Source organism: Herbidospora solisilvae (genome assembly GCF_009901565.1).
Lineage (GTDB): Bacteria > Actinomycetota > Actinomycetes > Streptosporangiales > Streptosporangiaceae > Herbidospora > Herbidospora solisilvae.
Window position 1 is genome coordinate 505,244 of sequence record NZ_WXEW01000004.1, and the last position, 56,577, is coordinate 561,820.

General features: G+C 71.0%; 51 protein-coding genes and 1 pseudogene (2 of these 52 only partly in view). 21 read left to right on the forward strand and 31 right to left on the reverse strand.

Features of this window, described 5'->3' with window-relative positions; translation table 11 throughout:
* Both GT755_RS15715 and GT755_RS15720 read left to right on the forward strand, forming a co-directional pair.
* Nucleotides 1-344: the 3' portion of an IclR family transcriptional regulator gene (locus tag GT755_RS15715; protein WP_161480437.1), read on the forward strand. Its footprint begins 400 nt before the window's first position; 344 of the gene's 744 nt are visible here — the last part of the coding sequence; the start codon falls outside the window, past its left edge; it ends in the stop codon at nt 342-344.
* A 30-nt stretch (nt 345-374) separates the two neighbouring features.
* Nucleotides 375-587, forward strand: a complete 213-nt coding sequence (locus GT755_RS15720) for a DUF2277 family protein (RefSeq protein ID WP_161480438.1) — start codon at nt 375-377, stop codon at nt 585-587.
* 15 nt (nt 588-602) lie between these two features.
* On the opposite strand, the gene GT755_RS15725 is transcribed toward GT755_RS15720, so the two are convergent.
* The 6 genes from GT755_RS15725 to miaA form a co-directional block, all read right to left on the reverse strand.
* Nucleotides 603-1,361: an HNH endonuclease family protein gene (locus GT755_RS15725; RefSeq protein ID WP_161480439.1), complete on the reverse strand. Its 759-nt coding sequence runs from the start codon at nt 1,359-1,361 to the stop codon at nt 603-605.
* Nucleotides 1,362-1,412: 51 nt separating this feature from the next.
* Nucleotides 1,413-2,174, reverse strand: a complete 762-nt coding sequence (locus GT755_RS15730; protein ID WP_328794354.1) for an SDR family NAD(P)-dependent oxidoreductase — start codon at nt 2,172-2,174, stop codon at nt 1,413-1,415.
* Nucleotides 2,175-2,199: 25 nt separating this feature from the next.
* Complete coding sequence (locus GT755_RS15735; RefSeq protein ID WP_161480440.1) at nt 2,200-4,485, reverse strand: tetratricopeptide repeat protein; 2,286 nt, start codon at nt 4,483-4,485, stop codon at nt 2,200-2,202.
* Nucleotides 4,486-4,543: 58 nt separating this feature from the next.
* Nucleotides 4,544-5,278 carry an SCO6745 family protein gene (locus tag GT755_RS15740; RefSeq protein ID WP_161480441.1) on the reverse strand — a complete coding sequence of 245 codons (735 nt, stop codon included), beginning with the start codon at nt 5,276-5,278 and terminating at the stop codon, nt 4,544-4,546.
* Between the two features lie 64 nt (nt 5,279-5,342).
* Nucleotides 5,343-6,149 carry a diaminopimelate epimerase gene (gene dapF / locus GT755_RS15745; RefSeq protein ID WP_161480442.1) on the reverse strand — a complete coding sequence of 269 codons (807 nt, stop codon included), beginning with the start codon at nt 6,147-6,149 and terminating at the stop codon, nt 5,343-5,345.
* Nucleotides 6,137-7,042 (reverse strand): tRNA (adenosine(37)-N6)-dimethylallyltransferase MiaA, encoded by a 906-nt coding sequence (gene miaA, locus GT755_RS15750; RefSeq protein ID WP_328794355.1) that lies wholly within the window; start codon nt 7,040-7,042, stop codon nt 6,137-6,139. The genes dapF and miaA overlap by 13 nt, the downstream gene beginning before the upstream one ends.
* Nucleotides 7,043-7,082: 40 nt before the next feature.
* Here miaA and GT755_RS15755 point away from each other — a divergent pair, with 40 nt between their 5' ends.
* Together GT755_RS15755 and GT755_RS15760 are read left to right on the forward strand one after the other, a co-directional pair.
* Nucleotides 7,083-7,310, forward strand: coding sequence for an antitoxin (locus GT755_RS15755; protein WP_285578899.1), 228 nt, complete (start codon nt 7,083-7,085; stop codon nt 7,308-7,310).
* Between the two features lie 11 nt (nt 7,311-7,321).
* Nucleotides 7,322-7,582: an antitoxin gene (locus GT755_RS15760; protein ID WP_161480445.1), complete on the forward strand. Its 261-nt coding sequence runs from the start codon at nt 7,322-7,324 to the stop codon at nt 7,580-7,582.
* A gap of 52 nt (nt 7,583-7,634) precedes the next feature.
* Here GT755_RS15760 and GT755_RS15765 read toward each other — a convergent pair whose 3' ends face one another.
* Complete coding sequence (locus GT755_RS15765; protein WP_161480446.1) at nt 7,635-8,147, reverse strand: methylated-DNA--[protein]-cysteine S-methyltransferase; 513 nt, start codon at nt 8,145-8,147, stop codon at nt 7,635-7,637.
* A gap of 54 nt (nt 8,148-8,201) precedes the next feature.
* Between GT755_RS15765 and GT755_RS15770 the strand changes: the two genes are divergently transcribed.
* A complete protein-coding gene (locus tag GT755_RS15770; protein WP_161480447.1) occupies nt 8,202-9,119 on the forward strand; it encodes a ribonuclease Z in 918 nt (305 codons plus the stop codon).
* Between the two features lie 255 nt (nt 9,120-9,374).
* Here GT755_RS15770 and GT755_RS15775 read toward each other — a convergent pair whose 3' ends face one another.
* From GT755_RS15775 to miaB, 9 genes and pseudogenes are all read right to left on the reverse strand, one after another.
* Nucleotides 9,375-10,745 (reverse strand): glucose-6-phosphate dehydrogenase, encoded by a 1,371-nt coding sequence (locus GT755_RS15775; protein WP_161480448.1) that lies wholly within the window; start codon nt 10,743-10,745, stop codon nt 9,375-9,377.
* Nucleotides 10,742-12,571 carry a glycoside hydrolase family 15 protein gene (locus tag GT755_RS15780; RefSeq protein WP_161480449.1) on the reverse strand — a complete coding sequence of 610 codons (1,830 nt, stop codon included), beginning with the start codon at nt 12,569-12,571 and terminating at the stop codon, nt 10,742-10,744. The genes GT755_RS15775 and GT755_RS15780 overlap by 4 nt, the downstream gene beginning before the upstream one ends.
* A gap of 99 nt (nt 12,572-12,670) precedes the next feature.
* Nucleotides 12,671-13,723 (reverse strand): NAD(P)-dependent alcohol dehydrogenase, encoded by a 1,053-nt coding sequence (locus GT755_RS15785; RefSeq protein WP_161480450.1) that lies wholly within the window; start codon nt 13,721-13,723, stop codon nt 12,671-12,673.
* A gap of 315 nt (nt 13,724-14,038) precedes the next feature.
* A complete protein-coding gene (locus GT755_RS15790) occupies nt 14,039-14,587 on the reverse strand; it encodes a copper chaperone PCu(A)C (RefSeq protein WP_161480451.1) in 549 nt (182 codons plus the stop codon).
* A gap of 301 nt (nt 14,588-14,888) precedes the next feature.
* Nucleotides 14,889-15,074 (reverse strand): annotated as a pseudogene (locus GT755_RS41565) (hypothetical protein); the annotation flags it as partial.
* Between the two features lie 100 nt (nt 15,075-15,174).
* On the reverse strand, nt 15,175-15,831 hold the full coding sequence (locus GT755_RS15800; protein ID WP_161480453.1) for a class III extradiol ring-cleavage dioxygenase family protein: 657 nt from the start codon (nt 15,829-15,831) through the stop codon (nt 15,175-15,177).
* A 48-nt stretch (nt 15,832-15,879) separates the two neighbouring features.
* Complete coding sequence (locus tag GT755_RS15805; protein WP_161480454.1) at nt 15,880-16,386, reverse strand: hypothetical protein; 507 nt, start codon at nt 16,384-16,386, stop codon at nt 15,880-15,882.
* A 91-nt stretch (nt 16,387-16,477) separates the two neighbouring features.
* Nucleotides 16,478-17,086 (reverse strand): CAP domain-containing protein, encoded by a 609-nt coding sequence (locus GT755_RS15810; RefSeq protein WP_161480455.1) that lies wholly within the window; start codon nt 17,084-17,086, stop codon nt 16,478-16,480.
* Nucleotides 17,087-17,345: 259 nt separating this feature from the next.
* Entirely contained in the window at nt 17,346-18,824 is a 1,479-nt protein-coding gene (gene miaB, locus GT755_RS15815; protein ID WP_161480456.1) for a tRNA (N6-isopentenyl adenosine(37)-C2)-methylthiotransferase MiaB, read from the reverse strand.
* Between the two features lie 93 nt (nt 18,825-18,917).
* On the opposite strand from miaB, the gene GT755_RS15820 reads away from it, so the two are divergent.
* Together GT755_RS15820 and GT755_RS15825 are read left to right on the forward strand one after the other, a co-directional pair.
* On the forward strand, nt 18,918-20,819 hold the full coding sequence (locus GT755_RS15820; protein ID WP_161480457.1) for a sensor histidine kinase: 1,902 nt from the start codon (nt 18,918-18,920) through the stop codon (nt 20,817-20,819).
* The gene (locus tag GT755_RS15825; protein WP_161480458.1) at nt 20,820-21,455 is read left to right on the forward strand and encodes a response regulator transcription factor; all 636 of its coding nucleotides are present in this window, start codon (nt 20,820-20,822) and stop codon (nt 21,453-21,455) included.
* Here the strand turns inward: GT755_RS15825 and GT755_RS15830 are convergent.
* Entirely contained in the window at nt 21,427-22,056 is a 630-nt protein-coding gene (locus GT755_RS15830; protein WP_161480459.1) for a hypothetical protein, read from the reverse strand. The two genes, GT755_RS15825 and GT755_RS15830, sit on opposite strands and share 29 nt — an antisense overlap.
* 150 nt (nt 22,057-22,206) lie before the next feature.
* Between GT755_RS15830 and GT755_RS15835 the strand changes: the two genes are divergently transcribed.
* From GT755_RS15835 to GT755_RS15860, 6 genes are read left to right on the forward strand one after another with little or no spacing between them, the layout of a single operon-like run.
* Entirely contained in the window at nt 22,207-22,962 is a 756-nt protein-coding gene (locus tag GT755_RS15835) for an amino acid ABC transporter ATP-binding protein (RefSeq protein WP_161480460.1), read from the forward strand.
* An 11-nt stretch (nt 22,963-22,973) separates the two neighbouring features.
* On the forward strand, nt 22,974-23,783 hold the full coding sequence (locus GT755_RS15840) for a glutamate ABC transporter substrate-binding protein (protein ID WP_161480461.1): 810 nt from the start codon (nt 22,974-22,976) through the stop codon (nt 23,781-23,783).
* 59 nt (nt 23,784-23,842) lie between these two features.
* On the forward strand, nt 23,843-24,511 hold the full coding sequence (locus GT755_RS15845) for an amino acid ABC transporter permease (protein WP_161480462.1): 669 nt from the start codon (nt 23,843-23,845) through the stop codon (nt 24,509-24,511).
* The gene (locus GT755_RS15850) at nt 24,508-25,362 is read left to right on the forward strand and encodes an amino acid ABC transporter permease (RefSeq protein ID WP_161480463.1); all 855 of its coding nucleotides are present in this window, start codon (nt 24,508-24,510) and stop codon (nt 25,360-25,362) included. The genes GT755_RS15845 and GT755_RS15850 overlap by 4 nt, the downstream gene beginning before the upstream one ends.
* A gap of 53 nt (nt 25,363-25,415) precedes the next feature.
* Nucleotides 25,416-26,150, forward strand: coding sequence for a type 2 periplasmic-binding domain-containing protein (locus GT755_RS15855; protein ID WP_161480464.1), 735 nt, complete (start codon nt 25,416-25,418; stop codon nt 26,148-26,150).
* 41 nt (nt 26,151-26,191) lie between these two features.
* Complete coding sequence (locus GT755_RS15860; protein ID WP_161480465.1) at nt 26,192-28,003, forward strand: S9 family peptidase; 1,812 nt, start codon at nt 26,192-26,194, stop codon at nt 28,001-28,003.
* 8 nt (nt 28,004-28,011) lie between these two features.
* Here the strand turns inward: GT755_RS15860 and cqsA are convergent, their stop codons facing one another.
* The 6 genes from cqsA to recA form a co-directional block, all read right to left on the reverse strand.
* Nucleotides 28,012-29,154 (reverse strand): alpha-hydroxyketone-type quorum-sensing autoinducer synthase, encoded by a 1,143-nt coding sequence (gene cqsA / locus GT755_RS15865; RefSeq protein ID WP_161480466.1) that lies wholly within the window; start codon nt 29,152-29,154, stop codon nt 28,012-28,014.
* Between the two features lie 150 nt (nt 29,155-29,304).
* Nucleotides 29,305-30,090, reverse strand: coding sequence for an alpha/beta fold hydrolase (locus tag GT755_RS15870; protein WP_235966698.1), 786 nt, complete (start codon nt 30,088-30,090; stop codon nt 29,305-29,307).
* A 552-nt stretch (nt 30,091-30,642) separates the two neighbouring features.
* The gene (rny, locus tag GT755_RS15875) at nt 30,643-32,277 is read right to left on the reverse strand and encodes a ribonuclease Y (protein ID WP_161480468.1); all 1,635 of its coding nucleotides are present in this window, start codon (nt 32,275-32,277) and stop codon (nt 30,643-30,645) included.
* Between the two features lie 885 nt (nt 32,278-33,162).
* The gene (locus GT755_RS39570; RefSeq protein ID WP_407929412.1) at nt 33,163-33,642 is read right to left on the reverse strand and encodes a regulatory protein RecX; all 480 of its coding nucleotides are present in this window, start codon (nt 33,640-33,642) and stop codon (nt 33,163-33,165) included.
* Nucleotides 33,624-33,980, reverse strand: a complete 357-nt coding sequence (locus tag GT755_RS39575; RefSeq protein WP_235966817.1) for a hypothetical protein — start codon at nt 33,978-33,980, stop codon at nt 33,624-33,626. Before GT755_RS39575 ends, GT755_RS39570 begins: the two co-directional genes overlap by 19 nt.
* 891 nt (nt 33,981-34,871) lie before the next feature.
* Nucleotides 34,872-35,969 carry a recombinase RecA gene (recA, locus tag GT755_RS15885; protein ID WP_161480469.1) on the reverse strand — a complete coding sequence of 366 codons (1,098 nt, stop codon included), beginning with the start codon at nt 35,967-35,969 and terminating at the stop codon, nt 34,872-34,874.
* Between the two features lie 283 nt (nt 35,970-36,252).
* Between recA and GT755_RS15890 the strand changes: the two genes are divergently transcribed.
* Both GT755_RS15890 and GT755_RS15895 read left to right on the forward strand, forming a co-directional pair.
* Nucleotides 36,253-36,516 carry a hypothetical protein gene (locus tag GT755_RS15890; protein ID WP_161480470.1) on the forward strand — a complete coding sequence of 88 codons (264 nt, stop codon included), beginning with the start codon at nt 36,253-36,255 and terminating at the stop codon, nt 36,514-36,516.
* A gap of 65 nt (nt 36,517-36,581) precedes the next feature.
* A complete protein-coding gene (locus GT755_RS15895) occupies nt 36,582-37,334 on the forward strand; it encodes an SDR family NAD(P)-dependent oxidoreductase (RefSeq protein WP_030450810.1) in 753 nt (250 codons plus the stop codon).
* Between the two features lie 59 nt (nt 37,335-37,393).
* Here the strand turns inward: GT755_RS15895 and GT755_RS15900 are convergent, their stop codons facing one another.
* Genes GT755_RS15900 through GT755_RS15910 form a run of 3 tightly spaced genes read right to left on the reverse strand, consistent with a single transcriptional unit; the run spans nt 37,394 to nt 38,410 of the window.
* Entirely contained in the window at nt 37,394-37,675 is a 282-nt protein-coding gene (locus GT755_RS15900; RefSeq protein WP_161480471.1) for a hypothetical protein, read from the reverse strand.
* An 11-nt stretch (nt 37,676-37,686) separates the two neighbouring features.
* Nucleotides 37,687-37,881 carry a DUF3046 domain-containing protein gene (locus GT755_RS15905; protein ID WP_030450812.1) on the reverse strand — a complete coding sequence of 65 codons (195 nt, stop codon included), beginning with the start codon at nt 37,879-37,881 and terminating at the stop codon, nt 37,687-37,689.
* Nucleotides 37,882-37,912: 31 nt separating this feature from the next.
* Complete coding sequence (locus GT755_RS15910) at nt 37,913-38,410, reverse strand: VOC family protein (RefSeq protein WP_235966699.1); 498 nt, start codon at nt 38,408-38,410, stop codon at nt 37,913-37,915.
* Nucleotides 38,411-38,500: 90 nt separating this feature from the next.
* Here GT755_RS15910 and GT755_RS15915 point away from each other — a divergent pair, with 90 nt between their 5' ends.
* The 3 genes from GT755_RS15915 to GT755_RS15925 all read left to right on the forward strand — a co-directional run bounded on the left by GT755_RS15915 (nt 38,501) and on the right by GT755_RS15925 (nt 44,907).
* On the forward strand, nt 38,501-43,147 hold the full coding sequence (locus tag GT755_RS15915; protein WP_161480472.1) for an ATP-dependent helicase: 4,647 nt from the start codon (nt 38,501-38,503) through the stop codon (nt 43,145-43,147).
* Between the two features lie 47 nt (nt 43,148-43,194).
* Complete coding sequence (locus GT755_RS15920) at nt 43,195-44,121, forward strand: oxidoreductase (RefSeq protein ID WP_161480473.1); 927 nt, start codon at nt 43,195-43,197, stop codon at nt 44,119-44,121.
* A gap of 357 nt (nt 44,122-44,478) precedes the next feature.
* Nucleotides 44,479-44,907: a VOC family protein gene (locus GT755_RS15925; protein WP_161480474.1), complete on the forward strand. Its 429-nt coding sequence runs from the start codon at nt 44,479-44,481 to the stop codon at nt 44,905-44,907.
* Here GT755_RS15925 and GT755_RS15930 read toward each other — a convergent pair.
* From GT755_RS15930 to GT755_RS15950, 5 genes are read right to left on the reverse strand one after another with little or no spacing between them, the layout of a single operon-like run.
* Complete coding sequence (locus GT755_RS15930; protein ID WP_161480475.1) at nt 44,897-45,976, reverse strand: 2-oxo acid dehydrogenase subunit E2; 1,080 nt, start codon at nt 45,974-45,976, stop codon at nt 44,897-44,899. The two genes, GT755_RS15925 and GT755_RS15930, sit on opposite strands and share 11 nt — an antisense overlap.
* Entirely contained in the window at nt 45,973-46,950 is a 978-nt protein-coding gene (locus GT755_RS15935; RefSeq protein WP_161480476.1) for an alpha-ketoacid dehydrogenase subunit beta, read from the reverse strand. The genes GT755_RS15930 and GT755_RS15935 overlap by 4 nt, the downstream gene beginning before the upstream one ends.
* Nucleotides 46,947-47,819 (reverse strand): thiamine pyrophosphate-dependent dehydrogenase E1 component subunit alpha, encoded by an 873-nt coding sequence (locus tag GT755_RS15940; RefSeq protein ID WP_161480477.1) that lies wholly within the window; start codon nt 47,817-47,819, stop codon nt 46,947-46,949. The genes GT755_RS15935 and GT755_RS15940 overlap by 4 nt, the downstream gene beginning before the upstream one ends.
* Nucleotides 47,816-49,231 (reverse strand): condensation domain-containing protein, encoded by a 1,416-nt coding sequence (locus tag GT755_RS15945; RefSeq protein WP_161480478.1) that lies wholly within the window; start codon nt 49,229-49,231, stop codon nt 47,816-47,818. The genes GT755_RS15940 and GT755_RS15945 overlap by 4 nt, the downstream gene beginning before the upstream one ends.
* Nucleotides 49,228-50,604: a class I adenylate-forming enzyme family protein gene (locus GT755_RS15950; protein WP_161480479.1), complete on the reverse strand. Its 1,377-nt coding sequence runs from the start codon at nt 50,602-50,604 to the stop codon at nt 49,228-49,230. The genes GT755_RS15945 and GT755_RS15950 overlap by 4 nt, the downstream gene beginning before the upstream one ends.
* 281 nt (nt 50,605-50,885) lie before the next feature.
* Here GT755_RS15950 and GT755_RS15955 point away from each other — a divergent pair, with 281 nt between their 5' ends.
* The 3 genes in view from GT755_RS15955 to GT755_RS15965 are tightly spaced (each overlapping or abutting the next) and all read left to right on the forward strand, a layout consistent with a single transcriptional unit that may run on beyond the window.
* A complete protein-coding gene (locus tag GT755_RS15955; RefSeq protein ID WP_161480480.1) occupies nt 50,886-55,940 on the forward strand; it encodes a non-ribosomal peptide synthetase/MFS transporter in 5,055 nt (1,684 codons plus the stop codon).
* Nucleotides 55,900-56,142, forward strand: coding sequence for an acyl carrier protein (locus GT755_RS15960; protein ID WP_161480481.1), 243 nt, complete (start codon nt 55,900-55,902; stop codon nt 56,140-56,142). Before GT755_RS15955 ends, GT755_RS15960 begins: the two co-directional genes overlap by 41 nt.
* On the forward strand, nt 56,139-56,577 hold the 5' portion of the coding sequence (locus GT755_RS15965) for a condensation domain-containing protein (RefSeq protein WP_161480482.1). Its footprint extends 833 nt past the window's final position; only the first 439 of its 1,272 coding nucleotides appear in the window; its start codon is at nt 56,139-56,141; its stop codon lies beyond the right edge, outside the window. The genes GT755_RS15960 and GT755_RS15965 overlap by 4 nt, the downstream gene beginning before the upstream one ends.

Consider the following 56,577-nt stretch of genomic DNA (forward strand, 5'->3'; position numbering starts at 1 on the left):
CCGTCGGCAAGGTCCTGCTGGCCGACCACCCGAACGCGGCGGCGGTGTTCGAGCGGACCGGCCTCCCCCGGCGGACCGACCGCACCATCACCACCGTCGGGGCCATGATGACCGAGTTGTCGCTCGTGGCCGACCGGGGATACGCCATGGACCTCGGCGAGGAGGAGTCGGGCGTCCATTGCCTGGCGGTCCCGGTGGCCGACGGCGCGCGGGTGGTGGCGGCCATGTCGGTGTCCGGGCCGGCCGAGCGCATCTCCGCCCTCGACCGCGACGAACTGGCCCGGGGCCTGCGGAAGATCGCCGACGACTTCGGCGCGGAGGTCTTCGCCCCCAGACCCGGCTGATCTGTCGGGCGGCGGGGCTAGGTTGAGGGCATGTGCCGAAGCATCAAGACCCTGCGCCCGCCCTACGCCGACGACGTGACCGACAACGACATCGAGGCCGCGGCGCTCCAGTACGTCCGCAAGATCAGCGGCTTCCGCGCCCCCGCCGCCCACAACGCGGCGGCCTTCAACGACGCGGTCGCCGAGATCACCGCCGCGAGCGCGAAACTGCTCGCGGCACTGGAGGTTCGAGGCGGGAGATGACTAGGCGCCCCGTGGTCAGGCACACTGCGTGAGCATGATGTCCTTGTCAGCCGTGGTGACCGGCAGCTCATACTTGAGCGCCACCTGGGCGAACCTCACCACGTAGGAGCAGCGGATCTTCCGCACCGGCGGTAACCACGACGCCGGGCCGGAGTCGCTCTTCGAGCCGTTCGTCGAGCCGTCGACCGGGATCAGGTTGAGCGGATCGTTGGCCAGCCGCTTGCGCTCGGCCTCGCTCCACCGCGAGGAACCCATCTGCCAGCTGTACGACAGCGGGATCACGTGGTCGATCTGGACCTCGGCCGCGTCCTCCTTGCGCCAGTCGATGGTCTTGCCCGTGTAGGGGTCGTCGAGGGTCATCGACACCACCACGCAGTCGGAGCCGCTGCGGAACTCGACGTCCTCGCCGTCGCGCTGGAGGAGGTCGTTGCGGGTGTCGCAGCCGTTCCGGGCGAGGGGGATGCCGTCGGCGTTGTCGGCCCAGGCGTAGCCGAAGTCCTCCCGGTCGTAACCGGTTCGCGGGCCGCGCCCCTTGGTCTCGACCTTCTCGATGAGCTCCCGGGCCTCCTTACGGTCGGCCTCCGAGGTGATCGCCGCCAGACCGGGCTTGGTGCCCTCGGGGTTGTCGAGGGGGTTGGTCCCGGACGACGACCCCCCGCCCTTCGTGTCGCCGGGCGGCGCCGCCGCCTCGATCGCGCCGCAGCCCGACACGAGTAATCCCGCCAGCACGAACCCGGCGCCCAGTCTGCGCAGCACCGCCCACCCCCAGGTCATGAAATTGCCTGCCCAGGTATAGCAAATGCCCAAATTTCCGGCTTTAAGAGGTCAGGTGATCAGGATTCCACCGTCCACCGGGAGCACCGCCCCGGTCACGTACGATCCGGCGTCCGAAGCCAGGAAGATCGCCGCGCAGACCAGTTCCTCGGCCTCCCCCACCCGCCCGGCGGGCACCCGCAGCGCCAGCGCCTTGTCCAGGTAGCCCTCCGGGTACTGCGACGTCATCTCCGAGGCGAAGAACCCCGGTTCGAGGCAGTTGACCCGGATGCCCCGGCGGCCGGTCCACTGCTGCGCCAGGTCCCGGGTCAGCCCGGTCAGCGCCGCCTTGGACGCCGAGTAGGCCGCCTGCGGCAACCCCCCGGTCGTCTCGCCCAGGATGCTGCCGATGTTCACGATCGAGGAGCCGGGCCGCATCACCCGGGCACAGGCCTGCGCCATGTGGAAGGCCCCGTTGAGGTTGACGTCGACGACCGCGCGGAACTCCTCGGCCGTCTCCTTGAGCGCGGGCACGGCGGTGCCGACCCCGGCGTTGTTGATCAGGATGTCGACGCCGCCCAGCTCGGCGACCGCCGCCGACACCAGCGCCGCGCAGTCGTCGGGCGAGGTCACGTCGGTGGCCACGGCGACACAACGGCGGCCGGTCTCCTCGACCAGCCGCCGTGTCTGCTCCAGCCGTTCGGCCCGCCGCGCGCCGATGGCGACGTCGGCCCCGGCCTCGGCCAGGCCCCGGGCGAAGGCCACGCCCAGGCCCGACGAGGCCCCCGTGACGACCGCGACCTTCCCGTTCAGACGAAAACGTTCGAGAATCACGGCCGCCACGATACCGAACCAAGTTCTAGAGGCCGTACTCCTTCACGATGTGCTCGTGGCGCTCGGCCTCGACGCCGACCTCGCGGGCCAGGTCGAGCCAGGCCAGCGGGTGGACCCACGTCTCGGTCACGTCGTCGAGCACGGCGTCGAGCTCGGTCGGGCTGGCGTCGGGCGGGATCGCGATCCAGCCGAACACGCCCGGGAGCTGCTCGCCGGTGCCGGGGTGGGTGACCGTGTAGTTCTTGTCGGAGTAGACCCACATCGGCCAGCCGCGCTCGGCCATCAGCTCGTCGAACTCCGACCACTCCTCGTCGGTCGGGGCGGCGCCGTCGAAGAACCAGCTCGTGTAGCCGCCCGGACGGAGCATCGTGACCCCGGCGAACGGGATGACGAAGTTCTCCTTCTCCTCGTCGGACTCGGGCACCGGCTCCAGCGGGCGCGGGTCGATGACCACGACGTCGCCGGCGTTGTATTCCATGCCGCGCGGCTGCGGGATGGCGAGCCGGGCGGTGGCGGGGCCGGTGCGGACCGCGAGGACCTCGCGCTGGCTGCCGTCGGGCGCGGGGAGGATGGCGCGGATGAGGTGCCACTCCTCCTCGATCGGGCCCTCGGGCGACTGGATCGGCATGCCGAGCCGGGCCGCGCCCTTGCGGACGGTCACCCAGTCTTCGGCGGCGGTCGCCAGCACGATCACGCGCCAGATGTCCTCTTCCTCGCCCTCGACGTCGCCGTCGATGATCGGGCGGAGGATCTCGGCGGCGCGCACGTTGTCGCCGAGCTGCTGCACGGCGCCCGACCACAGGCGCAGCGACTCGAGGCCCGCGCCGCCCTTGGCGGCCTTCTCGGCCTCGTCGGCGGTCTCCTCCCAGCGCTCGCGCGCCCGGTGGAGGCGGGCCAGGGCCAGGTGGGAGGCGGGCGCCTTGAGGCGGGCCGCGAGGTCGTGGACACGTTCGTCCTGCCCCGCCTCGATGAGGAGGCCGGTCAGGTAGGCGATGTCTTCGGGGTCGGCCTGCGCCGGGTCGCCCTGGACGGCGGCCATCTGCCAGTAGACGTCGGCGCCGGTGGGCGCGTAGCCCAGGAAGCCGAGGGTGGTGGTGTGGCGGCGGGTCGCCTCGAGGTCTTTGCCCGACAGGGGCCACAACCAGCCGACCCAGCGCTCGGGGTCGGCGGTGCGGCCGTCGGCGGCGTCGAAGTAGGCGACCAGCTCGTCCTCGGGGCCGGGCGGGGGCAGCTCGACGGCGGCGTCGCACTCGGCGCGCAGCGCGGCGATCCGCTCGGCGACGCCCTCGGCCGACTTCAGCTCGCGCGAGGCGGCCTCGGCCAGGTCGGCGAGCAGCCGGGCCTGCCAGACGCCCTGGCGGCGCAGCGCCAGCCGGGCGCCGGTGAAGGCCAGGTCGACGCGGGCGCGCGGGGAGCCCATGGTCTCGAAGTAGCTCATCCACTGCCGGACGATCCGGCCGAGCTGCCAGGAGTTCTGGATGGCGTCCTGCTCCGACAGCCGGTGGACGACCTGCGCCCACTCGACCCAGTCGCGCGGGTGCTCGCCGACGACGTCGAGGTCGGGCAGCGACTCGACGGCGTGCTGGACCTGGCCGAGCTCGACCAGGATGCGGGAGTGCAGGATGCCCTCGCGCCGGGCCTTGGCCACCGGGTCGTCGGGCTTGAAGCCGTTGGCCGCGTGGAGCGCCTCAAGGGCGTCCTGCGCGCGGCCGGCGGCCAGCAGCGCCCGCGCCGACATGGCGGCGAGCTCCCAGGAGGCTTCGCGCCCGGCGCCGCGCAGGCGCTCGACGGCGGCCTCGGCGTAGGCGACGGCCTCGGCGGGCTTGCCGGCGTCGAGCAGGGCCAGCACATATTGGGTGGTGAGCCCGGAGAAGGCCAGCGAGTCGGGCCCCACGGTCTGCAGCGCGCGGCCCAGCGAGCCGAGCCGCTCGTCGGCGTAGCCGGGCCCGTCGGTGTTGGCCTGGGCGATCGCCAGCACCTCGACGGCCCCGGGGGCCGCCGGGCAGTCGGCGACGTCACCGCGGGCGGCGAAGCTGACGAGCTCACGCGCGTCGTCGATGGCCACGGAGCCGTTCGCGCGGTCGCCGACGCGACCGATCAGGTGCCAGTAACGGGCGAACAGTTCGAGCCAGGGCTGCTCCATGCCCTCGGCCTGCTGCGCGATCGCCGGGGCCACGACGTCGAGCTGGCCGTAGCGGCCTTCGAGGGCCTGCGCGGGAACGTCGCCCAGCGCCATCGCCAGCCCGACATTTCCCGCCTCGTGCAGTTGCCGCTGGGTGCCGCCGACCCACGACCAGATGTCCACGTCCATGGGCAGCCAGTCTGCCAGGTCAGCAGGGCTGCCCCAAACGTCCGCACGGCTCTGCGCACTAATTCACGGTGGCCCGTGCCTCGCGCAGCAGTTCGCCCAGCTCGGCCGCCTCACCATCGGTGAGCACGTCGTATGCGGGCGCGACCAGCGCGTCGGTCAGCCGCTCGGCGTGCGCGCGCTTCGCCAGATCCTCCTCCGCGGGTACGGGATAGGGCTCCGGCCACGACAGAAACCTGGCCACCTCGGCAGTGCTCCGGTAGTCGAGCGGCGCGCCGGACTCGTCGCTGCCGACGATCGTGGCCATGAGGAGGTCGAGCCCCGCGGCGGCGACCGCGACGGCGTGCATGCCGCCCCGGTGCTCCCTGGCCACCTGGAGCGCGTGGGCGGCGCGTCCCGGGCCGTCGTCGGGGAGCGGCAGCGCCCGCCAGCCGGCGAACAGCGGCGCGGCCGCCGGGGAGGCCGCCACGGTGGCCTTGGTGAGCAGGTCGGCGAGCCGCCCGGCGCCGTCGAAGGCGAGGTTGCGGCGGCCCCAGTCGGCGCACGCGCCGGCGAACAGGACGGCGGCCTTCTCGGCTGGCAGCGACCGGCCGCCCTCCCACATGGCGCGCACGAAGCCGGGCTCGAAGAACGGCGCGGCGGCCAGCACCACATCGGGGTGGACCTCACCCAGGACGCCGCAGCGACCCCGGAAGTACATCTCCCACCGGCCGAGCCCGTGCTCGTCGCAGAGGGCCTTGACCTCGCGGGAGATCATGAACCGGCCCCCGAGCGCGCCGATCGCCTTCTTGTACATGTCCGCCTCCTGGGTCTACACAGCGCACCCAGCATGGAAGACAGAACAATATTCGGCAACCCGGTCAGCCGTGGTAGTCGCCCTCGGCCACCAGTTCGGCCGGCCCGGCCAGGTAGCTGGTCTCCCCGTCGAGGGTGATGGTGAGGGTGCCGCCGAGCACGCGTACGGACCAGACCCCCTCGTCCTCACCCGCCGCGTGGGCCGCGGCCACCGCCGTGGCCACCGCGCCGGTGCCGCAGGAGCGGGTCTCGCCGGAGCCGCGCTCGTAGACGCGCATCGAGACCGAGTGGTCGCCGATCGGGTTGATCAGCTCGATGTTGACACCGTCGGGGAAGGCGTTGCGGTCGAAAGACGGCTGGGCCGACAGGTCGAGCTCGGTGACCGGGTCGGTGATCACGCAGGCCAGGTGGGGGTTGCCCACGTTGATCCGCAGGCCCCGGTATTCGCGCCCGTTCAGGACCGTCCGGCTCTCGCCCGAGACGACCGGCCGGCCCATGTCGACCCGCACGTCGCCGGACGCGCCGAGCCGCACTCTCCGGACCCCGGCGCGGGTCGCCACGCCGAACTCGCCCGGCTCAGCCAGACCGGCGTCGACCAGGTAGCGCGCGAACACCCGCACGCCGTTGCCGCACATCTCGGCCAGGCTGCCGTCGGCGTTGCGGTAATCCATGAACCACTCGGCCTCGGGTGCCTGGGACTCCACCTCGGGGACCAGCTTGGCCGGGACCACGTGGAGGACGCCGTCGCCGCCGATTCCGGCCCGGCGGTCGCAGATCCGCGCCACGAGCGACGCGGGGAGGTCGAGACGCCCCTCGGGGTCGGGAAGCAGGACGAAGTCGTTCTCGGTCCCATGACCCTTCACGAAGCGCATGAGACAACCTTAATCGCTTGAGCAGGCAGGTCCGGGGCGTCGTAGGGCAACCAGACCACCCGGGGATCGCGGCGGAACCACGACTCCTGGCGGCGCGCGAAGCGCCTGGTGGCCCGGACCGTCTCCTCGACGGCCTGTTCCTCGGTCCACTCGCCGTCGAGGTATTTGATCACCTGGGCGTATCCGAGCGCCCGCGAGGCGGTCGGGCCCATGCCGGCCTCGTGCAGTTTCCGCGTCTCTTCCACGAAACCGGCCGCCCACATGCGGTGAACCCGGAGCTCGATGCGCTCGTCGAGCACCGGCCGGGGGATGTTCAGCCCGATCTGCACCGATCGGTAGACCGACTCGTAGGACGGCATGGTGGCCGAGAACGGCCGTCCGGACAGCTCGATGACCTCCAGGGCGCGCACCACCCGCCGCCCGTTGCTGGGCAGGATCGCGGCGGCGGCCACCGGGTCTTCGGCCTGGAGGCGGGCGTAGAGGGGCGCGACCCCCTTCTCGGCCAGTTCGGCTTCGAGCCTGGCCCGGATCACGCTGTCGGTGCCGGGGAACTCCAGGTCGTCGAGGATCGCCCGGACGTACAGGCCCGAGCCTCCGACGATCACCGGGGTGACGCCCCGGGCCAGCAGCCCGTCGATCAGGGGACGGGCGAGCCGCTGGTATTCGGCCACGCTCGCCGTCTGGCCGACGTCCCAGACGTCGAACAAATGGTGGGTGACACCTTTTCGTTCGGGGATGGTCAACTTGGCCGTGCCGATGTCCATTCCTCGGTAAAGCTGCATGGAGTCGGCGTTCACCGCCTCGCCCCGGAGACGGATCGCCAATTCCACGGCTAGATCGGACTTTCCGGCCGCCGTGGGCCCCACGACGGCGATGACTGGTAGCTGCCCCACGCCATCCAGTGTCCCAAGCCCCCGGGTAAGAATGAGACGAGTGGCGCCCGTCAGCGTCACGATCGGGGGATACGACATGTCCATGTACGACAAGGCCAAGGACAAGCTCGGCGAACACTCCGACAAGGTGGAGGACGCCGCCAAGAAGGGCGTGGACAAGGCCTCCGAGGCCGCCCGCCACAAGACCGGCGGCCGCCACGACGACAAGATCGACAAGGTCGCCGACAAGGCCAAGGACGCGGCCGACAAGATCGACGGCAAGCAGTAGGGGGAACTCCGATGTCGTTCTTCGACAAGGTCAGGGACATGTTCGGCGGACACCACACGCAGTCCGCCCCGACGACTCCTCGACCCCAGCGCATGCCCGGAACCGAGCAGGACGGCCTCCGTGACAAGGTGGAGGATTCCGTGAAGAGCGGCATCGACTCCGCCGCGCGGAAGGCCGACGAGATGACCAAGGGCAAGTACCGCGACCAGATCAACCGCACGGCCGGCTCCGCCAGGAACGCCGCCGACAAGATCGACGGCAAGCAGGACTAGGCTCCTCCGCCCCGCCCGCCTCTCGTGTCCGCGAGGGCGGGCGCGCGGCTGATCAGAAGAGGGTCGGCGGCAGATGGCCCTCCATGGTCAGCAGCCGGCGCTTCGACTCGACGCCCGCCCCGCCGGAGAACCCGCCCAGCCCGTCGCCCGCCACGACCCGGTGGCACGGCACGATGATCGGGATCGGGTTGCTCCCCATGATCGACCCGATGGCCCGCGCCGGGATGCCCGTCTCGCGGGCCAGATCGCCATAGGTCACCGCCCGCCCGTAGGGCACGCTCTCGAACAGCAGGCCCAGCACCCGGCGCTGCGTCGTGGACATCAGCCGCCAGTCGACCGGCACGGTGAACCGCGTCAGCTCGCCGGCGAAGTAGGCCGTGAGCTGACGGCCGACCTCGCCGGTCTCGGGTTCGCCCGGGTCGTCGGGGAACGGGCTCATCCGCTCGCGGACGCGGTCACGGAACTCCGGACCGTCGTCGAACGAGGTCGCCACCACCCCCACGGGGGTGACGGCCGCCACGACGAGCCCGACGTCGGTCGGCACCGACACGAATTGCAGCCCCATTCACCCGACCCTAGCCCCCGTCGCCGACCGGACCGGACCTCCTACCATGAGGCGATGTCCAACCGTGAGCTGATCGTCCTCGGCACGTCGAGTGCCGTGCCGACGCGGTCGCGCAACCACAACGGCTACTTCCTCCGCTGGGACGACCAGGGTTTCCTCTTCGACCCGGGCGAGGGCACCCAGCGGCAGATGCGGCTGGCCGGGGTCAGCGCCCACGACGTCACGACGATCTGCGTCACCCATTTCCACGGCGACCACTGCCTGGGCCTGCCCGGCGTGATCCAGCGCATCGCGCGCGACGGGGTGCCCCACGAGGTGCGGGCGGTCTATCCGGCGAGCGGCGAGGCCTACTGGCGGCGGCTGCGCCACGCCACCGCCTTCGCCGACACCTCAATGATCATGCCCTGCCCGGTCGAGGGCGAGGTCGTCGCCCTGCCGTCTAGCAGCCTCACGCTGACCGCGCGGCCGCTGTCGCACCCGGTCGACGCCTACGGCTACCGCCTCGACGAGCCGTCGGGCCGCCGCATGATCCCCGCCGAGCTCGCCCGCCACGGCATCGGCGGCGCCCGGGTGGGCGAGCTCCAGCGGGAGGGCCGCCTGGGCGAGGTCACCCTGGAGCAGGTCAGCGAACCCCGCCCGGGGCAGAGCATGGCCTTCGTGATGGACACCCGGCTGTGCGACAACGTGCACGCCCTGGCCGAGGGCGTCGACCTGCTGGTCATCGAGTCGACGTTCCTGACGCCCGAATCGGCCCTGGCCCACGACTACGGGCATCTCACCGCCGCCCAGGCCGGGCAGGTCGCCGCCGACGCGGGCGTACGGAAGCTGGTGCTGACCCACTTCTCCGAGCGCTACGGCCACGACGACGAGCGCCGCTTCGCCGACGAGGCCGCGAAGGCCTATTCGGGCGACATCGTGGTGGCCCGCGACCTCATGCGCGTGCCAGTGCCCAGACGCGGCGGTCGGGGCTAGTGTGCCGCGTCTGAAGTTCGTCCGCTAAGTCTAGAACGGTGTTGTATGGCGCGGACGAGACGGCCCGAGCGGGATGCCACCGAGGTCGCTACCCGTCTGGGCGATGCCGATGATCGGCCGGCCGGCCGGGAGTTCCGTCGGAGTCAGCCCTGAGTTGAGAAAGCGTTCGAGATACAGCGCGTCATCTCCGGATAGCCCGTGTTGTCGCACCAGCCTGGTTGCGCAGGTCGCTCGTGGCGCGCTCCGTCGACGGCCTCAGCCGCTCCTCACCGAGGCAGGCCCGTCTGATCCTGCCGGGTATTCGCCAATCGGCACCAGGTCCCTGGACCAAGCCGACATGACCGGTGCGATGACCCGCCAGGCCTCTTCGGCCTCGTCGCCGCGGATGGACAGGGCGGCGTTGCCGTGCAGTACGTCCAGCAGCAGCCGGCCATAGGCGGGCAACTCGGGGGGCGCCGGCTGCGCGGCGAGAGTGAGCGGGGCGAGGCTACGGGTGCCGGCGCCGATGCCGGTCAGCGCCAGGGTCATGCTCTCCGGCTCCAGCCCGAACCGCAGCACGTTGGGCGCGGCTTCCTCTTCGAAGCCGAAGGGCAGGTGCGGTACGGGCCGGAAGCGTACTGCGACCTCTTTGCGGTCATGGCCGAGCGCCTTGCCGGTGCGGAGCCGGAAGGTCGTCCCGGACCAGCGCCAGCTGTCGAGTTCCAGCTCCACCTCGGCGAAGGTCTCGGTACGGCGCTTCGGGTCCACGCCGTCCTCCTCGGCGTAGGCGGGAACGTCACGATCTCCGATGCGGCCGGCCAGATATCGGGCACGGCGGGTGCGGCGTACGACGTCGTCGTCCGTCATAAGGCGTATCGAGCGCAGCACGTCGATCTTCCGGTCGCGCAGGTCACGCTCACCGAGGCTGAACGGCGGCTCCATGGCAACGAGGCACAACACCTGGAGCAGGTGGTTCTGCACCATGTCCTTGAGGGCCCCGGCGCCGTCGTAGTAGCCCGCCCGGCCCTCCAGGGCGAGGGTCTCGTTCCAGACAATCTCCACCTTGGCGATGTGCGCGCTGTTCCAGATGGGCTCTAGGACGCGGTTGGCCAACCGGCTGCCGAGGACGTTCTGGACGGTCGTCATGGCCAGGAAGTGGTCGACGCGGAACACCCCCTGCTCGGGCACGACCTCCGTCAACAGCCGGTTCAGCTCCACCGCGCTGTCGAAGTCTTCGCCGAACGGCTTCTCCAGCGCTATCCGGCTGCCCGGCGGCAGGTTCGCGGCGCTCAGGGCGGTGACCGTGCCGGGGAAGATCGCCGGTGGGAGGGAGAGGTAGACGGCGACCGGTCCGTCACCGGCGACGATCGCGGCGAGGCCGGCGGGGTCGGTGGCGTCCACCCGCCGATACCGGGCGCAGTCGGCGATCGCCTTCCTGACCTCGCCGGGCTCCGCCCGGGCGTGCCGGTCGAGCTGGGCGGACGCCCAGCGGCGGAACTCCTCGACGGTCCAGTCCTGCTGGTCGGCACACGTCAGCTCGAACCGGTCGTCGAGGTGTCCGGCCGCGCGTAGGGCGGCCAGGGCCGGCAGCAGGTAGCGGGCGTTGAGATCGCCGGTGGCGCCGAGGATGAGCAGCCGGTTGATCATGCCGTGTCTCCTGTTTCCGCTCGCGCCAGGTTGACGCCGCTGGCGATGATCCCGATGTGGCTGAACGCCTGCGGAAAGTTGCCCATGAATGCTCCCGTGGACGGGTCGATCTGCTCGGGCATCAGCCCGACCGGGCTGGCGCGGGCGCACAGCGACTCATACAGATTCCCGGCCCGCTCTCGATGGCCCTGCAGGATCAGGTTGTCGACCAGCCAGAAGCTGCACAGCAGGAAGGCGCCCTCGTCGCCGGGCAGGCCGTCGGGGGATTGTTCGTGCAGGTACCGGTAGAGCAGGCCGTCACCGGCCGACAGGCGTTCGGCGATGGCCGCGGTGGTGGCGGCCATGCGTGGATGGCCGGCGGGTACGACCTTGCGCAGCGGCAGCGCGAGCAGGCTGGCGTCCAGACCGCCGCCGCCGTCCAGGTGCTCGCTCAGGCACTGCGCCCGCTCGTCCCAGGACTGCTCCAAGATGAGCCGGCGCAGCTTGTCGGCGGTGGCCCGCCAGGTGGCGATCGGCCCGGACATGCCGAGCCGCTCGCCGATGGCCGCGGCCCGGTCCAGGGCCACCTGGCACATCCCGGCCGAGTAGGTGAAGACCCGGCCTTCGCTGCGTACCTCCCAGATGCCCTGATCCGGCTGCCGCCAGGTGCGCGCGGCGGCATCGGCCAGTTCCGCCAGACCGGACCACAGCGCCGGCTGGAGTTCGCGGCCGGGGAGCAGCCACTGGTCGGCGCAGTCCAGCACCTCGCCGTAGACGTCGTGCTGGCGCTGGTCGGCCGCGTCGTTGCCCCACCGCACCGGCGCCGAGCGCCGGTAGCCCTCCAGGTCCCCGTCATGAATCTCCTGGGGTACGGGGTCGCCGTCGAGGGTGTACATGATGCGCGGATGGCGGCTCTGCTCGAAGGCGTCCAGGACCCAGCCGAGGAAGGCGTCGGCCTCCTCCTCGAAGCCGACCCGGCGCAACGCGAACACGGCGTATGCGGCGTCGCGGATCCAGGTGTAGCGGTAGTCCCAGTTGCGCACCCCGCCGATCGGCGCGGGCAGGGAGGAGGTGGGCGCCGCGACCAGTGAGCCGTTGCCCCAGTCGTCGCACAGCTTCAGCGTGATCACCGAGCGCCGGACCAGCGCTTCCTGCGGGCCGCGGTAGCTGCACCTGCGCATCCAGCGCTGCCAGGCCTCGGTGGTCTGTCGCAGCATCGCCTCGGGATCGAACCGATGATGGCGGTGGATGCGGCCCCAGGACAGCACCAGATCGAGACGGTCGCCCTCCTGAAGGTCGTGCACGGTGTGCAGGCCGGTCAGCGGGCGGCTGGAGCGCAGATGCAGCCGCAGGTCGGGCCTCCGTGAGACGCGCACCTCCAGCCCGCTGTAAAGGGCCCGCGCCTGCCCGCCGCCGCGCGGCTCCAGCTCCGCCCGCAGGCGCACGGTTCCGGCCCGCACGACCGCGGATCGGACCAGCTCGCCCCGGCCGCCGCCCGCATCGTCGCTGAGGTCGGCGCCGGCCCGCAGAGCCAGCGCGTCGGTGATCCGGACCAGGCCGGTCGGGCCGCGGAGCTCGGTCACCAGCACCGCGGTGTCCGGCTCGTAGAACTGCCGGGCCTCGCGCAGGTCGTCCACAGTGAGCGTGAAGTGGCCGCCGCGCTCATGATCCAGTAGTCCGCACAGCAGGGGCTCGCTGTTGAAGCGAGGCAGGCACAGCCATGGGATCGAACCGTCCACGCCGACGAGCGCCGCCGTCGTGCCGTCGCCGATGAGGCCCAGGTCCTCCAGCGGCAGGTAGCCCTCCCGCCGGCGCACCGGGCGGAAGGGCGGATCGAGATCGAGCATGCCTGGCCTTCTCCTCCGTGCTGACGCGCGCCGGGGCAGGTGGCGCTCCTGGCGGGCGGACGTCGCCGTTGTCCGTCACTGGACGATGATCCGCTTCCGTCACGAGAAGGTGATCAGCACCTTCACCATGTCCTCGAGTTTCTTGTCCGAGACCTCGAAAGCGCGCTCCATCTCGTCGAAGCGAAACGTGTGGGTGGTCATGTGCGTGGGATCGAGCCGCTTGCTCTCCAGGACGCGAAGCAGCCGCTCCATGCGCAGCCGGCCGCCCGGGCAGAGGCCGGTCGTGATTGTCTTGTCGGCCATCCCGACGCCCCACTCGATGCGGGGGATGCGCACGAACTCGCCTTCTCCGTAGTAGCCGGTGTTGGACACCGTCCCACCCGGTTTGGTGATCTTGATGGCGGTCTGGAAGGTGACGTCCGCGCCGAGGGCTTCGATGGCGGTGTCGACGCCCTGCCCCTGAGTCAGGTCGAGGACGCGCTCGACGACGTCCTCGCTGGTGAAGTCCACGATTTCGTCGGCGCCGTAGCCGCGGGCCAGCTTTTGCCGGCTGGGCAGCGATTCGACCCCGACGACCAGGCCGGCGCCGCGCAGCTTGGCGCCCGCGGTGGCCATCAGGCCCACCGGGCCCTGGGCGAGCACGGCGACCGTCCCGCCGATGGGGATGTTGCCGTTCTCCGCGCCCATGAACCCGGTCGAGAGCATGTCGGCGCAGTAGACCGCCATCTCGTCGGGGACGCCGTCGGGGATCTTCGCCAGGTTGGCGTCGGCCTCATTAACGTGGAAGTACTCGGCGAATACCCCGTCCTTGGAATTGGCGAACTTGAACCCCCCGAGCGGCCCGCCGGACTGCGACGGATGACCGTTCTGGGAGGCGAGATCGCCCCAGTCGGGAGTGATGGCGCCGACCAGCACCCGGTCGCCTGGCCGGAAGGACTTCACCTCGTCGCCCACCTCGTGCACCACGCCGACGCCCTCGTGGCCGAGCGTCAGGTTCTCTCGCGGCCCGATGCCGCCGTTGACGGTGTGGGAGTCCGACGTGCAGATCAGGGCGGTGGTCGTCCGTACGACGGCGTCGAGCGGGCCCGGTCGCGGAACAGGCTTTTCCATGAAACCGACGTGTCCGATCTCCTTCATCACGAAGGTTTTCATGGTGCCCCCAGTCATTCTTGGATCGCTTTCCGATGCGCCGCCGGCGCTGCTAAGGGGCCGCAGAGTCGGCGCGTATGGCGCGTCGGCTCGGTGACGAAGGCGGCGCACCACCCCCGATTCGGCGCCGCCCCTGAGGTGCCTACCCGCGCGGTCTCATCGCTTAACGTCGTGATGGTGAAGGCCGGAGGGCGAAGGCGGGCCTCGACGACGGGTGCCGGGTTCGGGGCCTTCGTCGCCAGGAACGCTCCAGGGCCGGCCGATGCCGCGGTACCCCTCCACCGGGAATCTTGAACGCCGGTGTCGCTTGGCAGTGGGTCAGCTGGGACCGGCGGTGGGGGTGGATGACCCGGCTCCGCGTGACAGCGGCAGGACCGGGATGCGCAAGGTGATCGTGCCGGTGGACAAGCGGAAGCTGACGTCGATCGGAGTGGCGCCGAGCGGGCGGTGGATGTCGAGGAGTTCCAGGTGCGGACGGTTCTGTCCTTCTTGCAGAGAAAGTGTGGCACGGGCGGGGATCGTCACGTTGACGGCCTGTCGGGGAGCACCCGGGCTCGCGCGGTAGACGACGCGTTCGGCGTGCACGGTGCTGACGCCGTCGAGTTTCTGGGGTGTGTCGCTGTTGTTGACCAGGGTCAGGTAGAGGCCCAGGTCGTCACCGGCTTTCTGCTCGCTCATGGGTGGGGCCAGGATGTGGACGTGCACCAGTCGCATCGGGCCGACCTGCCCGTCGACCAGGCCCTCCCGTCCGTGGGTGGCTTGGGGGAGAGACGGCTGGCGCCGACCGGGGTTGCAGGCCGGGAGCAGCGGCAGCAGACAGGCCGCCATCAGGAAGGCGAGCGTTGCTCGCCACGTCCTGACCGGCATGTCCGTGGATGATGTCCTCATATCGTTGCTTTCCCTGTGATGCGCGGCTGTTCTGGTCAGCTCGTTCACCGCGCAGGACCAACCGTGAGCTGCGAAGACCGGGTTCAGTGGGTCGCACCCGGGGCCGCTGTCGCGAACGCCGCCTGCAGAGAGTCGACCGCAGGCACGATGTACCCACATCCAGGGTGGCTATCTCACTACGCCGCCTCGCGGCACATCAGCCACCGAATGCACAGGATGACGTCGGGAGGTGCTGGGCGCACCGCCCGGTACGCCCCGCCATGTGCCCGCGGCCGCCAGATCAGCTGACCGCGTGCCCGGTGTCGTCCCGCCTCATGGCTGCTCCTCTGATCGAAGAGTGCCGCGAACGCGCGCCGCGCCAGCCCGCCCCGGTGCGGAATCGCCACAGGATCCCGTTGAACTGATCACCCACCCGCCCGGGTAGCGGCCCGGTGGCCGCCACCGGCAGAAACGGCTCGATCAACGCCCACGCGGCATCGTCACGTCAAAACGCGCCACATCCGGGTTCCATCAGCCACGGCCAGCCCACCACCGGCTCACACCAAGATCCGAACCCCGAACAGCTCCTAGGGGGCCAGTGCCGCCGTGACGTAGTAGGCCACCCCGTAGGGCGCGCCCGAGTAGAGCGACGTGAAGGGCCAAGCGGGCAGGGTCTGGAAGGCCGCACGTCCCGCCGCCCACATCTCGGCCGCCTCGCCGGGGTCGAGCTCGACGGTGCGGCCCCCGGCGAGGGCCGCCTCTAGCCGTTCGGAGTAGGCCGCCGCGCCGGGGTGCAGGTAGCCGGGCGACTTCTCGGTCAGCCGGGCCGAGCCGTCGCCCATGACGAGCAGCGCCACCCGCGGGGCCAGCGCCGCCACGCGTTCGCCGACGGCGCGGCAGCCGTCGGGAGGGGTGTCGTGGCGGAGGGATTCGAGGTGGAGCGGCACTTCGGAGGCGGACGACAACCACCGCCCGATCGTGAGCGACAGCGGCAGGACCGGTGTCCCGCTCCCCACGGTCACGTCGCCGCCCCACGGCCGCAGCGTCCCGGCGGCGGACGGCGGATGGACCCGCCCGTCATCGGCGCCGCCGACGATCGCCAGGAGGTCGGGAGAGGCGGAGTGGAGCACCGCCACGGCCTCGGCGCAGGCGGCCCGCAGGTCGTCGAGCTCGGCCGCCGCCCCTCCCGCCAGGGAGGGAACGATCAGCGGTGGATTCGGGCACACGGCGGCGGCGACGAGCACCGCCTCAGCGTATCCACCGCTGATCCGTCCTTCGTCCCCCGAATCGGCCTAGTAGCCGCCGATCGGCTCGCCGGGCTCGACCGCGCCCGCGTCGCCGCCGCGGTCGATCGCGTCGGGGTCGTCCTGCGCCGACTGGGTCGGCCTCGTCGCCGGCTTCTTGGTGGGCTGGGTCGCGGGCTTGTCCTGGCCGCTGTTGCCTCCGCTGCCCTGCTCCTCCCGGGCCGGCGCGTCGCCGGAGGCCACGCCGGTGTCCACCTGGGTGTCGTCCTGGACGTCCTCCTGCACGGCGGGCGCCTGGCCGTCGTCGGCCACGGCCTCCTCCTGCGGCGACTCCGCCTCAGTGGTCTCCACCACGTCGGCGTCGGCCGCCGGGGGCGCGGCCGAGGTCGCCGCGGGGGCGGGGGCCGGAGAGGTCGAGCCGCTGTTGAGGGCGACGCCGATGCCGGCGCCGCCGACGACCGCCACCAGCACGCCGGCGACGATCGCGATCGTCCTGGTGTTGCCGCCTGATCGTGCGCGGCCCGGCGGAGGCGCCTTTCGCGCGGATCGGTTCATGAGGGTGACTCCATGCTGCTTGGTTGAGGGTGCCCAGCAGCCTAACGAGAAACCCGAAATCCAGGCTCATAAATGCCGATATAGGCACAAATCAGCGGTATCCGAAGTCCTGCGTCCACCATGGCCCGTCGACGCCCTGCTTCAGGCCGACCCCGATGGCCTCCAGGTCGCAGTTGACGATGTTGGCCCGGTGGCCGGGGCTGTCGAGCCATGCCTGCACGACCTGCCGGGGGGTGGTCTGACCTCGGGCGATGTTCTCGGCGGCGGGGTAGTCGTAACCCGCCGCCTCGATGCGGTCCCACGGCGAGCGGCCGTCGAGGGAGTCGTGGCTGAAGTAGTCGCGGGCGGCCATGTCGGCCGAGTGGAGGCGGGCCGCCCGGCGGAGCCGTTCGTCGATGCGCAGCGGCTCGCACCCCTCGGCCCGGCGGGCCACGTTGGTCAGCCGGGCCACCTCGTCTTCGGCGGTCTTCAGCGCGTTCGCCGGAGCCGTGGCGGCGACCGGAGCGGCCCCGGCGCGTTCCCTGGTCGTCTTGCGGGCGGGCCTGTTGGTCTTCACCCGGACCGTGGGCTTCTGCTTCGGCGGCTTCGGGGTGGCCTCCGGGCTCGGCACCGTGTAGGAGTCGACCGGCACGGGAGGCTCGCTGGCCATGTCGAACGCCCCGGTCTGCCCGCTCCCGCAGGCGGTCAGGAGCGCGGGCACCAGAAAAAGCCAGCCACGCTGCCGGAACGAGGGCATCCGGGACCTTCCTGTGTCACTCAGCGAACGGGTGACACACTAATCCCAGTAACGATTTCGGCGCTCGCGAATCACGAAAGAATCACGACATCTCGCCTCGTGTCGCAGCAGGCGACAAACCCCTACTTTCCGTTACGGCTCCGCCTACCCCGGCCCCGGCCGCCGACCCCGGCCCGCGCCGCGTCCGGCGCCGACCGGCCGCTCCCGGCGCGGCGCGCGACGGCTAGGAGACCTCGCATCCCGAGACGACCGGCAGCGGCGCCGGCCGCCCGATCGTCGGCATGCCGAGGCTGACCCCCTTGGCGGCGGGACGTCCCTGCCGGGCCTCCCACGCGTCGCCCGAGCGGGTGCGGCGGACGCCGACGACCTTGTCGGCCACCAGGTGGTGGGGGGCGGCGTAGGTCACCTCGGCGGTGACGACGTCGCCGGGGCGGGCATCGGCCCAGGCCACGTGGACCAGCCGGTTGTCAGGCGCGCGGCCCGACAGGCGCCGGGTGGCGTCGTCTTTCCGGCCCTCGCCCTCGGCGATCAGGACCTCGACGACCCGCCCGGTCTGCTTCCTGTTCTCGGCCCAGGCGATCTCCTCCTGGACCTCGATGAGCCGGTCGTAGCGCTCGCGGACGACCTCCTTCGGCACCTGGTCGGGCATGGTCGCGGCCGGGGTGCCGGGGCGGATCGAGTACTGGAAGGTGAAGGCGTTGGCGAACCGCGACTCGCGCACCACGTCGAGCGTGGCCTGGAAGTCGTCTTCGGTCTCGCCGGGGAAGCCGACGATGATGTCGGTCGAGATGGCGGCGTCGGGCATCGCGGCGCGGACCCGGGAGATGATCCCGAGGTACTTCTCGGCCCGGTAGGAGCGGCGCATCGCCTTCAGCACCCGGTCGGACCCCGACTGGAGCGGCATGTGGAGCTGGTGCATCACGTTGGGGGTCTCGGCCATGGCCGCGATCACGTCGTCGGTGAAGGCGGCGGGGTGGGGCGAGGTGAACCTGACCCGCTCCAGGCCCTCGACGTCGCCGCAGGCGCGCAGCAGCTTGCCGAAGGCGAGCCGGTCGCCGAACTCGACGCCGTAGGTGTTCACGTTCTGCCCGAGGAGGGTGACCTCCATGACGCCCTGGTCGACCAGGGCCCGGATCTCGCCCAGGATGTCGCCGGGGCGGCGGTCCTTCTCCTTGCCGCGCAGAGCGGGCACGATGCAGAAGGTGCAGGTGTTGTTGCAGCCCACCGAGATGGCGACCCACGCGGCGTAGGCCGACTCGCGCTTGGTCGGGAGGGTCGACGGGAAGACCGACAACGACTCCTCCAGCTCGACCTGCGACTCCTGCGCGATGCGGGCGCGTTCGAGGAGGACCGGCAGGGAGCCGATGTTGTGGGTGCCGAAGACCACGTCGACCCACGGCGCGCGGCGCACGATCTCGCCCTGGTCCTTCTGGGCCAGGCAGCCGCCGACGGCGATCTGCATGCCCTCGCGGGCGGCCTTGACCGGGCGCAGGTGGCCGAGGTTGCCGTAGAGGCGGTTGTCGGCGTTCTCGCGCACGGCGCAGGTGTTGAACACGACCACGTCGGGGGTCTCGCCCTCGGGCGCGCGTACGTAGCCGGCGTCTTCGAGCAGGCCGGAGAGGCGCTCGGAGTCGTGGACGTTCATCTGGCACCCGTAGGTCCGTACTTCGTACGTGCGGGTGCTCTCCTCTGTCGCAGTCATCTCAATCCACAAGCGTAGGCGCTTCCGCGAGCCCGCTGAGCCCGGGACAATGTCCCGGTTGTCCGGGCATCGCCGTCTATATCCTGACGTGCGATGACAACACGATGGGCCGTGGGCGTGACCGGGCTCGCGGCCGGGGCCGTGGCGCTCGTCCTCGGGCTGGTCAACGGGCTCGGCGTGGTCGCGCTCAGCCATCTGCTGTACGCGGCGGCCGCCGTCCTGATCGGCACGATCATCGCCGTCTACCAGCCCGGGAACGCGGTGGGCACGCTCCTGCTGACCGCCGGGCTCTCGTTCACGGCCCTCGACTTCTTCGGGCTGCTCGCGCTCTGGCGGCCGGAGTTGTCGCTGCTGGCCTGGCCGCAGAACTTCCTGTGGGTGCCGGCCAACCTCGCGATGGCCGCGATCCCCTACTGCTTCCCCGACCGGCCGCTCCCCGCGCCCAGGTTCGTCGTCCCGGCCGTGGCGCTGGCCGCGCTGCCCTGCGCGTTCGCGCCGGGCGCCAACCAGCAGCTCGGCTACGGCGTCGCGCTGTCCAACCCCTTCGGCGTCGAGGCCCTGAGGGGCGTCACGGCGTTCATGGAGCCCGCGATCACCGTGGCCGCGGCCCTGCTGTTCCTGGCAGGCGCCGCCGACCTCGCCCGCAGGGCCCGCCGGATCGAGCGGGCCCAGGTCCAGTGGCTCGTGTACGCCGTCTCGATCGCCGGTGTGGTCGTCGTGCTGCGGCTGGCCGCCGGCCTGACCGACGACCTGCCCGGCACGGTGTGGCCGCTCGACAGCGGCCTCTGGGAGATCGCCGGGACGGCCGCGATCACGCTCGTGCTGGCCGCCATCGGCATCGCGATCGTGCGGCACGGCCTGTTCGACATCGAGCTGGTCATCAACCGCACGCTCGTCTACGCCGTCCTCACCGCGTTCGTGACCGGCGGCTACATCGCCGTCGTCGGCTATCTCGGCGCCGTCTTCCAGAGCCGGGGCCTGCCGCTCTCCGTCGCCGCCGCGGCGGTCGTCGCCCTCGTCTTCGCCCCGCTCCGGGCCCGCGTCCAGCGCGGCGTCAACGTGCTCATGTACGGCCGCCGCGACGACCCGTACGCCGCCCTCGCCCACCTGGGCCGCAGCCTGGAGGCCCGGCCGGACGCCCGCGCCGCGGCCGAGTCGGTGGCCGAGGCGCTGAAACTGCCCCACGCGGCGGTCGAGCCCCCCGGCCACGCCGGAGATCCCGGGCTGGTGCGCCTGCCGCTGACGTACAAGAACGAGCTCGTCGGCCACCTGGCCCTCGCGCCGCGCCCCGGGCAGAAGGGGTTCGGCGCCCGCGACCTGCGGCTGCTGCGCGACCTGGCCCGGCAGATGGGCTCGGTCGTGCACGCCGAACGGCTGGCCGCCGACCTGCGCGCCTCGCGCGAGCGCCTGGTGGTGGCCCGGGAGGAGGAGCGGCGGCGGCTCAGGAGGGACCTGCACGACGGGCTCGGGCCGACGCTGGCCGCGCTGACGATGCGGGCCGAAGCGGTGCAGGACCTGGTCGACGACCCCAGAGCGCAGGACCTGCTGGAGGAGATGATCGGCGCGGCCCAGGCGGCCACCGCCGACGTGCGGGCCCTCATCGACGGGCTGCGCCCGCCCGCCCTCGACACCCTCGGCCTCCTCGGCGCGCTCCGGGCGCATGTCGCCGGATTGCCCGGCGAGCCGCGCGTAGGTCTCGATCTGCCTGTCGACCTGCCCGAACTGTCGGCCGCCACCGAGGTGGCGGCATACCATATCGCTGTCGAGGCGATCAACAACGCCCGCCGCCACTCAGGCGCGGACACCGTCACGCTCCGGCTCGTGCCCTGGAAGAACCTGCTGGTCGAAGTCGTCGACGACGGCCGCGGGGCTACAGGGCCACCGGGCATCGGCCTTACTTCTCTGCGCGAAAGGGCCGTCGAACTGGGCGGCTCCTTCGTGGTCATCACTGCGCGGGGCACCACCGTCCGCGCGCAGCTGCCGATGGGAGCCTGAATGGACCAGATCCGCGTCCTGCTCGTCGACGACCACCCCGCCTTCCGGGCGGGCCTGTCGGCGCTGCTCAAGCCGGTCCGCGAAATCATGATCGCCGACGAGGCGTCCACCGGCGAGCAGGCCCTGGCGCTGGTAGGCGGGGTGCAGCCCGACGTGGTGCTGATGGACCTCGCCATGCCCGGCATGGGCGGGGTGGCCGCGACCGAGCGGCTGGTGCGCGACCACCCGCACATCCGGGTGCTGGTGCTGAGCATGGCCGACGACGACGACTCGGTCTTCGCCGCCCTCCGGGCCGGGGCCCGGGGATACGTGCTGAAGGGGGCCAGGAAGGCCGAGCTGGTGCGGTCGATCGTGGCGGTGCACGGCGGCGAGGCGATCTTCGGCCCGGCCATCGCGTCCCGGCTGACCGGCTACTTCACCGGTCTGGCGCGGCGCGAGCAGGGCTTCCCCGAGCTGACCGCCCGGGAGCGGGAGATCCTCGTCCTGATGTCCAGCCATCTGACCAATCCGGTGATCGCCGAACGGCTCGGGCTGAGCGGCAAGACGGTCCGCAACCACGTGTCGAGCATCTTCGCCAAGCTGCGCGTCGCCGACCGCGCCGAGGCGATCATGCGGGCTCGCGCGTCGGGGTTCTGAGCAGCTCGCGGGCTGTCCACCCGAGCGCCGCCAGCTCCAGCAGCGCCCCGATCGACTGGACGGCGGGCGAGGAGCCCGCCACGACGAACGGCACCGCGATGCCGGCGACCACCGCCACCGGCACCCACCACGGGGCCGCCTTCTTCACGGCGAGGCCGACGAGCAGGACCAGCGTGCCGACGTGGGTGAGGAAGCCGGGGAACAACATGCCGAACAGGAAGCCCGGCAGCTCGTTCGCGACCGCGGTGACCCGCACGGCCGTCTCGGCGGGCACGGTCTGGGCCAGCGCCAGGTCGTAGAAGTCGGTGGTGAACAGGGTGCACGCCGCCGCCGTGCCGAACAGGCCCAGCGTCAGGCCCGTGTTGGCCAGGCCCCTGGACCTGGGGTAGAGCAGCGCGGCCAGGCCGAAGAACGCGGGGATCATCGCGAGGGTGGCGTACAGGAACAGCAGGCCGCTGACCTGCACCTGGCCGGGCATGGCGGCGAAGACGGCGGGGTCGTGCTCCTCGCCGGGCGGCGAGGTGAGGAAGGCGGCGAACAGCAGGACGGGCCAGGCGACGAGCGCGCCCGCGGCGACAGTGCGCCGATAGTTATCGGTCATGCCCTCAGCCAACCGACGACCTGCCCCGAATCTCATGAGTCAGACTCGGGAAAAATGTCCCAACCAGCCGGGATGACCAGGACAGTCGTGATGTGATCGGTATAACTCCGCTGCTGACTTGGAGATATAGCCCCCTTTACGTTGACTCCCATGACAGAAGCCGTCGGATCGACTTCTCTCGTCAGACTTGAGAACGTCAACAAGCACTTCGGCACCCTGCACGTGCTGAAGGACATCGACCTCGACATCGCGCGGGGTGAGGTCGTGGTCGCCATCGGCCCCTCGGGGGCCGGCAAGTCGACCCTCTGCCGGGTGATCAACCGGCTGGAGACCATCGACTCGGGCACCATCACCTTCGACGGCAAGAGCCTGGCGGTCGAGGGCCGCGCGCTGGCCCAGCTGCGCTCCGAGGTCGGCATGGTGTTCCAGTCGTTCAACCTCTTCGCCCACAAGACGATCCTCGAGAACGTCACGCTCGGGCCGATCAGGGTCCGCAAGATCCCGCGTGACCAGGCCGAGAAGCGCGGCATGGAGCTCCTGGAGCGGGTCGGCATCGCCTCGCAGGCGCAGAAGTACCCCGCCCAGCTCTCCGGCGGCCAGCAGCAGCGTGTGGCGATCGCCCGCGCCCTGGCCATGGACCCGAAGATGATCCTCTTCGACGAGCCCACCTCCGCGCTCGACCCCGAGATGGTCCAGGAGGTGCTCGACGTCATGATCGCGCTGGCCAGAGACGGCATGACCATGCTCGTCGTGACCCACGAGATGGGCTTCGCCCGCCGGGCCGCCAACCGGGTGGTCTTCATGGCCGACGGCGCCGTCGTCGAGCAGAACACCCCCGACGAGTTCTTCACGAATCCGGGCACCGACCGTGCCCGCGATTTCCTCAGCAAGATCCTCACACACTGAAGGTGGCTGTCATGCGTGTCCGTCGAATTGGTGCCCTCCTGATGACCGCCGCCGCGCTGGCGGCGTCCTTGACCGCGTGCAGCGGTGGCGACGACAAGTTCGTCATCGGCGTGAAGTTCGACCAGCCCGGCCTGGGCCTGAAGCAGACCGACGGTTCGGTGAAGGGTTTCGACGTCGACGTCGCCGCCTACATCGCCAAGGAGCTTGGCTACACCCCTGAGCAGATCGAGTGGAAGGAGACCGTGTCGGCCAACCGCGAGCCCTTCATCCAGCAGGGCCAGGTCGACATGGTGGTGGCGACCTACTCGATCACCGACAAGCGCAAGGAGGTCATCTCCTTCGCCGGTCCCTACCTGGTCACCGGCCAGGACATCCTGACCCGCGCCGACGACACCTCGATCACCGGCCAGGACAGTCTGCAGACCAAGAAGGTCTGCGGCGCCCAGGGCTCCAGCTCCCCGGCCCGCCTGGTCGAGAAGTTCGGCGAGGAGTGGAAGGCGCAGTACCTGACCGAGCAGCAGGGCTACGGCGCCTGCCTGCCGCTGCTGGAGCAGGGCCAGGTCGACGCGATCTCCACCGACGCCACCATCCTGGCCGGCTTCGCCGCCCAGAGCCCCGGCAAGTTCCGCCTCGTCGGGCAGGTCTTCTCCGAGGAGAAGTACGGCGTCGGCCTCAAGAAGGACGACAAGGAGACCCGCGACAAGGTCAACGCGGCCATCGAGAAGATGTTCTCCGACGGCTCGTGGAAGAAGGCCGTCGACACGAACTTCGGCGAGTTCGCCCCCAACTTCGCGACCCCGCCCGCCGTGGAGAAGTACTGATCTGACCGGCTCCCGGCCCTCCCCTCGGGGAGGGCCGTTTCTCATGGGGAGGTGGGGGCGTGGGCGCCCTCGTCGAAGAGTTCCCGGTCATCCTGGGCGCGTTCTGGCTGACCATACGGCTCACGCTGGCCAGCGCCGCGGCGGCGCTGGTGCTGGGCACCGTCCTGGCCGCCATGCGGGTCAGCCCGTTCGGCGTGCTGCGCGGGGTGGCCACGGTGTACGTCAACACGCTGCGGAACACGCCGCTGACCCTGGTGATCGTGTTCTGCGGGCTCGGCCTCGGGCTGGTGCTCGACGTGTCGTTCTCCGAGTCGTTGTCTGTCAACTACCTCTGGTTGTCGATCATCGGGCTGTCGGCGTACACGGCCGCGTTCGTCTGTGAGGCGATCAGGTCGGGCATCAACACCGTGCCCGTCGGCCAGGCCGAGGCGGCGCGGGCGCTCGGGCTGACGTTCACCCAGAACCTGCGCTTCATCGTGCTGCCCCAGGCGTTCCGGGCGATCATCGCGCCGCTCGGCAGCCTGCTGATCGCGCTGACGAAGAACACCACGGTCGCCGCCGCGATCGGCGTGGCCGAGGCGTCGCTGACGATGAAGTCGCTGTTCGAACGGCACCAGGACTCGGTGGTCGCGATCTTCTTCGGGTTCGCGCTGGCCTTCCTCGTGCTCACCCTCCCCACCGGCCTGTTCTTCGGCTGGCTGTCCCGACGGCTGAAGGTGGTCCGATGAGCACCGTCCTGTACGACACCCCCGGCCCGCGCGGCATCCTGCGCAACCGGATCCTGACCTTCGTCTTCGCCGCCGCCCTGCTGGCCGGGCTCTACTTCGCCTACCTGAAGTTCGACGAGAAGGGCCAGTTCGACGCGGCCCTGTGGGAGCCGTTCCTCCAGGGCGACGTGTGGGTGAACCTGATCATCCCGGGCCTGCTCAACACGCTGTCGGCCGCCGCCGTGGCGGCGCTGATCGCGGTGCCGTTCGGGTTCGTGTTCGGCATCGCCCGGTTGTCGGAGCACAGGTGGATCAGGGTGCCCGCCGGGGCGGTCGTGGAGTTCTTCCGCGCCATCCCGCTGCTCATCATGATCTTCTTCGCCCAGTACGGCGGCTCGGCCGTGCTCGGGCTCACCGTGACCTCGTTCACGGCCGTCGTGTTCGGGCTGGTGCTCTACAACGGGTCGGTGCTGGCGGAGATCGTGCGGGCCGGGATCCAGTCGCTGCCGCGCGGCCAGACCGAGGCCGCGCTGGCCGTCGGGCTGCGCAAGGGGCAGGTCATGCGGCTGATCCTGCTGCCGCAGGCGGTGACCGCGATGATGCCGGCCATCGTCAGCCAGCTCATCGTGCTGCTCAAGGACACCGCGCTCGGGTTCATCGTGGCGTTCGAGGACCTGCTGAACGCGGGCGCCCGCATCCTGCCCGCGAACTTCCGCAACCTGATCCCGGCGGTCATCGTCGTCGCGATCATCTACATCATCATCAACGTCCTGGTCGGACTGCTCGCCAACTGGCTGGAACGCCGCTCCCGCCGCAGCCGCAAGACCACGATCAAGCCCGTCGAGGCCCCCCAGTCGGTCGGCGTTGGGTAGGCCTTTACGTGTCGGTTCGCCGAGATCGGCGATCAAGATCTCATCCTGATCCCGTGTGGCGCGTCGTCTCCGCGGGTATCGCGGCCCTCTCGATGGCGGCCGGGCTCACGGGTTGTTCGGGCACCGGCCTTCTGATCGGCGTCCGGGCGGGCCAGCCCGGCCTGGCCGAGATGCTGCCCGGCGGCGGCTGGTCCGGTTTCGACATCGCCGTGGCCCGTTACGTGGCCCGGCATCTCGGCTACCGCAGCGACCAGATCCGGTACACCACCGATCTCGACTCGGCCGACCTGGTGATGGGGCCCGCGCGGGAGCCGTACGTCGGCCCCTACCTGGTCGCGGCCAAGGACATCCTGGTCCGGGCCCGCGACCGCGACCGGTCGCTCAAGGAGCTGGCCGGAGGGCTGGTGTGCGGCACCCGGGCCGACACCCTCGGCCTGGCCGGCCGGTTCGGCGCCGAGTGGCGGGCCGCCCACCTGGCCGAGGCCAACGTGCCCGCGGCGTGCGGGCCGCTGCTGGCCGACCGGCGCACCGACGCCATCATCGCCGACGCGCCCGTGCTGGCCGGCCTGTCGGCCCAGTATCCCGGCCGGTTCCGGCTGGTCGGACGCCCCCTTGCGCAGGAACGCTACGGCATCGGCCTGTCGGAGCGGACCGAGTCGTGGCGCGACGAGATCGAGGACGCGCTGCGCCGGATGTACGACGACGGTTCGTGGCACCGGGCCGTCATCGACTACCTGGGCGAGCTCGCCACCCAATACGAGATGCCGCCGGCCCTGGAAAAGCGCTAACCGCACGACATCTCCAGCCGGGTTCGGGCAGGATGCCGTCCATGCTCCCCGAGCGCACGCCGTTGCCGTACGCCGCCCGCATATCCACCGCCGACGTGGCCCGGTCGGGCCTCAACCTCGGCTTCCCGACCGTGATCGGCGACGAGGTGTGGTGGGAGGAGGACCGGCCCGCCCAGAACGGCCGCCGGACCGTCGTCCACCGCGCCGCCGACGGGCGGCGGCGCGAGATCCTGCCCGCGCCCTGGGACGCGCGGACGCGGGTGCACGAATACGGCGGACGGTCCCACCTCGTCATCCCCGAACTCGGGGTCGTCTTCGCCGAACACTCCGACCAGCGGCTCTACCTGATCTCCGACGGAACGCCGCGCGCCATCACCGACGAGGGCGACTGCCGCTACGCCGACCTCTCCTGGGCGCACGGGCGGATCTTCGGCGTACAGGAACGCCACCACGACGACGGGAAGGTGGAACGCGCCGTCGTGGCCGTCTCGCTCGACGGGTCGGTCTCGGTCCTCGCCTCGGGGGCCGACTTCTACGCCTCCCCCACGGTCTCCCCCGACGGGGAGCACGTCGCCTACATCTGCTGGAACCACCCGCGCATGCCGTGGGTGGGCACCGAGTTGCGCGTCACCCGCATCGACGACGGCTCGTCGTGGACGGTCAAGGGCGGGCAGACCGAGTCGGTGCTCGCGCCCGCGTGGAAGGACGACCGCAACCTCTACCTGGTGTCCGACTGGTCGGGCTGGTGGAACATCTACCAGATCGGCATGTTCGGCACCTCGCCCCGCGCGCTCTACCCCGCCGAGGAGGAGTTCGCCGGCCCGCTGTGGCAACTCGGCGGACGGCCCTACGTGCCCCTCGGCCACGACCGGCTGGCGGTCCTGCACGGGCAGGGCAACCTGCGGCTGGGCGTGCTCGACGTCGAGTCGGGCGTGCTGACCGACCTCGACGTGCCCTACGACGGCTTCTACCCGGAACTGTCGGCCGACGGCCGCATGCTGGTCGGCCTCGGCTACGGCTGGGACGTGCCGCGCTCGGTCGTCCGCGTCGACACGGTGACCGGCCGGGTCGAGGGCCTGCGCCGGGACATCGCCGAACTCCCCGACGTCGCCTACCTGCCCCGTCCGGCGGAGGTGATGATCGACCACCGGGTGCCCGCCTACCTCTACGCCCCCCTCGACGCGACCGGCCCGTGCCCCTTCGTGGTCTTCGCCCACGGCGGCCCCACCGCCCACGTGACGACCGAGCTCAGCCTGGCCCGCGCCTTCTTCACCACCCGCGGCATCGGCGTGCTCGACGTCAACTACGGGGGGTCGACCGGCTACGGGCGCGCCTACCGCGAGAAGCTGCGCGGCCAGTGGGGCGTGGTCGACGTCGACGACGTGATCGCCGCCGCGGAATGGCTGGCCTTCTCGGGCCACGCCGACCCCGATCGCATCGCGATCCGCGGCGGCAGCGCCGGAGGGTGGACGGTCCTGGCGGCCTGCGCGGCCTCCGGCGTCTTCGCGGGCGGCGTGTCGATCGCCGGCGTCACCTCGCTGGGCCCCCTCCGCGAGGCGACCCACGACTTCGAGTCCCAGTACGCCGACTGGCTCGGCGGCCCCGACGGGTCACGCCGCGAACCGCTGGCGCGGGTCGGCGAGATCGACTGCCCGCTCCTGCTGCTGCAGGGACAGAACGACCCGGTGGTGCCGCCGTCACAGGCCGAGACCTTCGTCGCGGCGCTCACCGCGCGCGGCGTCGCGTGCACCTACCTGGCCTTCGAGGGCGAGGCCCACGGGTTCCGCCGCATCGAGACCAAGACCGCCGCCCTCGCCGCGGAGCTCTCGTTCTACCTGCAGATATTCGGCTGAGCCGAGGATCAGCTCCAGCGGTCGCGCACGACCTCGCAGGCCGCGATGATCCGGTCGACGTCGTCGTCGCCGAGCCCCGCGTGCAGCGACAACCTGACCAGCGCACGGTCGCGGGGCGTGGCGGGCGGCGCGAACACCGAGCCGAACACGCCGTGCTCCTCCAGCAGCTCGCGGACCTCGATGGTGGCCCGTTCCGTCCCCGTCTGGAGCGCCACGATGTGGCTCGCCGAACCCTCCAGGTCGAAGCCGAGCGCCGCGACCTCGTCGCGCACCCACTCCGACACCTGGTGGAGCCGGTCGCGCCGCCACTCGTCGGTCCGCACGGCCTCCAGCGTCGCCGCCAGGCCCGCCACGTCGTGCGACAACAACGCCGAGGAGAACACGGCCGGGAAGGACTCCAGCCGGAAGTAGGGCACGAAGGCCGGGTCGGTGGTGGTGACGAACCCGGCCCGCCCGGCGAAGGCCTTGGAGAGACTGGCGATCCGGAAGTGGACACGGTCGGCCAGGCCCAGCTCGACGACCATCCCGGCGCCCAGCGGACCGGTCGTGCCGAGCGAGTGCGACTCGTCGACCACGAGCACGCAGCCCGTCTCCTCGGCCAGGTCGCACATCTCCGGCAGGGGGCAGTGGCTGCCGTTCGTGCTGTAGAGGGCCTCGACCGCGACGATCCCGGGGCCGTGCCGGTCGATCCGCGACCGCAGGTGGTCGAGGTCGTTGTGCCGGAACACACGCAGCGGCGCGCCCGCCAGCCGCGCCCCGGCGGCGAGGGACATGTGGGCGATCTGGTCGACGTACACGGGGGTGTGCGCGTCGGCGATCGCCTGCAGGAGGCCCAGGTTCGCGTCCCATCCCGACTGGCAGAGCACCCCGGCGGGCGCGTGCATGTGGGCGGCCAGATCCCGTTCCAGGACGAGCTGGGCGTGGCCGCCTTGGACGTACCCGTCGGCCAGGCTGTCGGCGATGCGTTTGACGACCCGGTCGTCACCGGCCAGGGCCAGGTAGTCGTTGCTGTTGACCAGGACGTCGTCCGCCTCCGGCGCCCGTCCGAAGAGGAGCTCCCGGCCACCCCACTCCCCGGCCACCCTGACCTCGTGGAACCGTTCGACCCGGGCCCGGACACGAGCGGCGGCGGGCTGGGAAGACGTGGTCATCGCACCAAGCTTTCTCTGAGCCGGAAAGTGATCTTTCAACAACACAGAGTGATACAACGCGCCGGGTATCGAATGCCACCCGGGACGGGTCAAGATCGCCCCAGCAAGCACGGAAGGCCCGCCTGGCAGGCGGGCCCTCACGGCCGGGCGTCAGCGCGCGGCGGCCTTGACGATCAGCGAGGTCACCGTGTCCGGGTGGCTCATCATCGGCACGTGCGAGCTGTTGATCTCGACGATGACACCCTTGGCCCGCTTGGCCATCGCCCGCTCCGCCACCGTCGGGATGATGTTGTCCTGCTTGGCGACCACGAAGTAGCTCGGAATCGTCTTCCAGGCCGCCGGCCCCGACGCGGTCACCAGCGCCCCCAGCGCACCCGGCCGCTGCGTCGCCGCCATCACCGCGGTGACGCCGCGGGGCAGGTCCTGGGCGAACAGCCGGTGGAAGTGCGCCGGGTCGATGTAGGCGTCCTGGTCGCCGCCCTGCGCGCCGGGGAAGGGCTTGACCTTCAGATGGTTGGTGACCTCGGTCTCGCCTCCGGCCAGGTGGTTCGCGTCGGACACGCTCTCGCCCTCGTCGAGCGCGTAGGCGGCGACGTACACCAGCGACTTCACGTTCGGGTTGCCGGTGGCGGCGTTGGAGATGACGGCCCCGCCGTAGGAGTGCCCGACGAGGACGACCGGCCCCTCGATCGTCGACAGGAACAGGCGCAGGTACTCCCCGTCGGCCACCGGCCCCCGCAGCGGGTTGGAGAAGGCGATCACCGGATAGCCCTTGGCGATCAGCCGCCCGGCCACGTCGTTCCAGCCACTGGAGTCGGCGAAGGCCCCGTGGACCAGCACGATCGTGGGCTTCGGTTTGGGCGTGACGACGGCCTGCGCGGGGGCGGCGAAGGTCAGGCCGGCCAAGAGGAAGGCGGCCATGAGCGATTTCAACAAGCGGGACATCATGCTCCTTGGGTCGTGATGACCCGCTCATCGTCAGCCGGACTACGGGGACGGCGAATCAGGTGGTCTTCGTAGTCTTTGTACGAAATCTGCGGAGCCCGCCACGCGCCCCCTTCACTCGGCCACGGTCACTCGGGTGGATGGGTGGGCGGAGCCGTAACGAAAGAAGAGCCCTCTCACCAGCGACGACGCACACCATGAGCGGCCGGGGACCACGACGGCGAGCAGCTCTTGCGGAGCGGAACCAGCACGAAGCCACGAACCGAGGCCCTAAGTTCGCCTGAGCCCATGTCCAGCGGCTCAGGTCTCCCACTTCACGAACTGAGACCCTCGCGCTCAGCCGGGCTGAGTACCTCGCCGACTGAGGACTTCCGGATTCGCCGGGCCGATGACTCGCATGTTCTACCTCACCGGCTCAGCCGGGGTCGACGCCCCAACGGTTCCGCATTACGGATGCCTTCAGCTCCGTCTGGCGGGCGCCGCACCGGGTCGGAAACTGAAACCTTCAGTCGGCGCGCACTCAGCCGCCGGTCGCCCCTCGGGTCAGCGGGCGAACTCGGTCGCCCTCGACTCCCTGACCACCGTGATGCGGATCTGGCCCGGGTAGGTCAGTTCCTCCTCGACCTGCTTGGCCACGTCGCGGGCGATGACCTGGGCCTGGATGTCGTCGACGTTGTCGGGGCGGACCATCACGCGGATCTCGCGGCCCGCCTGCATGGCGAAGACCTTCTCCACGCCCTCGTGGGCCTGGGCGATCTCCTCCAGCCGCTCCAGGCGCTTCACGTAGGCCTCCAGGCTCTCCCGCCGCGCCCCTGGGCGGCTGCCGCTGATCGCGTCGGCGGCCTGGGTGAGAACCGCTTCGACGGTGCGCACCTCGACCTCGTTGTGGTGCGCCTCGATGGCGTGGACGACGTCGTCGTGCTCGCCGTAGCGGCGCGCGATCTCGGCTCCGATGAGGGCGTGGCTGCCCTCGACCTCGTGGGTGAGGGCCTTGCCGATGTCGTGGAGCAGCGCGCAGCGCTTGACGAGGTCGCGGTCGAGGCGCAGCTCGGAGGCCATGATGCCGGCGATGTGGGCCGACTCGATGAGGTGCTTGAGCACGTTCTGGCCGTAGGAGGTGCGGTAGCGCAACTGCCCGAGGAGGGTGATCAGCTCGGGGTGCATCTCGGTGATGCCGAGTTCGACGAGGGCGTCCTCACCGGCGCGTACACACAGGTCCCGGACCTCCGCGCGGCTGCGCTCGTAGGCCTCTTCGATGCGCTGCGGGTGGATGCGCCCGTCGAGGACCAGCTTCTCGAGCGTCAGCCGGGCGGTCTCGCGGCGCACCGGATCGAAACACGACAGCAGCACCGCCTCGGGCGTGTCATCGATGATCAGGTTCACCCCGGTCGTCGACTCGAAGGCCCGGATGTTGCGGCCCTCGCGCCCGATGATGCGCCCCTTCATCTCGTCACCGGGCAGGTGCAGCACGCTGACGACCGACTCGGCCGTCTGCTCCGTCGCGACCCGCTGCACCGCCAGCGTCACGATCTTGCAGGCCCGCTTCTCGCCCTCCTTGCGGGCGTCGCTCTCGATCTCGCGGACGATCAGCGCCGCCTCGCGCTTCGCCTGGTTCTCGATCTCCTTGACGAGCTCGCCCTTGGCCTGGTCGGCGGTCAGCCCCGCCAGCCGTTCGAGGATCTCCCGCCGCTGCTCCCCCAGCTTGTCGAGCTCGGCCCGCCGATCGGCCAGCTCGGTCTCGGTCTCGGCCAGCCTCCCGGCCCGCTCGATGTGCGCGCGCCCCTCTTCGTCGAGCCGCCGCTCCCGCTCCGCCAGCCGGCTCTCCCGCCGTTCGAGGTCGGCCCGCAGCTCCTTGAGCTCGTTCTTCAGGACGCGCGCCTCCTCCTCGACCTCCCGCCGCATCAGCGCCGCCCCCTCGACGAGCGCCTCGGACCTCCGGATGATCTCCCCGGCGTCGTTCTCGGCCTTGTCGCGGATCTCCGCCGCCTCTTCGCGCGCCCTCTCCAGCTCCTTCTCCCGGAGGCTCTCGCTGAGCTCCGAGCGGATCTGGTCAAGCTGCTCCTGACTCGGACCGAGCTCTTTCGGGGCGGTACGCCGGAGCAAAATGATCAGGAGGGCCGCAATCGCCGCGAAGGCAAGCAGCAGCACCGCCACTGCCAGCACGATCACGATCGTCATGTCCACGCGCACCCACCCCTTCTAGCGTCAAGCCGACAAGGGGTCACCAGCACAGCACGAAGAGACCTGGTGGCACCACCAGGGCATATATTCGTACCCCGAAACGATCGGGGCCGTGGTTCACCGTTATGGCAATCCGCGCTGCGCGGAGTAACTCCTCACTGCGGTCGAGGTTAAGCGTCATTCGGGTAACGAGCAAGCAAAGACGCGGCAGGTGGCGAGTTTTTCTCGATCATCATTTCCCGGTTTCCGGACGAGCCGGACGGGGCACCCGATGACGGAACGGGTTTGATCCATTTCGGTACGTCATGAGCGATGCGCCTTGGATGCCGCGAAGACGGCGGTATGACGAGGGCCTAGACGGGGCCAGGAAATGCGATCAGGATCATTTCAGCACGGGGGCGGTCATACTCGGCGTCAAGACACGCGGGGACCGGATGCGCCCAGACACCCCGAACGGGACGAGCTGACTGCGCTCGGCCGCGAGGCACCATGGCTCCCAACGCCAGACCCGGTCACAGGGGCTCACCACAGGGGCCGACGGCAAGAACGGACCGCGGGAACCGACCGTCCGCCTCCCAGCCACCCTCGCCAGCGATCTGATCGAGGACGACCAAGCAGAAAGGCCGATGACTGCCCGAACAGATGAAACAACCACAACAATCGACCATCCGCTTCCCTACGGCGCGTACCAGCGGTCTGGTCGAGCGCAGCAACAGGGCGGAACAGCCGACCGGCTGGCCGAACAGACCAAACCCGATAGAACTAGCCGCAGGAACCGACCGCGGAGAGCGCGTAAAGGGCACAGGAGCCAGAGGCATAGCGAACGGATTGGGCGGCCGGTTCGCCAGGGCGCGGAGACCACGCCGGGCCCGCACCGAGACCTCACGGAGAATCCAGGTAACCGCCCTCGTCGGACGCCTCCTCCCCCTCGGCTTCCAGTGCCTCCCTGACGATCCGGAACGCCAGCCCCGCCGGATAGCCCTTCCGCGCGAGCATGCCGACCAGCTTGCGCGTCCGGGCGCGTGGATCGGCGCCCCTGGTCGAGCCCAGCTTCCGGGCGACGAGCCGCCGGGCCGTCTCGACCTCCTCGTCGGGATCGAGTTGCTCGACGGCCTCCTTGACCATCTCCTCCTCGACCCCGCGATGCCGCAGCTCCTGCGCCAGCGCGCGGCGCGCGAGCCCTCGCCCGTGGTGGCGCGAGCTCACCCACATGGCGGCGAACGCCTGGTCGTCGATCAGCCCGACCTCGGAGAACCGTTCGAGAACCCGGTCGGCCACCTCGGCAGGGATCTCCCGCTTCAGCAAGGCCTCGGCGAGCTGGGCCCGTGTCCGAGGGGCGAGGGTCAGCAGCCGTAGACAGATCCCGCGCGCCCGCGCTTCAGGATCGGAACTCTGCTCCTCGGAGAACGGCCCCCGCCGCTTCGACCGACCCCGGGAACCGCCGTCACCGAAGCCGCCTCCTCCGCCATCAACACTGGAGCCACCGGAACCAAAAGCGCCGCCACCACCGGAGTCGCCATCGCCGAAACCACCGCCGACGCCACCACCGGAGTCACCGCCACCAAAACCCCTGCGAACGCCGCCACGAGAGCCGCGGCCACCGAAACCGTCGGCAACGCCGCCGCCGACTCCGTTGCTCCCGAAGAGCCCATCGCCTTCGACAGAGTCGCCGCCGTTGAAGTCGTCACGGCGTGGGGCACGCCGGCCTCCTCTGCCGGTCTTGGACCGGCGCCCACGTCGGCCACGCCCGGAGGGTTCCTCATCCGGCAGGCCACCCCAGTCAAGTGGATTGGGGTGATCTTCCGAGATCGCGCGGGAATCCGAAGAGCCCGCCACGCCATCGCGCCCTTCACCACCGGGGAACGGATCCGCATGATGCGGCCCACCCGATTGGCCTACTTCCCTGGAAGACGCGCGCGACGACTCTCCCCGTTGCTCCTCGTCACCGGGCAGGCCACCGACACGGCGCTCCCGACTGCGGCCAGAAACCTCAGCCCTGGAGTCGCCGGACACTGATCCGCCGCCCTCAGGCGATCGGCCGAATCCCCCACGCTCTTGTTCTTGGTCATCCGGAGACTCGCGGCGGCCGGAAACCGAGGCACTCCGCCCGTTCTCATCGGAAGCCGAGTCGTCGGGCCCATCCCCGGCCGGATCGTCGCCGAACGCGCCACCCGGCCGTACCCTGCCGTCTCCCTGTACCGTCTCCAGGCCGGTCTCCGACCACGCCGAGCCGTCTGGCCCATCCCCGGCCGGATCGTCGCCGAACGCGCCGCCCGGCCGCACCCCGCCATCGCGGCGCACCCTCTCCAGGCCGGTCTCCGACCATGCTGAGCCGTCAGGCTCATCCACGGTCGGATCGTCGCCGAACGCGCCGCCCGGCCATGACCCGCCGTCTCCCCGTACCGCCTCCAGGTCGATCTCCGACCACGCCGAACCACCCGACGTCCACTCGGAGCGCGAATCCGGGAAGCCCCAGCCCGCCGGCTCGGACTCGCGCTCGTCGGACCATCGGTCGTCGTCATACGGCCACCCGGGGCGGCCCCAGGCGCCCCGGTCGTCGTCCCAGGAGTCGGAAGGTCGCACCGGATCGGTCAGACGTCACCCGGCTTGGGGGTGGCCGACGCCTTCGAGCCTCGGCCGGTCGGGGCCGGGGCGGCGACGGGGACCGCGGGGGTCTCGGGAGCGGCGTCGAGGCGGGGGCCGACGCCGAGCTTCTCCTTGATCTTCTTCTCGATCTCGTTGGCGATGTCGGGGTGGTTCTTCAGGAAGTTGCGGGCGTTCTCCTTGCCCTGGCCGAGCTGGTCGCCCTCGTAGGTGTACCAGGCGCCGGCCTTGCGGACGAAGCCGTGCTCCACGCCCATGTCGATCAGGCCGCCCTCGCGGCTGATGCCGAAGCCATAGAGGATGTCGAAGTCGGCCGTGCGGAAAGGCGGCGCCATCTTGTTCTTGACGACCTTCACGCGGGTGCGGTTGCCGACCGGCTCGGTGCCGTCCTTCAGGGTCTCGATGCGGCGGACGTCGAGGCGGACCGACGCGTAGAACTTCAGCGCCTTACCGCCGGTCGTGGTCTCGGGCGAGCCGAACATGACGCCGATCTTCTCGCGGAGTTGGTTGATGAAGATGGCGGTGGTGCCGGTGTTGTTGAGGGCGCCGGCGACCTTGCGGAGGGCCTGGGACATCAGGCGGGCCTGGAGACCCACGTGGCTGTCGCCCATCTCGCCCTCGATTTCGGCCTTGGGCACCAGGGCCGCCACCGAGTCGATGACGATGATGTCGATCGCGCCGGAGCGGATCAGCATGTCGGCGATCTCCAGGGCCTGCTCACCCGTGTCGGGCTGGGAGACCAGGAGGGCGTCGACGTCGACGCCGAGCTTCTTGGCGTATTCGGGGTCGAGGGCGTGCTCCGCGTCGATGAACGCGGCGATGCCGCCCTGGCGCTGGGCGTTGGCCACGGCGTGGAGGGCGACGGTGGTCTTACCGGAGGACTCGGGGCCGTAGACCTCGACGATCCGGCCGCGGGGGAAGCCGCCGATGCCCAGGGCGACGTCGAGGGCGATCGCGCCGGTCGGGATGACCTCGACGGGGGCGCGCGCGTCTTCGCCGAGGCGCATGACGGAGCCCTTGCCGAACTGCCGCTCGATCTGGGCGAGGGCGGTCTCGAGGGCCTTGTCGCGGTCGTTCACTGCCATTGGGGTGCCCCCTGTGAGGGTCGTGGGTTGTTCCGGTCAACGGAACGCTATGGGGTGCCACTGACATTTTCTGGAGACGCTGCCTCCAGGGCGGCAGCACAAATATAGCCGAACGGCTGTTCGATCACACCTCGAACGGGCCATCGGTTCAGGAAAGGGAACCCATCCGGAAGGTCACATTCCCGGGCATTGTGATCAGGGTGTTGCCATGCCGTTGACCTGCGGCGATCCTGGAGGAGACGGGCGAATCAGCCAGAAGAACCGCGAGTGAGAAGGCGGCGCCGTGTCGACCGAAAACGAACGCCGTACTCTCCTTGAGGCGCTCGCCGAACGGCTTCCGGGGCGAGGGCTCCAGGGGCGGATGCTCGGCGGGGGCGAGCCCGTGTTGTGGATCTGGCATCCCCGTACGAACCGGCAGACGATCGTCTTCGCCACCCAGTCGGCCGGGGGGTGGCTGTTCCTCTGGGCGCCCGACGGGAAGGAGGACGCCGCCGATCCCGACGTCGCCGCCGACACCCTCGGGAAACTGCTCTCTCAGGCCGCTTGACACCCCTTCTCCACAATTGTGTGGCACGCTGATCCGTTGAGCCCCACGCGGTGAGGAGATGACACATGGGCGCACTGGAGGCGAAGGCGGCTCTGGTGACCGGTGGTTCGCGGGGGATCGGGCGGGCCGTCGTACAGAAACTGGCCCGTGAAGGCGCCCATGTGGTCTTCAGCTTCAACGAGAACCGTTCCGCGGCCGAAGAGGTCGTCGCGCAGGTGGCCAGGTTCGGCGGCACCGCTCACGCGGTGCGGGCCGACATGGGCTGTCCCGACGACGTGAAACTGCTCTTCGAGCAGACGGTACGCCGGCTGGGCGCCCTCGACATCCTCGTCAACAACGCGGCGATCAACCCGATAAGGCGCATCATCGACGCCACCGCCGACGACTTCGACCGCGTGATGGGCGTGAACGCGAAAGGGCCGTTCCTGGCGATCCAGGCGGCCTCCCGCATTCTGCGCGCGGGCGGGCGGATCGTGAACATCTCGTCGTTCGGCACCCGCGCGCCCGCCGAGGGGCTGTCGCTCTATCTGGCCAGCAAGGCCGCGCTTGAGTTGCTGACCGCCGTGGCCGCCCGGGAGCTGGGCGCGCGCGGGATCACCGTCAACGCGGTCTCGCCCGGGGTGACCGACACCGAGCTGATGCGCGAGTCGTCGGGGGCGAGCGCCGACGAGACGTTCGACGGGATCACCGCCAAGACCGCCCTGCGGCGGCTGGGCGAACCGGCCGACATCGCCAACGTGGTGGCGTTCCTGGCCGGGCCCGACTCACAGTGGATCACCGGGCAGAACCTGCGGGCGACCGGCGGGCTCATCGTCTGAGACCAGTGCCAGACTTGGCGATCACGAAGTCTCGGCAGGCGGCAGGGCGTCTTACCGGCTCACCGGTCGAGAGGCCGAGCGACCGCGCTCGTCAGCTCCGTCGGCTCCGTCGGCTCCGCGAACGTGATCACCATGTATCGGCCGTTGGCGTAGCTGACCACGGGCCGCCCCAGCAGTTCGCCGACCGAATGGGCGACGTTCTGGAACATCTCCACCAGTTCGGGGGTGTCGGCGCTCACTCTGAAGCGGCCGCTGGTTGTCAGGTGCTCGGCGACCAGAGGCACGAAGTTGGCCTCGGCGCGGAGCTTCTCGTCGGACGTGAGGGGGGTTCGTGCGGGCATGTCTCTCCTGGTCAGCGGAGGCGGGGGTCGACGTCGACGACCTGGCAGACCGCCTGCCAGACCTGTTTCGCCGCGAACCCGTCGGCCAGGGCCTGCTCGACCGTCCGGCCGCCGAGTCCTGCGATCACGTAGTCCTTCGCCCAGGACTCGGCGTACGTCTCGCCGAAGTGGCGGGACATGCGGTTCCAGAATTCCGTGAGTCGCATGGCCCCCAGTATGGCCGTGGCGGGCGGGTGGTCAGAGCACGCGGGAGCCGTACATCTCGCCGAGGGGGTCGGCGAGCAGCTCCAGGCGGGCGCCGTCGGGGTCGGAGAAGTAAATGGAGGCGCCGCTCTCCATGATGTACGGCACTCCGGCGGCCTCCAGCTTGCCGCGCAGCCGCTCCCACGCGACGGGGTCGACGGAGATGGCGATGTGGTGGAGGCCGCCGAGGACCTCCTTGTAGGGGCCGAGGTCGAGGCCGGGGAAGTCGAAGAAGGCCAGCAGGTTGCCGTTGCCGATGTCGAAGAAGAAGTGGTTGGAGCCCTTGTAGTCGCGGTTCTCGAAGATCTCGGTGAGCGGGAACTCCAGAAGCCCCTGATAGAATTCGATCGTGCGTTCGACATCCGACGACAGCAGGGCGAAGTGGTGGAGGCCGCGCGCACTGCTCGGGGGGCGGCGCTCGTTGAGATGACGTTCTTTTATAGAGGCGCGGGTTGCTTCGATGGCCTCGTAGTCGATGTCCATGGTTCTCATGATTGTCCCTTTACCCGCAGCTCAATCACATCGGCCGCGGCGAGAACTGTCGGTCGCCGGAGGCATGATGTGCGGAGGAGGTGGCCGGACATGGTGAAAGGCGCGCTGAGCAGGTTCGGAGCGGTGACGCGCGAGTGGTTCACCGGCGCCTTCGCCGAGCCGACCGCCGCCCAGGAAGGGGCCTGGAACTCCATCGCCGACGGCGACAACACGCTGGTGGTGGCGCCGACCGGCTCGGGCAAGACGCTGGCTGCCTTCCTGTGGTCGATCGACCAGCTGGCGACCCGGGAGGATCCCGAGCGCAAATGCCGGGTGATCTACGTGTCACCGCTGAAGGCGCTGGCGGTCGACGTCGAACGCAACCTGCGGGCGCCGCTGACCGGGGTGCGGCAGACGGCGCGGCGCACAGGGGTGACCGTGCCGGAGATCTCGGTGGCGATCCGGTCGGGCGACACCCCGGCCGAAGACCGGCGGCGGTTCGCGTCCAAGCCGTCCGACATCCTGATCACCACGCCCGAGTCGCTGTTCCTGCTGCTCACCTCGCAGGCGCGGGAGGCGCTGCGCGGGGTCGAGACGGTGATCGTCGACGAGGTCCACGCGGTGGCGGGCACCAAGCGGGGGGCCCATCTGGCGCTCAGCCTCGAACGTCTCGACGCCCTGCTGCCCAGGCCCGCGCAGCGGATCGGGTTGTCGGCGACGGTGCGGCCGGTCTCCGAGGTGGCGGCCTTCCTCGGGGGCGCGCGGCCGGCGAAGGTGGTGCAGCCGCCGTCCGAGAAGCAGATCGAGATCGACGTGGTCGTCCCGGTCGAAGACATGGCCGAGATCGCCTCGCGCGATGACGGCGAGCCCAACCGGCGCAGCATCTGGCCCCATGTGGAGGAGCACCTTCTCGACCTGATCGAGGCCCACCGGTCGACGATCGTCTTCGCCAACTCGCGGCGGCTGTCGGAGCGTCTGTGCAGCCGTCTCAACGAGCTCGCATATGAGAGGAGCACCTCCGAATCGATGCCCTCGGGGGTGCCGGCCGAACTGATGGCGCAGGCGGGGGCGTCCAAGGGGGCGATCCCCGAGGTCGTGCGGGCCCACCACGGGTCGGTGTCGAAGGAGGAGCGGTCGCAGATCGAGGAGGCGCTGAAGTCGGGGCGGCTGCCGGCCGTCGTGGCGACCTCCAGCCTGGAGCTGGGCATCGACATGGGATCGGTCGACCTGGTCGCGTGCGTGGAGGCGCCGCCCAGCGTGGCCAGCGGGCTGCAGCGGGTCGGGCGGGCGGGCCACCAGGTGGGGGCCGTCTCGCGTGGGGTGATCTTCCCGAAGTACCGGGGCGACCTCGTGCAGACGGCCGTGGTGGCCGAGCGGATGAAGAGCGGCCGGATCGAGGAGATGCGCTATCCGCGCAACGCGCTCGACGTGCTGGCGCAGCAGATCGTCGCGATGACCGCCCTCGACGAGTGGACCGTCGACGAGCTGGAGACCGTGGTCCGCCGGGCCGCGCCCTATGCCACGCTGCCGCGCTCGGCCCTGGAGGCCACGCTCGACATGCTGGCCGGGCGCTACCCGAGCGAGGAGTTCGCCGAGCTGCGTCCCCGCCTGGTGTGGGACCGGGTGACCGGCACGCTGCGCGGCCGTCCCGGGGCCCAGCGGCTCGCCGTCACCAACGGCGGCACGATCCCCGACCGGGGCCTGTTCGGCGTGTTCCTCGTCGGGGAGAAGGCGTCCCGGGTCGGGGAGCTCGACGAGGAGATGGTGTACGAATCGCGCGTCGGCGACGTCTTCGTCCTGGGCGCCACCTCCTGGCGGATCGAGGACATCACGGCCGACCGGGTGCTGGTCTCCCCCGCTCCCGGCCTGCCGGGGAAACTGCCGTTCTGGAAGGGCGACCCGCAGGGGCGTCCGGCCGAGCTGGGCCGGGCGATCGGCGCCTTCGTCCGTGAGCTGGCCGGGGCCGGTCCGGCCGCCGCCGAGCGCGTCCGCGAGGCCGGGCTCGACGAGTTCGCGACCGGGAACCTCATCGGCTATCTCGCCGAGCAGCGGGAGGCGACGGGATATGTGCCCGACGACCGCACGCTGCTGGTCGAACGTTTCCACGACGAACTGGGCGACTGGCGGGTGGTGATCCACTCCCCGTTCGGCGCGCGGGTGCACGCGCCGTGGGCGCTGGCCATCGGGCGGCGGTTGCGGGAGCGCTACGGCATCGACGTCCAGGCCGTCCACTCCGACGACGGGATCATCCTCCGGGTCCCCGACACCCTCGACGAGGCGCCGAGCGACGTCGCGGCGTTCGACCCCGAGGAGATCGAGCAGATCGTCACCGAGGAGCTCGGCGGGTCGGCCCTGTTCGCGGCCCGGTTCCGCGAGTGCGCCGGGCGGTCGCTGCTGCTGCCGCGCCGCACCCCCGGGCGGCGCAGCCCCCTGTGGCAGCAGCGGCAGCGGTCGGCCTCCCTGCTGGGCGTGGCCGCGAAGTACGCCGGGTTCCCGGTCGTGCTGGAGACCATGCGCGAGTGCCTGCAGGACGTCTTCGACGTGCCCGGCCTGGTCCAGCTGATGCGCGACATCTCGGCGCGGCGGATCCGGGTGGTCGAGGTGGAGACCCGGCAGGCCTCGCCGTTCGCGGCGTCGTTGTTGTTCAACTACATCGGCGAGTTCATGTACGAGGGCGACGCGCCGCTGGCCGAGCGCCGGGCTCAGGCGCTCGCGCTCGACACCTCGCTCCTGGCCGAGCTGCTCGGGCAGGCCGACCTGCGGGAGCTCCTCGACCCCGACGTGATCGTCGAGACCGAGCGCGAGCTGGCCCGGCTCGACCGGCCGCTGCGCGACGCCGAAGACCTGGCCGACCTGCTCCGGTCCCACGGGCCGCTGCTCGCAGAGGACGTCGCCATCCGCGACGGCGATCCCGGTTGGCTGGCCGAGCTGGAGCGGTCGCGGCGGGCGATCCAGGTGCGGGTCGCGGGGGTGACGCAGTGGGCCGCGATCGAAGACGCCTGGCGGCTGCGCGACGCGCTGGGGGCGCCGCTGCCGGTGGGGGTGCCGTTGGAGTTCCTCGACGCGCCCGAGACGTCCGCCCGGCCCGACCCGCTGGGCGACCTGCTGTCGCGGCACGCCCGCACGCGCGGGCCGTTCCCGGCCTCGACGGCCGCGGCGCGGTTCGGGGTGGGGATCGCCGTGGTGGCCGACGCGCTGGCCCGGCTGGGGGCGTCCGGCCGGGTGGTGTCGGGTGAGTTCCGGCCCGGCGGGCGGGGTGAGGAGTGGTGCGACGCCGGGGTGCTGCGGCTGCTGCGGCGACGCTCGCTGGCCCGGTTGCGCAAGGAGGTCGAGCCGGTGCCGCCCGAGGCGCTGGCGACGTTCCTGCCCCGATGGCACGGGATCACGGCCTACGAGCCGCCGGGCGGCGCTTCCGGCGACGGGCGGATCACGCGGTCCAGAGGCCGCTCCGACGCCCCCGACCCGTGGGCCCGGTCGGGTTCCCCAAGCTCGGCCGCCTCGCACCGCGCGATGGATTCGCTGGTCGCCGCCGTCGAGCGGCTGCAGGGGGCGGCGGTTCCCGCGTCGGCCCTGGAGACGCTCGTGCTGCCGGGGCGGGTGCCCGGATACTCGCCGTCGCTGCTCGACGAGCTGACCTCGTCGGGCGAGCTGCTCTGGGTGGGACAGGGGGCGCTGCCCGGGGGCGACGGGTGGGTCTCCCTCTACTTCGCCGACACCGCCCCGCTGCTGATGCCCGAGCCGGCCGAGATCACCATGACGCCGGTCCACGAGGCCGTGCTCGACGTGCTCGCGGGCGGCGGGGCGTTGTTCTTCCGCGACCTGTCGAACCGGGTGGTGCACGACGGCATGCCCGACGACGCCACGCTGGCGGCGGCGTTGTGGGACCTGGTCTGGTCGGGCCGGGTGACCGGCGACACGCTCGCGCCGCTGCGGGCCACGCTCGGGACGGGGAAGCCGGCGCATCGTCCGGCGTCGCCGTCGCGGCGTCGCCGGGCCGTGCTGCCGACGCGGTCGGGGCCGCCGACCGTCGGGGGGCGGTGGTGGCTGCTGCCGGAACCGTCGTCCGAGGTGACGCCGCGGGCCCAGGCGCAGGCCGAGATGCTGCTCGAACGCCACGGCGTGGTGACACGCGGCGGGGTGACCGCCGAGCGGCTGCCGGGCGGGTTCGCCGCCGTCTACCAGGTGCTGCGGGCGTTCGAGGAGAGCGGGCGGTGCCGCCGGGGCTACTTCGTCGAAGGGCTGGGCGGGGCGCAGTTCGCGCTGCCGGGGGCCGTCGACCGGCTGCGGGCCTCCGACCGGAAGGACGTGGAGGTGGCGGCTCCGGCGCCGGCCGAGGGTGACTACGTCGACCCGTGGACGGCCTGGCGTCCCCAGGCGGCCGAGCGCGAGACGCCCAAGGCGACGGTGATGGCGGCGGCCGATCCGGCCAACCCGTTCGGGGCGGCGCTGCCGTGGCCCGACCGGGGCGGCGACGCCGGGCACCGTCCGGGCCGGAAGGCCGGGGCGCTCGTGGTGACCGTGGCGGGGAAGCTGGTGCTCTACGTCGAGCGGGGCGGGAAGACGCTGCTGTCGTTCGGGGAGGACGACCATCTGACCGTGGCGGTGGGGGCGTTGGCGGGGGCCGTCCGCGAAGGAGCCCTGGGGCGGCTCACGGTCGAGCGGGCCGACGGCACGGCGATCAACGACTCGCCCCTCGCGGCGGCGCTGGAGGCGGCGGGTTTCCATCCCACCCCGCGAGGCCTGCGGATAAGGGGGTGATCGCGGCCTATGGTGAGGAATGACGCGAGCCGAGGCGAGGAGACGTAATGGCATGGACGGCTGCGGACATCGCCGATCTGTCGGGCAAGGGCGCGATCGTGACCGGCGCCGGCAACGGCCTCGGGCTCCTCGCGGCGGGTGAGCTGGCCCGGCGAGGCGCGAAGGTCGTCTTCGCGGTGCGCGACGTGACCAGGGGCGAGGCGGCCGCGGCGCGGGTGCGGTCCTCCTTCCCCAAGGCCGAGGCCGTGGTGTCGCGGCTGGACCTGTCCGATCTGTCGTCCGTGCGCGACTTCGCCGGGCGCATGCCCGAGGTGTTCCCCAACGGGCTCGACATCCTGATGAACAACGCCGGCGTCATGGCACCGCCCCGGCGGTTGTCGGTCGACGGCTACGAGATGCAGTTCGCGACCAACCACCTGGGGCATTTCGCGCTCACCGGGTTGCTGCTGCCGTCCCTGCTGCTGCGCCCCGCTCCCCGGGTGGTGACGGTGAGTTCCAACATGCACCGGCGCGGGCGGATCGACTTCGACGACCTGCAGGGAAGCCGGCGCTACTCGCCGTACGGGGCCTACGCGCAGTCGAAGCTGGCGAACCTGCTGTTCGTCTATGAACTCCAGCGGCGGGCGGCGGCCACTCCCCTGTTGTCGCTGGCCGCGCATCCGGGCTATTCGGCGACCGGGTTGCAGGAGGCCGGGGCGCGGATGACGGGGAGCCGCGTCCAGGTGCTCGTCCATCGGGCGGCGAACGCGGTGCTGGCGCAACGGGCCGAGATGGGCGTGCTGCCGCAGCTCTACGCGGCCACGGCGCCGGGGGTGCCGCGCGCGGGATACGTCGGGCCCGACGGGCCGGGCGAGATGCGCGGCTACCCGAAGCTGGTCTCCAGCAGCGCGGCGTCACACGACGAGGCGGCCGCCCGGCGATTGTGGGACGAGTCGGAGCAGATGACGGGGGTGCGATACAGCTTCGCGGGGTGAGCGGGCAACCCACTCGGGTTGTCGCGAGACTCGGAGCAATGACCGGGCCGCTGATAGAGCTTCGCGGGATGAGCGGGGCAACCCGTTCGCGCCGTCGCGACCCTGACGCGCTCCCGCTGCAACTTCGCGAAGGTAACTGGGCGCTACTCGCCTGCGCCCGTTCACTCCCCCGCGAAACTCGGAGCATATGACAGGCGTGCGATACCGCCCGTTCGCGCCGTCGCGAGGCTCGCAACAGATGACAGGCCTGTGAGGCGGCGTCACGGTATGAAGGCCGGCCTTCCCGTCACCGCCGGTTCGTCCCATCGCAGCACACAGCCCTTGACCTGGGCACACACCCCCGATTGACTGCCATGGGTGAAAGCCAATCGCTCCATTCCATCGGCCACGGTCATCCCCGTCCTGATCTATCCCGACGTCCGGGAAGCCGTCGCCTGGCTCTCCGGGGCGTTCGGTTTCGAGGAGCGGGTGCGGATCGGTGACGGTCACCGTTCTCAGCTGCGTCACGGCGACGGGGCGCTGATCATCGGTGACGTGCACGGAGAGCGAAGGCCCCCACGCCAGGGCGAGGTCACCCATTCGGTAACCGTCCGTGTAGAAGACGCCCGGGCGCACTGTGAGCACGCCCGGGCCTTCGGTGCGCGCATCCTCATGGAGCCCGCCGATTTCGAGTACGGCGAACGGCAGTACGCCGCCGAGGATCTCGCCGGTCACCGGTGGACCTTCTCCGAGACGCTCGACGACGTCGCTCCCGAGGAGTGGGGCGGGCAGACCGTCACTCCGTAGCGGCCAGCGCCTTCGTCTCCCGCTGGATGGCCTTCAGGAAGAGCGCGGCGTCGCGGCCGTTGATCAGGCGGTGGTCGTAGGCCAGGCCGATGTGCGCCACCTGCCGGGATCGAACCTCGCCGCCGTCCAGGTGGAGCACCTCCTGGGGAGCGGTGACGGCCAGTGCGCACGCGGTCCCGGGGAAGATGAACGGGATGGCCAGCGTGATGCCGCCGTCGTGGTGGAGGGTGACGGCGATGTTCGCGTCGGCCAGGTCGGCGGCGCTGAAGTCGCCCTTCATCGCGGCCACGCGATACTCCATCAGCCTGGTCGCGACCTGCTGCAGCGACTTGGAACCGGCGTCGTGCACGACCGGGACGTACAGGCCCTCACCGGTGTCGAAGGTCACGCCGACGTTGGCGGTCTCCGAGAGCACCGCCTTGGTGCGGTCGTCGCCGAGGGTGGCGAAGAACAGCGGGAACTCGGTGTGCAGTCTGGCCACGGCCATGACGAACAGTTCGGCCAGGCCGACGGGGCGGCGGACCTGTTTGGTCAGCCGGCGGGTGGCGGCGAGTTCCTCGTCGAGGGGCATGTCGAGGACCGCGTAGGCGGCGGGGATCGTGGCGTGCGAGAGGGTGACCGCCCGGCCGACGGCCTGCTGGACCTTCGACAGCGGGGCGGTGGGGGTGGAGGTCTCCGCCGCCAGCCGCTCCACGTCGGCCCGCCGGACGACGTTGACGCCCAGGGTGGCGACCTGCTCCTCGGTCACGCCGAGTTCGTCCATGGCCGCGCGAGCGGGCGCGGTGATCACCGGGCCGGAGTGGCTCTCCGGTGTGACGGAGGAATCGATCGGCGCTGGGATGGGGACGGACGCGCCGATGGTCGCCAGCAGGTCACCCGGGGCGCAGTCGGCCATCAGGGCGACCTCCTGCCGCAGCACTCCCGTCGCGTCGGCCGTCACCTCCTCGGCCGACTTGGAGGTCTCCAGGACGGCCACCGGGTCGCCCTCCTTGACCTCGGTGCCTGTCTCCACCAGCCATTCGACCAGGACGTACGTGTCGTCGTTGTTGTTGAGCTTGGGGACCTTCACTTGAGGGACTCCAGGACCGTGTCGTGGATGGTGGTTTCGGTCAGCAGGACGGCACGTTCCAGGTGGCCCGCCGTCGGGATGATGCTGTCGGCCGAGTGGGCCAGCGCGACGGGGTTGCGCAGCACGCCCCACAACTCCCGGTGCAGCACGTGGGCGACCTCGGCGCCCCACGTGCCCCCGGCGGTGCTCTCCTCGGCGACCACCACCGACTTCGCCTCCCGTGCCACGGCCACCAGCGGGGCGGCGTCCAGGGGGTGGAGGCGGGAGGGCACGAGCAGGGTGCAGACGATCTCCTGTTCCAGCAGGAGGCGGCGCATGGCCGCGAGGGCGCGGTGGGTGACGCCGCCGGGGGCGATGATCACGCAGTCGGGCGGCGTGTCGACGTGGACGCGGGCCAGGCCGTCGGTGAGGTCCCAGGTGAAGAGGTCGTCCACCTCGTGCATGCGCTTGGTGTAGAGGACCTTGTCCTCGAAGAAGACGCAGGGGCGCTCGGCGGCGATCATGCGGGCGAGGACGTCGCGGTTGTCGTGCAGGGGCGACATCTCGTAGACGTCGAGGCCGGGCACTCCGATGAAGTGTTTCTGCAGGCTCTGGCTGTGGGTGGGGCCGTAGCCGCGGCCGCCGCCGGTGGGCAGGCGGACGATGAGGCGCATCGGCACGCGGGTGCCGTACATGGAGACGGACTTGGCGGCGAAGTTCACGATCTGGTCGAACGCCAGCGTGACGAAGTCGCTGAACATGATCTCGACGATCGCGGTGTCGCCGCACAACGCCAGGCCCGCCCCGACGCCGGTGATGGCCGACTCGCTGATCGGGGTGGTGATGACCTGCGACGGGAAGCTCGTCGACAGGCCGCGGGTGACTTTGAAGGCGCCGCCGTAGGGGTCCAGGACGTCCTCGCCCAGGAGGAAGGCCCTCGGGTTCGCGGCGAGCACCTCGTGCAGCGCCTGGTTGAGGTTCTCCACGACTCTCATGCGTCCCGCCCCACGGCGTGCCGGCCCCACGTCGACAGGGGGCGTGCCTTGACCTCACGGACGACCGATCCGACCAGGTCGCGGGCGCGGGCGTCCGCCTCCGCGAACCCGGCCACGTCCGACATCTCGCGATACCAGTCACGGAGTTCGGAGACGCCCGACCGGGTGTCGTCGCCCTTGCTGTGCGGGCCCAGCCGGTTGACGGCGAACTCCACCACCAGCGGGGAGCCGGTCCGCACCGCGGAGACCAGAGGGGTCAGCACGGTCCGGATCTCGGAGACGTCGTCGGCGGGCAGGGCCGTGTGCGCGACCCCGAAGGCCGCGCAGCGGGCCGCGATCGTGCCCGACATGGCCAGCTCGGTCGGCGTGGTCTGGGCGATGCCGTTGTGCTCGACCACGACCAGCAGCGGGAGCCCCCACAACGCGGCCAGGTTCAGGGACTCGTAGACCGCGCCTTCGCCCCACGTGCCGTCGCCGATGTAGGCGCACGCCAGCGCGCCCGAACCGCGCAGGTGCAGGGCCGCGCCGACGGCCACCGGCAGGCTCTCGCCCTGGACGCCCGTCGACAGGTAGCCCTCGCGCAGTATGTGCTGGCTGCCGCCGACGCCGTCGCAGACCGCGCCCTCGCGGCCCATGATCTCCGCCAGCAGGCCGGCCGGGTCGTCGAAGCGGGCCAGGTAGTGGCCGTGGCCGCGATGGTTGCTGAAGACGCGGTCATCGGGCCCCAGCAGCGGCGCCAGCGCCACGGGGACGATCTCCTGCCCCAGGCAGGTGTGCGTGGTGCCGTTCAGCTCGCCCTTCGCGAACAGGTCCAGCAGGGCGTGCTCGAAGTGGCGGATGAGCAGGAGCCGGTCGAGGTCGGTGGTCACCTGACGGCCGGTTCCGCCTCGCGGACGGCCTGGACGACGCCCGCGATGGTCGGGGTGTCGAAGAAGACGTCCAGGGGGACCTCGACACCGAGGCGCTTGCGCATGCGGGCGATGATCTGGGTGATGGTCAGGGAGTGCCCGCCGAGATCGAACAGGTCCTCGTCGTCGCCGATCTCGTCGATGCCCAGCACTTCCTGCCAGATCTCGCGGACGGCGTCGTCGAGGTCGGCGGCCTGTGAGGTGCCGTCCACAGGGCTTTCGGGGTTGTTCATGATGGTGAGAAGGTCCTCCGCTATCCGGGCGACGTCCGACTCCGTGCCGGAGCCGGCGCCGTATTGCATGATCACGTAGAGGCCGTCGGGGTGGTCGACGGCCTGGAGGTGCAGGACGCTGCGTACGGAATGGTTGAAGACCGCCCAGTCGACGGTGGTCTTCACGCCGGTGAAGACGGGGTCGGGGCGGCGTTTGCGGTAGCTGACCGAGACCTGGGCGAGGGCGGTGCGCGGGCGCACGCCCCTGACGGCGCGGGCGTAGGGGACGTGCCGGAAGCGGTACATCTCGCGCAGGTCGCGGTGGAGGGTCCGGGCGACGTCGGCGACGGTCCCTGCGGGTGTGGCGGTGACGGGCAGCTCGTTGACGAACAGGCCGACGTTGTCGCGCACCTCCGGCACACGGGTGGACAGGTCGACGGCGACGGTCGGGGCCGGATCGCCGTAGCGGTGCAGCAGCGTGTGGACGGAGGCCAGGAACAGCTCGAAGCGCGAGACGCCCGGCACGTCGAGCATCCGGGCGCGGAAGGTGCGCACCGCCCCTTCGGCGGCCCCGCGTCCGGCCGAGGTGAGGCCGGGCAGCGGGGTGGGCTCTCCGGGAGGCCGCGCCGACCAGTAGGCCCTGGCCTCGTCGAGGTCGTCGCGGACCCGCTCCCGTTCCCCGTCGGCGAAGCTCGCGTACGACGTCCCGAGCCGGGGCCGCGACTCCCCGTTGTAGAAGTCGGCCAGGTCCCTGACCAGGATGTCCTTCGACTCGCCGTCGAACACGAGGTGGTGCGCGACGAACACCAGGACGTGCCGGTCAGGGCTTAGCTTGGCCAGCGTGAACCGGGCGAGCGGCCCGTTCTCGACGTCGAAGGGCCGGAGGGTCTCCTCCCGGACGAGCTCGTGCAGGTCGTCGGCGGTGGTCAGCCGGATCGGCGGACGTCCCCCGGGCACCATCACGGGCAGCCCGTCGACCTCGGCGACCGCGCTCGACAACACCGCGTGCCGCCGGATCACCGCCTCACAGGCCGCGTGCAGCGCGCACACGTCGAGCTCTCCCTCGAAGTCGACGACCAGCGGCATGTGGTAGGCGGTCCGGGCCCGTCCCATGCGCTCGGTGATCCACATCCCGGTCTGCGCGAACGACGCCTCGGTCATGACAGCGCCTTCTTGTCGACCTTGCCGCCCCGGTTGCGCGGCAGCGCGTCCATCGTGGTGACCTTGGCCGGCAGCTCGTGCGGGGCGAGCCGGTCGATCAGGAACGCCCGCAGGTCCGCGAGGGGGATCTCCTCCCGTACGACCAGAGCCGCCGCCACCACCGTCCCGAGCACCGGGTGGGGCACCCCGTAGGCGGCGGCCTCGGTGACCAGCGGATGGGCGTGCAGCGCCTCCTCGACCTTCAGGGTGGAGACCTTGTGGGCGCCCGACTTGACGACGTCGCCGGTCCGGTCGACCAGGTACAGGTAGCCCTCCTCGTCGAGGTAGCCGAGGTCGCCCATGCGCACCCAGCCGTCCCGGAAGGTGTCGGACACGGTCTCGCCGAGGTAGGCGCGGGGCGCGGCGGGCGAGCGCATCCACACCTCGCCGACCTCTCCGGGGGCGGTCACGGCGCCCTCGGGCGTGGTGATCCGGACGGAGCCTCCGGCCGCCGCCCGGCCCACCGATCCGGGGCGTTCGGGGTCGAAAACCATGATCGTCTGGGCGGGGGCGGCCTCGGTGGAGGTGTAGTAGTTCGTGATCATCGCGGCCGGGAAGAGGCCGGCCAGCTTCACCGCCACGGCCGAGGGCAGCGGCGCGGCGGCCGACCCGAGCAGCAGCACGCTGTCGAGGGGCTCGACCCCGGCCGCCAGCAGCTCGATGGCCATGGCGGGCACCAGGAAGACCGCCCCGGCCTGGTATTTCGCGATGAGCGAGGCGAACCGCCGGGGGGTGAAGGCGGCCGTCGTGACGACGGCGGGGTGCGCCGCGATGGCGTTCACCAGCATCATCTGGCCCGCGTTGGTGCCGATGGGGAAGGCGTGCGCGAGGTGCTTCGAGTGCCGGAAGGCCCGGCGGCGCGGGTCGCGGTGGAGGCCGAAGGCCAGGTTGGCGTGGGTGGCGGTGACGCCCTTGGCCACGCCGGTGGTGCCGGAGGTGAAGAGGATCTGGGCGGGGTCGGCCGGAGACACCTTCGGGAGCGGGGAAACCGATCGGTCCATGAAAGTTACATCGCGCAGAATCCGGCTGATTCCAGCCCGTTCCGCAAGATGTCGGATCTCTCCCTCCGGGGTCCGGTCGGAGATCGGCACCGCGACGGCCCCCGCCCGCAGCACGCCCATGAATGCCACCGCGTAGTCGAGCCACCCGGCGTGGGGGAACACCAGCCCCACCGGCTCTCCAGGACGCACACCTTCGGTGATCAGCCAGTTCGCCAGACCGTCGGCGCGGGAGTGCCAGTCGGCGTAGGTCAGTTCCCCCACGCCGTGGACGATCATCGCGACGCCGTCAGGCTCGGCGGCGGCGCGGGCCGCCAGCAGATCCGAGAGCGTCATTGGACTCCCCAAAGATCGGATGAATACTGCCCGAGCACTGCGTTACTGAAAAGATTCTTTCCAGTTAGCCCAGTCGCCAGTGTGGCACGCTCCCGGCGCTCGTCACAAGTGGTCCCCGGCCCCCACAAGCCAATGGGTTGGGCACGTTTAGAGCTTGTGAGCGGGCCCGGGGCATGCCAGACTGGCGCCGTCCGCTAATTGCAAAGAACCTTTCCAGTTAGCTTCCCCGGCTGAGGCGTTTGGCCTCTTTGTGCTGCATTCGTCCGATCACTTGAGGGAAGATGCTCGCCGTCACACCGGCCAATCCGCTCTCGCTCGGACAGGAACGGCTCTGGTTCCTGCACGAGCTCAACCCCGACGACGCGTCGTACAACATCTGTGTGACCGAACGGCTCGTCGGGGATCTCGACGTGGCCGCGCTGCAGCGGGCACTTGACACGGTCATGCGGCGGCACGAGGTGCTGCGGACCCGCTATCCGGCCGTCGACGGCAACCCGGTCGCGCTGGTCGAGGACCGTACGCTCCCCCTCGAACGCGTCTCCGGCGTGCCGCTGGCCGACCTCACCAACCGGCCGTTCGACCTCGCGAACGGGCCGGTCGTCAGGGCCTTTCTGACCGACGACCAGACGCTCGTCATCGTGCTGCACCACATCGCCGGCGACGGCTGGTCCCTCGGGCTCCTGTACGAGGAGATCGCCACCCTCTACGCCGGCGGCGACCTGCCCGACCTGCCCATGCAGTACGGCGAGCACGCCCGCAGGCAGCGCGAACAGCCGGTCGACACCTCCTATTGGCGCGACCGGCTCGACCGGGTGCCGGTGCTCGACCTGCCCGCCGACCTGCCCCGCCCGAGGGTCCGCACCGCGAAGGGCGCGGTCGTCACCCGGCGGTTGCCCCGGGAGCTCACCGACCAGGTGAACGCGCTCGCCCGCAAGGAGCGCGTCACCCTGTTCATGCTGCTCATGGCGGCCTTCCAGACCCAGCTCCACCGCTACACGGCCGCCGTCGACTTCGCGGTCGGCACCCCCGTCGCGGCCCGGCCCGACGAGGACGTCGAGAAGCTCATCGGGTTCTTCCTCAACACGGTCGTGCTGCGCGCCGACCTGAGCGGAGATCCGACCTTCCGGGAACTGCTCAGGCGCACCCGCCGGACCGCGATCGACGCGTTCACCCACGCCGAGACGCCGTTCGACCGGGTGGTGCAGGACCTCGGCGTGGCCCGCGACCTGAGCCGGACGCCCGTCTTCCAGACCCAGTTCAGCCTGCGCAGCGAGGCCGGCACCCGCCTCCACCTCGACGGACTGGTCGCCGAACCGGTCGACCCCGACTTCCACCAGGCGAAGTTCGACCTGTCGCTGGAGATCACCCCGACCGGCGACGGCCTCGACGCCTTCTTCGTCTACTCGGCCGACCTGTTCCACCACGAGACGGTCGAACGCTTCGCGGCCAACTTCGAGACGCTGCTGCGCTCGATCGTCGCCGACCCGGAGCGGCCGGTCTCCCGCCTCGGCCTCGTCTCGGACTCCGAGCGGGAGCTTCTCACGAGCTGGTCGACCACGCCCGGAGAACGGGTCGCGCCCGCGCAGGAGACCCTCGCCGAGGTCGTCTCCACCCGGTCGCCCGACAGGGTGGCGATCCGGCACGGGGACGAGGCGATCACGTACCGGAAACTGCACCGGCGGGTCGCCGGCACCGCGCGGGCGCTGCGCGAGCGGGGCGTCGGCCCCGGTGTGCGGGTCGCGGTCTGCATGGAGCAGTCGATCGACCTGGCCGTCGCGCTGCTCGCGGTGCTGAAGGCGGGCGGGGCCTACGTGCCGATCGACCCCGAGTACCCCGGCGAACGCCGCGCGTTCATGATCGAGGACTCCGGCGCGGCGGTCGTGCTCACCGAGATCGGCGACGCCGAGGCCGACGACGTCGAGCCGCTCGGCAACGGCGACGACCTCGCCTACGTCATCTACACCTCCGGCTCGACGGGGCGGCCGAAGGGCGTCGCGGTCCAGAACCGGGAGATCCTCCGCTACCTCGCCGACGCCCGGCGGCGCTTCGCGGTCGAGGACGAGTCGCAGTACGCCCTGCTCCAGTCGCTCGCCTTCGACTTCGGCATCACGATCCTCTACCTGTGCCTCAACACCGGCGGCACCCTGCACCTGCTGCCCGCGCGCATCTCCGGCCCCGAGCTCGCCGAGCACATGCGCGGCATCGACTACGTCAAGCTCACCCCCTCCCACCTGGGCGCCCTCGCCGCCGACACCGACGACGTCGCCGCCCTCCTGCCGCGCAAGCTGCTCATCTTCGGCGGCGAGGGGTCGAGCTGGGAGTTCGCCCGCGACCTCGCCACCCGGGTGCCCGTCGTCAACCACTACGGCCCGACCGAGGCCATCGTCGGCGTCTCCACCTACCGCGTCTGCCCCGACGTGACGCCGACGGGCCCGATCACCCCGATCGGGAGGCCCCTGGGTCATTCGTCGCTGTACGTCCTGGACCGGCACTTGTCGCCGGTGCCGGTCGGCGTGCCGGGTGAACTGTGCATCGGCGGCCGGCTGGCCCGCGAGTACCTGGGCCGCCCCGACCTGACCGCGGAGAAGTTCGTCGACCACCCCCTGTACGGCCGCCTCTACCGGTCGGGCGACCTCGCCCGCTGGCTCCCGACCGGAGACCTGGAGTTCCTGGGCCGCCGCGACCTCCAGGTCAAGATCCGGGGTTACCGCGTGGAGCTCGGGGAGATCGACGAGGCGCTGCGCCTGCTGCCCGGCGTCTCCCACGCCGTCACCGACGCCCGCGACGGCGAACTGGTCGGCTACGTCGTCGCCGACCCCCGGCCCGCCATCGCCGACCTGCGCACGGCGCTGGCCGGACGGCTGCCGGAGTACATGGTCCCGACCCGCTGGGTGTTCCTCGACGAGCTCCCGCTGAAGGGCCACGGCAAGGTCGACCGCGCGGCCCTCCCCGCCCCCGAGGACACCCGGTCGGAGGACGTCCCGTTCGAGCCACCGGCCGACGCGTGGGAGGAGGCCGTCGCCGCCGCCTGGTGCGAGGTGCTGGGCCTGCGGCAGGTGGGCGTGCTCGACGACTTCTTCGACCTCGGCGGCCACTCGCTGCTCGCGACCCGGGTCGTGTCCAAGCTGCGCCGGACCCTCCCCGAGGGCTCGTCGCCGATCGCGCTGATGGACCTGTTCCAGCACCCGACGGTCCGCGCCCTCGCCGCCGTCGCCCGATCGGCGTCCGGCCCGAGGCCGCTCCTCTACCGGCTGACCGGGCAGGGCACCAAGGCCCTGGTCTGCGTCCCCTACGGCGGCGGCAGCGCGGTCGTCTACCAGCCGCTCGCCGACGCCCTGCCGCCGGAATGGGAGCTCTGGTCGGTCGCCGTCCCCGGCCACGACCTGGGCCTGGCCGAGGAGTCGCAGCCCCTCGAAGAGGTGGCCCGCCGCTGCGTCGAGGAGATCCTGCGCATGGAGGCCCCCGTCACCCTCTACGGCCACTGCGGCGTCGGCGGCGCCCTCACCGTCGAGATCGCCCGCCGCCTCGAAGCGGCCGGACGCACGGTCGACACCGTCTACCTGGGCGGGATCTTCCCGTTCGCCCGGCCCACCAAGGGCCTGCTCGGGCGCTGGGCCCGGCTGGCGCGGCTGGAGCGGTTCCGCAGCGACAAGGGCCAGCTCAACTGGCTCACCGCGCTCGGCGCCGACCTGTCTGACCTGGACGACGCCCAGAAGGCGTTCGTCATCGGGAACATGCGCCACGACGCGCGCGCCGCCGAGGACTACTTCACCACCCTGATGGAGAGCGGCGCCCCCAGGCTGAAGGCGCCGATCGTCTCCGTCGTCGGCGAGTACGACCCCGCGACGGACTACTACGAGGAGCGCTACGCGGAGTGGGGCTTCATCGCGGAGCGGACCCGGCTGGTCGTGATCGACGAGGCGGGCCACTACTTCCTCAAGTACCGCGCGGACGAACTCGCCCAGATCGTGGGTGCGAGCGACCCTGACCTCGTCTCGCACCCTCCTGCCGATCCGGCCGGGCCGCCCGCACCAGGCCCGGCCGGGCCGGCGCCCTCGGTCCGGCGGTTCCTGCTGGTCGCGTTCGGGCAGATGGTCTGCCTGGCCGGGTCGACGCTGACCGAGTTCGCACTGCCCCTCTGGGTCTACCTGCAGCACCAGTCGATGACCCAGCTCGCCCTCCTCCAGGTCCTGGCCGTCATCCCCGGGGTGCTCGCCGCGCCGCTGGCCGGGGCGCTGGTCGACCGGTCGTCCAAACGCGCCGTGATGATCGGCGGGAACGCGGCGGCCCTTGCCGTGCAGACCGTGACGGGCGTCCTCGTGTGGACCGGCGACCTGCACGTCTGGACCCTCTACGTCCTGCTCCCGCTGCTGTCGGTCGCGCTGACCACACAACGGCTGGCCTTCACGGCGGCCGTGCCGCAGCTGGTCCCCAAGCGCTACCTCGGCCACGCCAACGGCATCGCCCAGACGGCGCTCGGCATGGCCCAGTTCGTCGCGCCGCTCGCGGCCGTCGGCCTGATGGCGGTCTGGGGCCTGCACGGCATCCTCGTCCTGGACGTCGTCGGCCACGTCCTCACCATCGTCGTGCTGGCCCTGGTGGCCTTCCCGGCCGCGCTGGCGCTGCGCCGCCGCGAGACGGTCGGCCGGGAGATCGCCGAAGGGTTCAAGATCTCCTTCGGCAACCCCTACTTCCGGGCGATGGTCGTCTTCTTCGCGTTCCTGTCGCTCGGCCTGTCGCCGGTCTTCATGATGTACTCGCCGCTGGTGCTGGAGTTCGGCACCGTCCAGGAGGCGGGTGTGATCGCGCTGGTGGCCGGGTCCGGCGCCGTCGCGGGCGGCCTCACGATGGGCCTGTGGGGCGGCCCGTCCAAGCGCCGGATGCGCGGCATGCTGCTCCTCACGTCGGTCATCGCCGTGTCGTGCGGCGTCGTGGCGCTCCGCGACGACCTGGTCGTCGTCGGCGTCGGCGCGTTCGGCGTCAGCTTCGGCCTGGCCCTGGTCAACGGCGTCTACAACACGATCATCCAGGTCAAGGTCCCGCAGCGGTTCCACGGCCGGGTGTTCGCGCTCAACCAGATGGTCGCCTGGTCGACCATCCCGATCGGCGTCGGGATCATCGCTCCCGTGGGCACCGAACTCCTCGGCGACGTCTCCCTGATGTACGCCGTCTTCGCCGGATTCATCCTGCTGGTCGTGATCGGGGCGCTCCTCACGCGGCGACTGGCCCGGTTCGACGACGCGGTCCCCGACGCCACCCCCGACGACCTGGTCGGACTGGAACGGAAGGTGCGGAATGAAGGAAAGACTGGCCGAACTGGTGTCGGAGTCGTGTGACGGCGAGCTCACCCCGGCCGACGTGCTGGCGGCGACCGTGCCGCTGGCCTATCTCGGCGTGACCTCGCTGGCGCAGATGCGGCTCATCGACGCCATCGAGCGCGAATACGGCGTCGAGGTCGACCTGAGCGGCGACGTGACGTTCCTCGACAGCGTCGACGGGCTGGCCTCGTGGGTCGAGGCCGCCCGGTCGGCGGCATGACGGAGCGGGCCGCCTTCTCGGGCGGACGTACGGGGGCCGCGTCGTTCACGTGGGGTCAGCGCGCGATCTGGGAGGCGATCGAGCGCACCCGGCCGGACGACCACTACTTCAACTTCGGCCGGGTGCTGCCGCTCGGCGCGCGCCCGGCGTCGGTGTCGTCGGCGTTGTGGGCGCTGGGCCGCCTGGTCGAGCGGCACGAGTCGCTGCGCACCCTCGTCGCCGACGGCGGCCAGTCGCTGCGGGCGAGCGGGGAGCTGAGCGTCCGGACCGGCGACGACCCCCAGGCCCTGCTGGCCGAGCTGGCGGCGACCCCGTTCGACTACGCGGACGAGTGGCCGCTGCGGGCCGGGCTGGTGCTGTCGGAAACGGGCGAGGTCACCCATCTGGTGCTGGTGTTCTGCCACCTGGCCGCCGACGGCCTGGGCGCCGAGCAGG

What these genes read in the sequence shown, in the direction of transcription:
- GT755_RS15850 (WP_161480463.1), top strand. Translation starts at nt 24,508, where the DNA reads ATGAGCACCGTCCTGTACGACACCCCCGGCCCGCGCGGCATCCTGCGC.
- miaB (WP_161480456.1), bottom strand. Translation starts at nt 18,824, where the DNA reads ATGACTGCGACAGAGGAGAGCACCCGCACGTACGAAGTACGGACCTAC.
- GT755_RS15910 (WP_235966699.1), bottom strand. Translation starts at nt 38,410, where the DNA reads ATGAGAACCATGGACATCGACTACGAGGCCATCGAAGCAACCCGCGCC.
- GT755_RS15950 (WP_161480479.1), bottom strand. Translation starts at nt 50,604, where the DNA reads ATGACGCTCTCGGATCTGCTGGCGGCCCGCGCCGCCGCCGAGCCTGAC.
- GT755_RS15935 (WP_161480476.1), bottom strand. Translation starts at nt 46,950, where the DNA reads ATGAGAGTCGTGGAGAACCTCAACCAGGCGCTGCACGAGGTGCTCGCC.
- GT755_RS15760 (WP_161480445.1), top strand. Translation starts at nt 7,322, where the DNA reads ATGTCGTTCTTCGACAAGGTCAGGGACATGTTCGGCGGACACCACACG.
- GT755_RS15775 (WP_161480448.1), bottom strand. Translation starts at nt 10,745, where the DNA reads ATGATCAACCGGCTGCTCATCCTCGGCGCCACCGGCGATCTCAACGCC.
- GT755_RS15955 (WP_161480480.1), top strand. Translation starts at nt 50,886, where the DNA reads ATGCTCGCCGTCACACCGGCCAATCCGCTCTCGCTCGGACAGGAACGG.
- cqsA (WP_161480466.1), bottom strand. Translation starts at nt 29,154, where the DNA reads ATGACCACGTCTTCCCAGCCCGCCGCCGCTCGTGTCCGGGCCCGGGTC.
- recA (WP_161480469.1), bottom strand. Translation starts at nt 35,969, where the DNA reads ATGGCAGTGAACGACCGCGACAAGGCCCTCGAGACCGCCCTCGCCCAG.
- GT755_RS15835 (WP_161480460.1), top strand. Translation starts at nt 22,207, where the DNA reads ATGACAGAAGCCGTCGGATCGACTTCTCTCGTCAGACTTGAGAACGTC.
- GT755_RS15900 (WP_161480471.1), bottom strand. Translation starts at nt 37,675, where the DNA reads ATGCCCGCACGAACCCCCCTCACGTCCGACGAGAAGCTCCGCGCCGAG.
- GT755_RS15905 (WP_030450812.1), bottom strand. Translation starts at nt 37,881, where the DNA reads ATGCGACTCACGGAATTCTGGAACCGCATGTCCCGCCACTTCGGCGAG.
- GT755_RS15960 (WP_161480481.1), top strand. Translation starts at nt 55,900, where the DNA reads ATGAAGGAAAGACTGGCCGAACTGGTGTCGGAGTCGTGTGACGGCGAG.
- GT755_RS15915 (WP_161480472.1), top strand. Translation starts at nt 38,501, where the DNA reads ATGGTGAAAGGCGCGCTGAGCAGGTTCGGAGCGGTGACGCGCGAGTGG.
- GT755_RS15770 (WP_161480447.1), top strand. Translation starts at nt 8,202, where the DNA reads ATGTCCAACCGTGAGCTGATCGTCCTCGGCACGTCGAGTGCCGTGCCG.
- GT755_RS15785 (WP_161480450.1), bottom strand. Translation starts at nt 13,723, where the DNA reads ATGAAAACCTTCGTGATGAAGGAGATCGGACACGTCGGTTTCATGGAA.
- GT755_RS15830 (WP_161480459.1), bottom strand. Translation starts at nt 22,056, where the DNA reads ATGACCGATAACTATCGGCGCACTGTCGCCGCGGGCGCGCTCGTCGCC.
- GT755_RS15740 (WP_161480441.1), bottom strand. Translation starts at nt 5,278, where the DNA reads ATGTACAAGAAGGCGATCGGCGCGCTCGGGGGCCGGTTCATGATCTCC.
- GT755_RS15920 (WP_161480473.1), top strand. Translation starts at nt 43,195, where the DNA reads ATGGCATGGACGGCTGCGGACATCGCCGATCTGTCGGGCAAGGGCGCG.
- dapF (WP_161480442.1), bottom strand. Translation starts at nt 6,149, where the DNA reads ATGCGCTTCGTGAAGGGTCATGGGACCGAGAACGACTTCGTCCTGCTT.
- GT755_RS15720 (WP_161480438.1), top strand. Translation starts at nt 375, where the DNA reads ATGTGCCGAAGCATCAAGACCCTGCGCCCGCCCTACGCCGACGACGTG.
- GT755_RS15895 (WP_030450810.1), top strand. Translation starts at nt 36,582, where the DNA reads ATGGGCGCACTGGAGGCGAAGGCGGCTCTGGTGACCGGTGGTTCGCGG.
- GT755_RS15945 (WP_161480478.1), bottom strand. Translation starts at nt 49,231, where the DNA reads ATGACCGAGGCGTCGTTCGCGCAGACCGGGATGTGGATCACCGAGCGC.
- GT755_RS15735 (WP_161480440.1), bottom strand. Translation starts at nt 4,485, where the DNA reads ATGGACGTGGACATCTGGTCGTGGGTCGGCGGCACCCAGCGGCAACTG.
- GT755_RS15840 (WP_161480461.1), top strand. Translation starts at nt 22,974, where the DNA reads ATGCGTGTCCGTCGAATTGGTGCCCTCCTGATGACCGCCGCCGCGCTG.
- GT755_RS15725 (WP_161480439.1), bottom strand. Translation starts at nt 1,361, where the DNA reads ATGACCTGGGGGTGGGCGGTGCTGCGCAGACTGGGCGCCGGGTTCGTG.
- GT755_RS15790 (WP_161480451.1), bottom strand. Translation starts at nt 14,587, where the DNA reads ATGCCGGTCAGGACGTGGCGAGCAACGCTCGCCTTCCTGATGGCGGCC.
- GT755_RS15780 (WP_161480449.1), bottom strand. Translation starts at nt 12,571, where the DNA reads ATGCTCGATCTCGATCCGCCCTTCCGCCCGGTGCGCCGGCGGGAGGGC.
- rny (WP_161480468.1), bottom strand. Translation starts at nt 32,277, where the DNA reads ATGACGATCGTGATCGTGCTGGCAGTGGCGGTGCTGCTGCTTGCCTTC.
- GT755_RS15805 (WP_161480454.1), bottom strand. Translation starts at nt 16,386, where the DNA reads ATGAACCGATCCGCGCGAAAGGCGCCTCCGCCGGGCCGCGCACGATCA.
- GT755_RS15825 (WP_161480458.1), top strand. Translation starts at nt 20,820, where the DNA reads ATGGACCAGATCCGCGTCCTGCTCGTCGACGACCACCCCGCCTTCCGG.
- GT755_RS15765 (WP_161480446.1), bottom strand. Translation starts at nt 8,147, where the DNA reads ATGGGGCTGCAATTCGTGTCGGTGCCGACCGACGTCGGGCTCGTCGTG.
- GT755_RS15860 (WP_161480465.1), top strand. Translation starts at nt 26,192, where the DNA reads ATGCTCCCCGAGCGCACGCCGTTGCCGTACGCCGCCCGCATATCCACC.
- GT755_RS15820 (WP_161480457.1), top strand. Translation starts at nt 18,918, where the DNA reads ATGACAACACGATGGGCCGTGGGCGTGACCGGGCTCGCGGCCGGGGCC.